Annotated in this window: 37 protein-coding genes and 1 pseudogene; 30 read left to right on the top strand and 8 right to left on the bottom strand. The window is 61.9% G+C overall.

Features of this window, described 5'->3' with window-relative positions; genetic code table 11:
- Nucleotides 1-277: 277 nt before the first annotated feature.
- The 12 genes from eno to AC1DWF_RS10160 all read left to right on the top strand — a co-directional run bounded on the left by eno (nt 278) and on the right by AC1DWF_RS10160 (nt 10,961).
- Nucleotides 278-1,552 (top strand): phosphopyruvate hydratase, encoded by a 1,275-nt coding sequence (eno, locus tag AC1DWF_RS10215; RefSeq protein WP_476841649.1) that lies wholly within the window; start codon nt 278-280, stop codon nt 1,550-1,552.
- 4 nt (nt 1,553-1,556) lie between these two features.
- Entirely contained in the window at nt 1,557-2,012 is a 456-nt protein-coding gene (locus AC1DWF_RS10210; protein ID WP_476787565.1) for a DUF6636 domain-containing protein, read from the top strand.
- Nucleotides 2,013-2,101: 89 nt separating this feature from the next.
- Nucleotides 2,102-2,431, top strand: coding sequence for an FtsB family cell division protein (locus AC1DWF_RS10205; protein ID WP_476787105.1), 330 nt, complete (start codon nt 2,102-2,104; stop codon nt 2,429-2,431).
- Between the two features lie 174 nt (nt 2,432-2,605).
- On the top strand, nt 2,606-3,649 hold the full coding sequence (gene pdhA / locus AC1DWF_RS10200) for a pyruvate dehydrogenase (acetyl-transferring) E1 component subunit alpha (protein ID WP_476787103.1): 1,044 nt from the start codon (nt 2,606-2,608) through the stop codon (nt 3,647-3,649).
- Between the two features lie 14 nt (nt 3,650-3,663).
- Nucleotides 3,664-5,040 carry a pyruvate dehydrogenase complex E1 component subunit beta gene (locus AC1DWF_RS10195; RefSeq protein ID WP_476841648.1) on the top strand — a complete coding sequence of 459 codons (1,377 nt, stop codon included), beginning with the start codon at nt 3,664-3,666 and terminating at the stop codon, nt 5,038-5,040.
- A 14-nt stretch (nt 5,041-5,054) separates the two neighbouring features.
- On the top strand, nt 5,055-6,416 hold the full coding sequence (locus tag AC1DWF_RS10190; RefSeq protein ID WP_476786142.1) for a pyruvate dehydrogenase complex dihydrolipoamide acetyltransferase: 1,362 nt from the start codon (nt 5,055-5,057) through the stop codon (nt 6,414-6,416).
- A gap of 48 nt (nt 6,417-6,464) precedes the next feature.
- Nucleotides 6,465-7,103: an SGNH/GDSL hydrolase family protein gene (locus tag AC1DWF_RS10185; protein ID WP_476786143.1), complete on the top strand. Its 639-nt coding sequence runs from the start codon at nt 6,465-6,467 to the stop codon at nt 7,101-7,103.
- A gap of 1 nt (nt 7,104) precedes the next feature.
- Entirely contained in the window at nt 7,105-7,686 is a 582-nt protein-coding gene (locus AC1DWF_RS10180; protein ID WP_476786144.1) for a GNAT family N-acetyltransferase, read from the top strand.
- Between the two features lie 18 nt (nt 7,687-7,704).
- A complete protein-coding gene (gene lpdA, locus AC1DWF_RS10175; protein ID WP_476787563.1) occupies nt 7,705-9,150 on the top strand; it encodes a dihydrolipoyl dehydrogenase in 1,446 nt (481 codons plus the stop codon).
- An 82-nt stretch (nt 9,151-9,232) separates the two neighbouring features.
- Complete coding sequence (locus AC1DWF_RS10170) at nt 9,233-9,514, top strand: GlsB/YeaQ/YmgE family stress response membrane protein (RefSeq protein WP_476787275.1); 282 nt, start codon at nt 9,233-9,235, stop codon at nt 9,512-9,514.
- Nucleotides 9,515-9,526: 12 nt separating this feature from the next.
- Nucleotides 9,527-10,489, top strand: a complete 963-nt coding sequence (lipA, locus tag AC1DWF_RS10165; protein ID WP_476787562.1) for a lipoyl synthase — start codon at nt 9,527-9,529, stop codon at nt 10,487-10,489.
- Between the two features lie 10 nt (nt 10,490-10,499).
- On the top strand, nt 10,500-10,961 hold the full coding sequence (locus AC1DWF_RS10160; protein WP_476841647.1) for a type II toxin-antitoxin system RatA family toxin: 462 nt from the start codon (nt 10,500-10,502) through the stop codon (nt 10,959-10,961).
- Here the strand turns inward: AC1DWF_RS10160 and AC1DWF_RS10155 are convergent.
- Together AC1DWF_RS10155 and AC1DWF_RS10150 are read right to left on the bottom strand one after the other, a co-directional pair.
- Nucleotides 10,937-11,443 carry a CinA family protein gene (locus AC1DWF_RS10155; RefSeq protein WP_476786262.1) on the bottom strand — a complete coding sequence of 169 codons (507 nt, stop codon included), beginning with the start codon at nt 11,441-11,443 and terminating at the stop codon, nt 10,937-10,939. The genes AC1DWF_RS10160 and AC1DWF_RS10155 overlap by 25 nt on opposite strands.
- Nucleotides 11,440-12,663, bottom strand: a complete 1,224-nt coding sequence (locus AC1DWF_RS10150) for a bifunctional 2-C-methyl-D-erythritol 4-phosphate cytidylyltransferase/2-C-methyl-D-erythritol 2,4-cyclodiphosphate synthase (protein ID WP_476786261.1) — start codon at nt 12,661-12,663, stop codon at nt 11,440-11,442. Before AC1DWF_RS10150 ends, AC1DWF_RS10155 begins: the two co-directional genes overlap by 4 nt.
- A 140-nt stretch (nt 12,664-12,803) precedes the next feature.
- Between AC1DWF_RS10150 and dusB the strand changes: the two genes are divergently transcribed.
- The 9 genes from dusB to hflX all read left to right on the top strand — a co-directional run bounded on the left by dusB (nt 12,804) and on the right by hflX (nt 24,360).
- Complete coding sequence (gene dusB, locus AC1DWF_RS10145) at nt 12,804-13,832, top strand: tRNA dihydrouridine synthase DusB (protein ID WP_476841646.1); 1,029 nt, start codon at nt 12,804-12,806, stop codon at nt 13,830-13,832.
- Complete coding sequence (locus AC1DWF_RS10140; RefSeq protein ID WP_476787559.1) at nt 13,829-14,965, top strand: two-component system sensor histidine kinase NtrB; 1,137 nt, start codon at nt 13,829-13,831, stop codon at nt 14,963-14,965. Before dusB ends, AC1DWF_RS10140 begins: the two co-directional genes overlap by 4 nt.
- Complete coding sequence (gene ntrC / locus AC1DWF_RS10135) at nt 14,962-16,419, top strand: nitrogen regulation protein NR(I) (protein ID WP_476787558.1); 1,458 nt, start codon at nt 14,962-14,964, stop codon at nt 16,417-16,419. The genes AC1DWF_RS10140 and ntrC overlap by 4 nt, the downstream gene beginning before the upstream one ends.
- A gap of 81 nt (nt 16,420-16,500) precedes the next feature.
- Nucleotides 16,501-18,837 (top strand): sensor histidine kinase NtrY-like, encoded by a 2,337-nt coding sequence (locus tag AC1DWF_RS10130; RefSeq protein ID WP_476787557.1) that lies wholly within the window; start codon nt 16,501-16,503, stop codon nt 18,835-18,837.
- The gene (gene ntrX, locus AC1DWF_RS10125) at nt 18,827-20,188 is read left to right on the top strand and encodes a nitrogen assimilation response regulator NtrX (RefSeq protein WP_476787556.1); all 1,362 of its coding nucleotides are present in this window, start codon (nt 18,827-18,829) and stop codon (nt 20,186-20,188) included. The genes AC1DWF_RS10130 and ntrX overlap by 11 nt, the downstream gene beginning before the upstream one ends.
- A 77-nt stretch (nt 20,189-20,265) precedes the next feature.
- Nucleotides 20,266-21,642 (top strand): Trk system potassium transporter TrkA, encoded by a 1,377-nt coding sequence (trkA, locus tag AC1DWF_RS10120; protein ID WP_476785996.1) that lies wholly within the window; start codon nt 20,266-20,268, stop codon nt 21,640-21,642.
- Nucleotides 21,643-21,719: 77 nt separating this feature from the next.
- A complete protein-coding gene (locus tag AC1DWF_RS10115) occupies nt 21,720-22,583 on the top strand; it encodes a D-amino-acid transaminase (protein WP_476785995.1) in 864 nt (287 codons plus the stop codon).
- Between the two features lie 139 nt (nt 22,584-22,722).
- Nucleotides 22,723-22,968, top strand: a complete 246-nt coding sequence (gene hfq, locus AC1DWF_RS10110; RefSeq protein ID WP_006202172.1) for an RNA chaperone Hfq — start codon at nt 22,723-22,725, stop codon at nt 22,966-22,968.
- Entirely contained in the window at nt 22,969-24,360 is a 1,392-nt protein-coding gene (hflX, locus tag AC1DWF_RS10105) for a GTPase HflX (RefSeq protein ID WP_476787555.1), read from the top strand. It abuts the gene before it with no gap.
- Nucleotides 24,361-24,366: 6 nt separating this feature from the next.
- On the opposite strand, the gene mazG is transcribed toward hflX, so the two are convergent.
- Complete coding sequence (gene mazG / locus AC1DWF_RS10100) at nt 24,367-25,191, bottom strand: nucleoside triphosphate pyrophosphohydrolase (protein WP_476787554.1); 825 nt, start codon at nt 25,189-25,191, stop codon at nt 24,367-24,369.
- Nucleotides 25,192-25,354: 163 nt separating this feature from the next.
- Between mazG and crcB the strand changes: the two genes are divergently transcribed.
- The 6 genes from crcB (at nt 25,355) to AC1DWF_RS10070 (ending at nt 30,530) form a co-directional block, all read left to right on the top strand.
- On the top strand, nt 25,355-25,732 hold the full coding sequence (crcB, locus tag AC1DWF_RS10095) for a fluoride efflux transporter CrcB (RefSeq protein WP_476841645.1): 378 nt from the start codon (nt 25,355-25,357) through the stop codon (nt 25,730-25,732).
- A 35-nt stretch (nt 25,733-25,767) separates the two neighbouring features.
- The gene (locus AC1DWF_RS10090; RefSeq protein ID WP_476787553.1) at nt 25,768-26,751 is read left to right on the top strand and encodes an RluA family pseudouridine synthase; all 984 of its coding nucleotides are present in this window, start codon (nt 25,768-25,770) and stop codon (nt 26,749-26,751) included.
- Nucleotides 26,752-26,786: 35 nt separating this feature from the next.
- Nucleotides 26,787-27,437 (top strand): HAD-IA family hydrolase, encoded by a 651-nt coding sequence (locus AC1DWF_RS10085; protein WP_476841650.1) that lies wholly within the window; start codon nt 26,787-26,789, stop codon nt 27,435-27,437.
- A gap of 117 nt (nt 27,438-27,554) precedes the next feature.
- On the top strand, nt 27,555-28,481 hold the full coding sequence (locus AC1DWF_RS10080) for a DMT family transporter (protein WP_476785965.1): 927 nt from the start codon (nt 27,555-27,557) through the stop codon (nt 28,479-28,481).
- A gap of 2 nt (nt 28,482-28,483) precedes the next feature.
- Nucleotides 28,484-29,278 (top strand): ATP12 family chaperone protein, encoded by a 795-nt coding sequence (locus AC1DWF_RS10075; RefSeq protein ID WP_476785964.1) that lies wholly within the window; start codon nt 28,484-28,486, stop codon nt 29,276-29,278.
- 211 nt (nt 29,279-29,489) lie between these two features.
- The gene (locus AC1DWF_RS10070; protein WP_476787552.1) at nt 29,490-30,530 is read left to right on the top strand and encodes a glutamine synthetase beta-grasp domain-containing protein; all 1,041 of its coding nucleotides are present in this window, start codon (nt 29,490-29,492) and stop codon (nt 30,528-30,530) included.
- A gap of 148 nt (nt 30,531-30,678) precedes the next feature.
- Here the strand turns inward: AC1DWF_RS10070 and glnA are convergent, their stop codons facing one another.
- Together glnA and AC1DWF_RS10060 are read right to left on the bottom strand one after the other, a co-directional pair.
- Complete coding sequence (glnA, locus tag AC1DWF_RS10065) at nt 30,679-32,088, bottom strand: type I glutamate--ammonia ligase (RefSeq protein WP_476804270.1); 1,410 nt, start codon at nt 32,086-32,088, stop codon at nt 30,679-30,681.
- A gap of 44 nt (nt 32,089-32,132) precedes the next feature.
- Entirely contained in the window at nt 32,133-32,471 is a 339-nt protein-coding gene (locus tag AC1DWF_RS10060) for a P-II family nitrogen regulator (RefSeq protein ID WP_091913600.1), read from the bottom strand.
- A 327-nt stretch (nt 32,472-32,798) separates the two neighbouring features.
- Here AC1DWF_RS10060 and AC1DWF_RS10055 point away from each other — a divergent pair, with 327 nt between their 5' ends.
- On the top strand, nt 32,799-34,301 hold the full coding sequence (locus AC1DWF_RS10055; protein ID WP_476786242.1) for an NAD(P)H-hydrate dehydratase: 1,503 nt from the start codon (nt 32,799-32,801) through the stop codon (nt 34,299-34,301).
- A 931-nt stretch (nt 34,302-35,232) separates the two neighbouring features.
- Here the strand turns inward: AC1DWF_RS10055 and AC1DWF_RS10050 are convergent.
- Nucleotides 35,233-35,376, bottom strand: a pseudogene (locus tag AC1DWF_RS10050) (SDR family oxidoreductase); the annotation flags it as partial.
- A gap of 34 nt (nt 35,377-35,410) precedes the next feature.
- The gene (locus AC1DWF_RS10045) at nt 35,411-36,211 is read right to left on the bottom strand and encodes a DUF72 domain-containing protein (RefSeq protein ID WP_476782370.1); all 801 of its coding nucleotides are present in this window, start codon (nt 36,209-36,211) and stop codon (nt 35,411-35,413) included.
- Nucleotides 36,212-36,521: 310 nt separating this feature from the next.
- Between AC1DWF_RS10045 and AC1DWF_RS10040 the strand changes: the two genes are divergently transcribed.
- Both AC1DWF_RS10040 and AC1DWF_RS10035 read left to right on the top strand, forming a co-directional pair.
- Nucleotides 36,522-37,535: a hypothetical protein gene (locus AC1DWF_RS10040; RefSeq protein WP_476782371.1), complete on the top strand. Its 1,014-nt coding sequence runs from the start codon at nt 36,522-36,524 to the stop codon at nt 37,533-37,535.
- 162 nt (nt 37,536-37,697) lie between these two features.
- Nucleotides 37,698-38,456 carry an MBL fold metallo-hydrolase gene (locus AC1DWF_RS10035; protein ID WP_476787550.1) on the top strand — a complete coding sequence of 253 codons (759 nt, stop codon included), beginning with the start codon at nt 37,698-37,700 and terminating at the stop codon, nt 38,454-38,456.
- A 49-nt stretch (nt 38,457-38,505) separates the two neighbouring features.
- Here AC1DWF_RS10035 and uvrA read toward each other — a convergent pair whose 3' ends face one another.
- Nucleotides 38,506-41,430 (bottom strand): excinuclease ABC subunit UvrA, encoded by a 2,925-nt coding sequence (uvrA, locus tag AC1DWF_RS10030; RefSeq protein WP_476804269.1) that lies wholly within the window; start codon nt 41,428-41,430, stop codon nt 38,506-38,508.
- Between the last annotated feature and the right edge of the window lie 306 nt (nt 41,431-41,736).

Below are 41,736 nucleotides of genomic sequence, written 5' to 3'. Positions count from 1 at the left end.
GGCTGCGGCTATGAAGAACAAACTCAGGATACCACTCAACTCGGACATGGCGAAACTCCCTCTGTTTCGCCCCGCGCAGGCATAGTTTACCCGAAAGTGTGGCGAATGCCTGCCCAACGGGATGAATTATGGTGACAGCGTTTTGCCGAAAGTGAATCTGATGCCTGACGTTGCGTGATATTTGCCCTGCCGCGATTGCGTTTTCTTCTGCTTTGGCTAAGACGAGCGCGGAAATCCAACCGATCCTATTTGCGATCAGCTCCCGGGGATGCCTCACATGACAGCAATCATCGATATCGTCGGCCGCGAGATTCTCGACAGCCGCGGCAATCCAACCGTCGAGGTGGACGTTGTCCTCGAGGACRGCTCGATGGGCCGTGCAGCGGTTCCCTCGGGTGCCTCGACCGGCGCCCATGAGGCGATGGAGCTTCGTGATGGCGGCACGCGCTATCTCGGCAAGGGTGTCGAGCGCGCCGTCGAGGCCGTCAATGGCGAGCTGTTCGAGGCGATCGGCGGCATGGAAGCCGAAAACCAGATCCATATCGACCAGACGATGATCGAGCTCGACGGCACGCCCAACAAGGGCCGCCTCGGCGCGAATGCCATCCTCGGCGTGTCGCTCGCAGTTGCCAAGGCTGCTGCCGAAGCTTCCGGCCTGCCGCTCTATCGCTATGTCGGCGGACCCAACGCTCGCGTGCTGCCGGTGCCGATGATGAACATCATCAATGGCGGCGCTCATGCCGACAATCCGATCGACTTCCAGGAGTTCATGATCATGCCGATCGGCGCGCCTTCGCTGCGCGACGCGGTGCGCTGGGGTTCGGAAATCTTCCACACTCTGAAGAAGGGTCTGAAGGACGCCGGCCACAACACCAATGTCGGCGATGAGGGTGGCTTTGCTCCGAACCTCAAGAGCGCCCAGGCAGCTCTCGACTTCGTCATGGCCTCGATCGAAAAGGCCGGCTTCAAGCCCGGCGAAGACGTGGCACTCGCTCTCGATTGCGCAGCGACCGAGTTCTTCAAGGACGGCAACTACGTCTACGAGGGCGAAAAGAAGACCCGCGATCCCAAGGCGCAGGCCAAGTACCTCGCAAAGCTCGCCGCCGACTACCCGATCATCTCCATCGAGGACGGCATGTCCGAGGACGACTGGGAAGGCTGGAAGTACCTGACCGACCTGTGCGGCGACAAGGTGCAGTTGGTCGGCGACGACCTGTTCGTCACCAATTCGGCCCGCCTGCGCGACGGCATCAAGATGGGCGTCGCCAACTCGATCCTGGTCAAGGTCAACCAGATCGGTTCGCTGACCGAAACGCTCGACGCAGTCGAAACCGCGCACAAGGCAAGCTACACCGCTGTCATGTCGCACCGTTCCGGTGAAACCGAAGATTCGACCATCGCTGATCTCGCGGTCGCCACCAACTGCGGTCAGATCAAGACCGGCTCGCTGGCCCGTTCGGACCGCACCGCCAAGTACAATCAGCTGATCCGCATCGAAGAAGAACTCGGCAGGCAGGCGCGCTTCGCCGGCCGCTCGATCTTGCGCGGCTGACCCGATGGGCACGCCAGGCGGGCGGCAAAGCGAGAGGGCAAACAGCCTGGTTTGCTGCCTGCTGATGGCTGCGACCTCCATCTGGCTTCATCCGTCGCCCGCCATGGCGCAAGATTTGGCGAACGGTTTCCGTTCGCCGACCGGCAACATTCAATGCATGTTCTTCGACGACGATGCATCGATACGCTGCAACATTGCCGACAAGTCAACGCCGCTGCCACCACGCCCGCAGGACTGCGAACTGGACTGGGGCAACGATTTCGGCCTGGATGAAACGTCGAGGCGTGGCGTGCTGATGTGCGTCGGCGACACCATCGTCGGCGATTATCCGGAGCTGGCCTACGGCGAGACTTTCGAGCGCGGAAACATCAGCTGCGTCTCCGAGCGCTCGGGCGTGACCTGCACCAATGGGCGGGGTGCGGGATTTGAGCTTTCGCGGGCGCGGCAGCGGCTGTTTTGAATTCGACTCGTTTTTCGCGCGGAACGAGCCTGTCGTAACCCGGCATTAAGTATGATGGAGCGACAAGGGTGCGAGAGGTTTTGCGCACCATGTGGACACGCCAGCACAAGCAGACAAACACCGGCCGCTTCATCGTCCCTGCCTTGGCAGTGATGTTTTTGTCCTATTTCGGCTTTCATGCCTATCATGGCGAATTCGGCATCTATTCCAAGTATCGGCTCGAGGCGCGCGCGGTCGAGCTTCAGGCCAAGCTCGATACGGTCAGGGCACATCGCATGTCTGTCGAACGGCGGGTGCAGATGCTGCATGACGGCTCGCTGGAAAAGGACATGCTTGACGAGCAGGCGCGAAACGCCCTCAATATGTCCCATGCAGATGAGCTGACCATAATGCGGCCATCCGAGCGCCGCATTAACTGACTTCAAGTTAATGAACAAGAAATCCAACGTTTTTAGGCGCTTAACCGCATGCCTGCTATGCATTTTTCCGCATGGCGCAGCGTCATTCTACATGCTAGCGTTTTGGTCATGGAGAGGAGAGATTATGCATGATCTCCTCATTGTCCGCAAAGAGACGCCACTAGGGAGTGATGCATGGCCACCGCCGCCAGAAAAGCGCCTGCCAAAACCAAATCTGACACAAAATCTCTATCTGCTCCGGTAACGCCCAAACCGGTCGATTTCACCAAGGAACAGGATGTCGCGGCCTACCGCGAGATGCTGCTCATCCGCCGCTTCGAAGAAAAGGCCGGCCAGCTCTACGGCATGGGCTTCATCGGCGGCTTTTGCCACCTTTACATCGGCCAGGAGGCTGTCGTCACCGGCCTCCAGATGTCGCTGATCGAAGGCGATCAGATGATCACTGCCTATCGTGACCACGGCCACATGCTGGCCATGGGGCTGTCGGCGCGAGGCGTCATGGCCGAATTGACCGGGCGTCGGGGCGGCTTGTCGAAAGGCAAGGGCGGCTCCATGCACATGTTCTCCAAGGAAAAGCATTTCTACGGCGGCCACGGCATCGTCGGCGCCCAGGTGTCACTTGGGACCGGTCTGGCCTTTGCCAATCGCTACCGCGAGAACCCGAATGTCTCGGTGACCTATTTCGGCGACGGCGCTGCCAACCAGGGCCAGGTCTACGAGAGCTTCAACATGGCCGCGCTGTGGAAGCTGCCGGTGATCTACGTCATCGAAAACAACCGCTACGCCATGGGCACCGCCGTTACGCGTGCTTCGGCCGAGACGGATTTCTCGCAGCGCGGCGTGTCCTTCAAGATTCCGGGCATCAAGGTCGACGGCATGGACGTGCGCGCGGTCAAGGCCGCCGGCGATCTCGCCACCGAATGGTGCCGTTCGGGCAACGGTCCGATCATCCTCGAGATGGAAACTTACCGCTATCGCGGTCACTCGATGTCCGACCCGGCAAAATACCGCTCCAAGGACGAAGTGCAGAAGATGCGCTCGGAGCACGACCCGATCGAACAGGTCAAGGCGCGCCTCATCGCCAAGAAGTGGGCGACCGAGGACGATCTCAAGGCGGTCGACAAGGATGTTCGCGACATTGTGGCTGACGCCGCAGACTTTGCTCAGACCGATCCCGAGCCGGATGCTTCCGAGCTCTGGACCGATATCTTGATCTAAGGGAGGGCGCGAACATGCCGATCGAAATTCTCATGCCTGCGCTCTCGCCGACGATGGAAGAGGGCAATCTGTCGAAGTGGTTGAAGAACGAAGGCGACAAAATTGTCGCTGGCGATGTCATCGCCGAAATCGAAACCGACAAGGCGACCATGGAAGTGGAAGCCGTTGACGAAGGCATTCTGGGCAAGCAGCTGATCGCTGCCGGCACCGAAGGCGTCAAGGTCAACACGCCGATCGCCGTGCTGCTGCAGGACGGCGAAAGCGCTGCCGACATCGGCAAGGGGGCTGCGCCTGCCAAGGTGGAAGCGCCTGCAGCTGCACCGGCCGCCGCTGCTCCGGCTGCCGCACCCGTTGCCGCCGCGCCCAAGACCGAAGTCGCCGCCGATCCGGACATTCCGGCTGGCACCGAGATGGTCACCACGACTGTGMGTGAAGCACTGCGCGACGCCATGGCCGAAGAGATGCGCCGCGATGGCGACGTCTTCATCATGGGCGAGGAGGTTGCCGAGTACCAGGGCGCCTACAAGATCACGCAAGGGCTGCTCCAGGAGTTCGGTCCGCGTCGCGTTGTTGACACGCCGATCACCGAGCACGGCTTTGCCGGCGTTGGCGTCGGTGCTGCGATGGCCGGCCTGCGCCCGATCGTCGAGTWCATGACCTTCAACTTCKCAATGCAGGCSATCGACCASATCRTCAATTCCGCCGCCAAGACGCTCTAYATGTCCGGCGGCCAGATGGGCGCGCCGATCGTCTTCCGTGGACCGAGCGGTGCGGCTGCCCGGGTCGCGGCCCAGCACTCGCAGTGCTATGCCGCGTGGTACAGCCACATTCCCGGCCTCAAGGTGGTGATGCCGTATTCGGCGGCCGACGCCAAGGGCCTGCTCAAGGCTGCGATCCGCGAYCCGAACCCGGTCATCTTCCTCGARAACGARATCCTYTACGGCCATTCCTTCGAAGTGCCGAAGCTCGACGATTTCGTGCTGCCGATCGGCAAGGCGCGCATCCACAAGCAGGGCAAGGACGTCACCATCGTCTCCTTCGGCATCGGCATGACCTACGCGATCAAGGCCGAGGCCGAACTGCGTGCGATGGGCATCGACGTCGAGATCATCGATCTCAGGACCATTCGTCCGCTCGACTTCGACACCATCATCGCCTCGGTCAAGAAGACCAACCGGCTGGTCGTCGTCGAAGAAGGCTACCCGCAGTCCTCGGTCGGCGACTTCATCGCCAACCAGGTGTCGCAGCGCGCCTTCGATCATCTCGATGCGCCTGTCATCACCATCGCCGGCAAGGACGTGCCGATGCCCTACGCCGCCAATCTCGAAAAGCTCGCTCTGCCGAATGTCGGCGAAGTGATCGAGGCGGTCAAAGCAGTCACGTATCGCTAGGGCGGGAGGTCATCATGCCGATCAATATCACCATGCCTGCCCTTTCGCCGACCATGGAAGAGGGTAATCTGGCCAAGTGGCTGGTCAAGGAAGGCGACAAGGTTTCGCCCGGCGACGTGATCGCCGAGATCGAAACCGACAAGGCGACGATGGAAGTCGAATCCGTCGATGAAGGCACGGTCGCCAAGCTGCTGGTTCCGGCCGGCACCGAGGGCGTCAAGGTCAACGCGCTGATCGCCATTCTCGCCGCTGAAGGCGAAGATGTCGCTGCCACTGCCAAGGGCGGTGATGCCGTCCCTGCAAAGGCAGAGCCTGCCAAGGCCGAAGCGCCGGCTGCGGCCGCCACGCCTGCGGCTCCTGCGGCTGCGCCGGTTGCCGCTGTTCCGGCAGCTACGCCTGCCGCCAACGGTTCTGCTTCGGCCGCCGACGGCCGCACCTTCACGTCGCCGCTTGCCCGTCGCATCGCCAAGGACGCCAATGTCGACATTCTGGCGCTGACCGGTACCGGCCCGCATGGCCGTGTCGTCAAGGCGGACGTCGAGGCGGCGATATCAGGTGGCGGTGCCAAGGCAGCTCCTTCTGCCAAGGCTCCCGCAGCAGGTGCTGCGGCTCCTGCGCCGAAGGGCATGTCCGACGATCAGGTGCTCAAGCTGTTTGAAGAAGGCAGCTACGAGCTCATCCCGCATGACAACATGCGCAAGACGATCGCGCGCCGCCTGGTCGAGGCCAAGAGCACGATCCCGCATTTCTACCTGACGCTTGATTGCGAGATCGACGCGCTTCTGGCGCTCCGGGCCCAGCTCAATGCTGCAGCCCCAGTGCGCAAGACTGAAAAGGGCGACGTTGCGGCCTACAAGCTGTCGGTCAACGACATGATCATCAAGGCCCTTGCGCTGGCCCTGACCGCCGTTCCCGACGCCAATGTGTCGTGGACCGATCAGGCCATGGTCAAGCACAAGCACGCCGATGTCGGTGTCGCCGTCTCGATCCCCGGCGGTCTGATCACCCCGATCATCCGCAAGGCGGACATCAAGACCCTGTCGGTCATCTCCAACGAGATGAAGGACATGGCTGGGCGGGCACGCAACCGCAAGCTCAAGCCCGAGGAGTATCAGGGCGGCTCCAGTGCCGTGTCCAATCTCGGCATGTTCGGCATCAAGGACTTCTCAGCCGTCATCAACCCGCCGCATGCGACCATCCTGGCCGTTGGCGCCGGGGAAGAGCGGCCGGTGGTCAAGAACGGCGAGATCAAGATCGCCAATGTGATGTCGGTGACGCTGTCGACCGACCATCGTGCCGTCGATGGCGCGCTCGGTGCCGAGCTTTTGTCGGCCTTCAAGCGCTTCATCGAAAACCCGATGGGCATGCTGGTGTAGTTCCCCCATTTCCCCTCCCTCAAGGGAGGGGATTCGAGGACTTCAATCATGAAGACTGTGCTTTGCTACGGCGACTCGCTGACCTGGGGCTACGATGCCGCGGGTCCCAGCCGTCATGCGTTCGAAGACCGTTGGCCAAGCGTGCTGCAGGCCGAACTCGGCGCTGGCGTCAACGTCATCGCCGAGGGCCTCAACGGCCGCACCACCGCCTTTGACGACCATCTCGCAACCGCCGACCGCAACGGCGCGCGGGCCTTGCCGACGATCCTGGGTACGCACACGCCGCTCGATCTCGTCATCATCATGCTGGGCGCCAACGACATGAAGCCGTGGATCCACGGCAATCCGCTGGCCGCCAAGCAAGGCATGGCGCGGCTTGTATCGATCATCCGCGCCTACGATCACGGCATGGAATATGCGGCACCTGAAATCCTGCTGGTTTCGCCGCCGGTGGTCAGCCGGACGGCCAATGCCGAGTTCAAGGACATGTTCGCCGGCGGCGACAAAGCCTCAAGGCAGCTCGCGCCGCTCTATGCCGCGCTCGCCGACGAGGTCGGCTGCGGTTTCTTCGATGCCGGCTCGGTGGCGGAGACCACACCGCTCGATGGCGTCCATCTCGATGCCGAAAACACGCGGCTGATCGGCCACGCTATTGCGCCCATCGTGCGCGTGATGCTGGAGCTTTAGCTTGGCTGGCGTTGTCACCATCCGCAGGGCCGAACGACGCGACGCCGCCGAGCTGGCCGTTCTCGTTGATCTGTCGTCGCATGGCCTGGCCTCATGGCTCTGGTATGGCGCTGTGCTTGACGGCACCACGCAGACAGCGCTGGAACATGGCCGCAATCTGATGCGCGACGACGATGAGCGCGCCGGCTGGAAGGACGCGAGCCTCGCGCAGGTCGATGATGAAATCGCCGGCGTGGTGATCGGCCATGCAGTCGAGCCTTCATTCGCCGACGAAGAGGCGCCGCATCCGGTGTTCGAGCCGATCCTGATCCTTCAAAAACAGGCCATCGGCCACTGGTTCATCGACAGCGTCGGCGTGTATTCGCACCATCGCGGACGCGGCATAGGCCGACAGCTGGTCGACCACGAGATCGCCCGCGCGGGCGCACGGCCCGTCAGCCTGATCACCGAAAGCGACAACGAGGTGGCGCTTGGCCTCTACAAATCCCGCGGATTTGAAGAGATCGCGCGCCACCCATCCGTACCGCTCGACGAAAACAGCAAGAAACACGACTGGGTGCTGCTCACGCGCAGCGCGACTTGATCAAGAGGCAGGACACTCATGGCTGAGAATTACGACGTCATCATCATCGGCTCCGGTCCCGGCGGCTACATCGCGGCGATCCGTGCCGCCCAGCTTGGCCTCAAGACCGCCATCGTCGAGCGCGAGCACCTCGCTGGCATCTGTTCCAACTGGGGCTGCATCCCGACCAAGGCGCTGCTGCGTTCGGCCGAGGTTCTGCACCTGGCCGAGCACGCCAAGAATTACGGCCTCAAGCTTGAAGGCACAATCACCGCCGACCTCAAGGCCGTTGTCGACCGCTCGCGTGGCATTGCCCAGCGCATGAATGGCGGCGTCGGCTTCCTGATGAAGAAGAACAAGGTCGACGTCATTTGGGGCGAGGCCAAGCTCACCAAGCCCGGCCAGATCATCGTGTCGAAATCGACCAAGAAGCCGATGGAGCCGCAGGCGCCGCTGCCCAAGAACACGCTGGGCGAGGGCACCTACAGCGCCAAGCACATCATCGTCGCCACCGGTGCCAGGCCGCGCGCACTGCCCGGCATCGAGCCTGATGGCAAGCTGATCTGGACCTATTTCGAGGCCATGGTGCCACCGGAGATGCCCAAGTCGCTGCTGGTCATGGGCTCGGGCGCGATCGGCATCGAATTCGCTTCCTTCTACCGCACGATGGGCGTCGATGTGACTGTCGTCGAGGTGATGCCGGCGGTCATGCCGGTGGAGGATGCCGAAATCTCCGCCTTCGCCAAGAAGCAGTTCGAAAAACAGGGCATGAAGATCCACCTCGAAGCCAAGGTGACCAAGGTCGAGAAGGGCGCGAACTCCGTCACTGCCCATGTCGAGATGAAGGACGGCAAGGTCGAGAAGATCACCGCCGACAGGATGATCTCGGCCGTCGGTGTGCAGGGCAATATCGAAAACATCGGCCTTGAGGCGCTTGGCATCAAGACCGATCGCGGCTGCATCGTCATCGACGGCTACGGCAAGACCAACGTGCCGGGCATCTACGCCATCGGCGACGTCGCAGGTCCCCCGATGCTGGCCCACAAGGCCGAGCACGAAGCTGTTATTTGCGTCGAAAAGATCGCGGGCCTGCCCAACGTGCACCCGATGGACAAGCTGAAGATCCCGGGCTGCACCTATTGCAACCCGCAGGTCGCTTCCGTCGGCCTGACCGAAGCCAGGGCCAAGGCCGAGGGCAAGGACATCCGCGTCGGCCGCTTCCCGTTCGTTGCCAATGGCAAGGCCATCGCGCTCGGCGAAGACCAGGGCATGGTCAAGACCATCTTCGACAAGAAGACGGGCCAGTTGCTCGGCGCGCATCTGGTTGGCGCCGAAGTTACCGAGCTGATCCAGGGCTTTGTCGTCGCGATGAACCTCGAGACCACCGAAGAAGAGCTGATGCACACCATCTTCCCGCATCCGACGATTTCGGAGACGATGAAGGAAAGCGTGCTCGACGCTTATGGCCGCGCGCTCAACGCATAACAGGGCAGCGCTGGCGCGCCTGTTGCGGCGCGCCGATTGGCACTATATGCGCTGATATCAGGCGAATGGCCGGAGACGAACGATGGAACAGAGCTACGGAATTCTCGGCATGCCCGGTGTCGGTTTCTTCGGCATGCTGCTCGTCGGTTTCCTCGCCGGCTATGTTGCCGAACGCACGATGAACCGCGACCACGGCTTTTTGACCAACATCCTCGTTGGCGTTGCCGGGTCGTTTGTCGGCGGCACTCTGGCAGGGCTGCTCGGCATCCATTATTACGGGTTCATGGGCAATCTCATCGTCGCCATTGCCGGCGCGCTGATCTTGCTCTGGATTTTCGGCCGCTCGCAAGCGCGTCGGCCTTGATAGGATAGACTGATGGTCACTGTGCTCGATCTGAACGACCGTCCGCGCGTGCGGCACCCTGAAAAGGCCCACCGGCCCGATCAGGAGGTTTTGCGTAAGCCGGATTGGATCCGCGTCAAGGCGCCGGTATCCCGCGGCTATCAGGAAACGCGCGACATCGTGAAGTCGCACAAGCTTGTCACCGTCTGCGAAGAGGCCGGCTGCCCCAATATCGGCGAGTGCTGGGAAAAGAAGCACGCCACTTTCATGATCCTGGGCGAGATATGCACGCGGGCCTGCGCCTTCTGCAATGTCGCAACCGGCATTCCGACAGCGGTGGATCCCAACGAGCCGGAGAGCGTGGCCAAGGCCGTCGCCCAGATGGGCCTGACCCATGTCGTCATCACCTCGGTCGATCGCGACGATCTCGCCGATGGTGGCGCGCAGCATTTCGCCGACGTCATCCACGCTATCCGCAGGCTGACACCGCAGACCACGATCGAAATCCTGACGCCCGACTTCCTGCGCAAGGAAGGCGCGCTCGAGATCGTCGTTGCCGCCCGTCCCGACGTCTTCAACCACAATCTGGAGACGGTCCCATCGAACTATCTGACGGTTCGTCCCGGTGCGCGCTACTTCCACTCGATCCGGCTGTTGCAGCGGGTCAAGGAAATCGACCCGTCGATCTTCACCAAGTCGGGCATCATGGTCGGCCTCGGTGAGGAGCGTCACGAAGTGCTCCAATTGATGGACGACCTGCGCACCGCCAATGTCGACTTCATGACCATCGGCCAGTATCTRCAGCCGACCAAGAAGCACCATCCGGTCAAGAAGTTCGTCACCCCGGAGGAGTTCACCTCTTACGCCACGGTTGGCAAGTCCAAGGGCTTCCTGCTTGTCGCCTCGAGCCCGTTGACGCGCTCGTCGCATCATGCCGGCGACGATTTCGCCAAGCTGCGCGCCGCGCGCGAAGCATTGTTGGCCAAGAAGGCCTGATCAACGCGGAATGCCGAAGTTCGAAACCACGCGCCGCGTCAGCCACTCGCCGGAAGAAATGTACGCGCTGGTGGCTGATGTGGAAAAATATCCGGAATTCCTGCCTCTATGCGAGGCACTCAATGTGCRCTCGCGGCGCGAGCGCGACGGCCGCGAGATCCTCGTTGCCGACATGACTGTCGGCTACAAGGCGATCCGCGAGACTTTCACCACGCAGGTGCTTCTCACGCCCGAGGAAAACACCATCGACGTCAAATACCTCGATGGTCCGTTTCGCTATCTCACCAATGAGTGGAAGTTCGTGGCAGCGGCGCATGGCGGCGCTGATGTCGAATTCTTCATCGACTACGAGTTCAAGAGCCGCATCCTTGGCGTGCTCATGGGCACGATGTTCGACCGCGCCTTCCGCATGTTCGCCGAAGCCTTCGAAAAACGCGCCGATGTGATCTACGGGCCAGCGAAAGCCGTCTGATCGACGGCCCTCAGGCCGAGTCCAAGCGCTGTCCTGACCGTCTCGCGGCGGATGAAGTCACGCCCCTTGTTTTCGAAGATGCGGAACTCAGCTTCAGGCGGTGCGCCTTTCCTGGCGACACCGAACCAGACGAGGCCGACCGGCTTTTCGGACGAGCCGCCGCCTGGCCCTGCAATGCCGGTAACCGCCAATGCGAGGCTGGCACCCGAACGCGCAAGCGCTCCGGCGGCCATTTCGAGTGCCGTCTCGCGCGACACCGCGCCATGTGCTTCGAGCGTGGCGGGAGAGACGCCGAGCATCTCCATCTTTGCTGCGTTGGAATAGGTGATGAAGCCTCGGTCGACGACCGTCGAGGACCCGGCGATGTCGGTCAGCGCCGCAATGATCATGCCGCCTGTGCAGCTTTCAGCGGTGGCGACCATGACGCCATGCGCCTCGCAAGCTTCGAGCAGGGTCGAGGCGAGGGCGCCGATGTCGCTCATTCCGGCAGTTCTCCGGGGTAGACCACGCTTGCGGTCGCGATCGCGGCAATGCCTTCCTCGCGGCCGACGAAGCCAAGCTTTTCGTTGGTGGTCGCCTTGATCGAGACGCGTTCGGGGGCAATGCGCAGCATGTCGGAAAGCTCTGCGGTCATGGCTTCGCGATGTGGCCCGACGCGTGGTGCCTCGCAGATCAGGGTGATATCCGCATTGGCGATGCGCCCGCCGCGTGCGCGAACGATCTTTGCGGCATGCTCGACAAACTGGCGCGATGCAGCGCCCTTCCATTGCGGGTCGGACGGTGGGAAATGCGTGCCGATATCGCCGGCGCCGCAGGTGGCAAGCAGTGCGTCGGTCAGCGCGTGGAGCCCGACATCGGCGTCGGAATGGCCATTCAGCTTCTTCGAATGGGGGATTTTCACGCCACATAGCCAGACATGGTCGCCCGCCTCAAAGGAGTGCACGTCATAACCGTTGCCGGTGCGGACGTCGGGGAAGCTCGTTGTTTGACCGGTAAGGCGCTGGTCGGCCATGGCGATATCCTTTGCCCAGGTGAGTTTGATGTTGTCGGGCGAGCCGAGCACCAGTCGGACCGGGATGCCTGCCCATTCTGCGATGGCGGAATCGTCGGTGAAGTCGCTGCGGCCGGCTTCGAAGGCGCGCTGGTGCGCGGCGATGATCGGTTCGAAAGGAAAACCTTGCGGTGTCTGTGCCGAGTGCAGACCTGCGCGCGGCACGGTTTCAGCAACCGTGCGATCATCAGCTTCCTTCTTCAGCGTGTCGGAAACGGGCAGGGACGGCAGCGACCCATGTTTCTCGTCGATGCCTTCAATCGTGCGGTCGATCACGTCAGTGCCAACAAACGGCCTCACGCCGTCATGGACAAGCACTGCTGCTGGTCCGGCGGACTGCAGCGCGAGGAGTGCTAGGCGCGTCGATTCCTGCCTGGTTGCACCGCCCACGACGGCTATCACCCGAGATGCGAACTCGCCGGCCGCGCTTGCGAACAGTTCTGCGTCGTCGGCATGGATGGCCACCGCCACCTGGCCAACTCTGGGATGGTCGAGAAAGGCCTTCAGCGTATGCCAGATGACGGCCTTGCCGCCGATCTTGCGGTACTGTTTTGGACCGTCGGTCTGGCCGGCGCGTTCACCACGGCCGGCAGCCACGATGACGACGGCGACTTTTGAATTCTGATGGTTCGGCAAGGCTTCTGCGTTCATGTGCAGAGGCTTAGCCGCGAGGCCTGCGGAAGGCCAGAGGAATCCAGAAAGCGCCGCATTCGGCTGTCATTTCGCAGTTGCACAATGAGCCGATCATGGCTACTCATTGTGCAGAGACAAATGGTGCTTTGTTTTTGTGCATGAATGATCTCAGTAAACTTGGCGAGCCACTTTCGATCGGCGATGTGACGATCCGCAATCGGGTGTTTCTGGCCCCGATGTCCGGCGTCACCGATGAAGCCTTTCGCACGCGCGCTTACGCGCATGGCGCCGGATTGGTCGTCTCGGAGATGGTTGCCAGTGGCGAACTCGCCAAGGGGCGCGGCTCCAGCGGCTTCCGAATCCGCCATTCCGGCCTGCCGGTGCATATGGTGCAACTCGCCGGCCGCGAGGCCGCGCATATGGCCGAAGGCGCTCGTATCGCCGTTAGCGAAGGTGCCGATGTCATCGACATCAATATGGGTTGCCCAGCCAAGAAGGTGACAGGCGGCTACGCCGGCTCAGCACTAATGCGCGACCTCGATTTCGCGCTGACGCTGATCGATGCTGTCGTTGGTGCCGTCGAGGTGCCGGTCACGCTGAAGATGCGGCTTGGCTGGGACGACGGCGTGCTCAATGCACCAGAATTGGCTCGTCGCGCAGAACAGGCCGGCGTCAAGATGGTCACTGTGCATGGCCRCACGCGTTGCCAGTTCTACCAGGGCAAGGCCGACTGGCGCGCGATTGCGCGGGTCAAGCTGGCTGTCGGCATCCCGGTGGTCGCCAATGGCGATGTCGCAACCGCGCTGGATGCCGCGGAGATTCTCGCACAGTCCGGTGCCGATGCGGTCATGGCAGGACGCTCGCATTATGGCGCGCCGTGGACGGCAGGCGTGATCGCTGCGGCGGCAACGAATGGCACCGCAGCTGGCGTGCCGCAATCATCGGCTGAAATGGCGGACTACGTCGTCGCTCACTACGAAGACATGCTCGCGCTCTACGGTATCGAAAGCGGGCTGCGCCAGGCGCGCAAGCATCTCGGCTGGTATCTTGATCGCCACACGTCAGGGGTGCCGGACGATCTCCGTCGTGGGGTGCTGACGTCATTCGATCCGAAACAGGTTATTTCTTCGCTACGTGAAGCACTTACGGCGTTCAGCGAAAGTGCTGTCGAAAGGAATGCGGCATGAGCGCTGCCTTGACGCCCATTCCTGCTGATGCCGCGCAGATCGTGCTCAACACGATCCGTCGCCCGGTCATCATGATCGGGCCGGATAATTTCATCACTTTCGCCAATGCCGATGCCGAGGACTTTTTCCGCTCCAGCGCCACCATGCTGGCGCGCAGCGAGCTGTCGCGTTTCGTGCCCTTTGGCAGCCCCATCCTGCAACTGGTCGAGCAGGTGCGCGAACGCAATACGCCGGTCAACGAATACCGGGTCGACGTCTCGTCGCCCCGGCTTGGCATCGAAAAGATGGTCGATCTTTACGTCGCACCCGCAGCCGAACTGCCGGGTTCGGTCGTGGTGATGTTCCAAGAACGTTCGATGGCCGACAAGATCGACCGCCAGATGACGCATCGCGGCGCGGCGCGCTCGGTCACCGGCCTTGCCGCCATGCTCGCCCACGAGATCAAGAATCCGCTCTCGGGCATCAGGGGCGCAGCACAATTGCTGGAGCTGAATGCGTCTGACGAGGATCGTTCGTTGACCCGGCTGATCATCGACGAGACCGACCGCATCGTAAAGCTTGTCGACCGTATGGAGGTCTTTTCCGACGAGCGGCCGATCGACCGTTATCCGGTCAACATCCACGTCGTTCTCGACCATGTGAAGGCGATTGCCAGGAATGGTTTTGCCAATGGTATCAAGATCCTGGAGGATTATGATCCATCGCTGCCTCCGGTCTACGCCAACCGCGATCAGCTGGTGCAGATTTTCCTCAATCTGGTCAAGAACGCCGCCGAGGCGATCGGCCACGATCTGCATGGCGAGATCACGCTGTCGACCGCCTATAAGCCGGGTATCCGCATGTCGATCCCCGGCAGCCAGGACCGCGTGTCGCTGCCGCTCGAATTCTGCGTGCATGACAATGGCTCAGGTGTGTCGGAAGACATTCTGCCGATCCTGTTCGACCCGTTCATCACCACCAAGCCCAACGGTTCGGGACTAGGCCTCGCACTCGTCGCCAAGATCGTCGGCGACCATGGCGGGGTGATCGAGTGCGAATCGACACCGCGCGGCACCACCTTCCGCATCCTCATGCCCGCCTGGAAGGAACTGCCCGTGCATCTGGACGACGATAGCCAAGGAGCCCATCGATGAGCGTGCGCGGAAACATTCTTGTCGCCGACGATGATGCGGCGATCCGCACGGTGCTCAACCAGGCGCTGTCGCGCATGGGGCACGACGTCCGCGTCACCTCCAATGCCGCGACGCTATGGCGCTGGGTGGCGGCCGGCGAGGGCGATCTGGTGATCACCGACGTGGTCATGCCCGACGAAAATGCCTTCGATATGCTGCCGCGCATCAAGAAGGCCCGGCCAGAACTGCCCGTCATCGTCATGAGCGCGCAAAACACCTTCATGACGGCCATCCGCGCGTCGGAAACCGGCGCCTACGAATATCTGCCGAAGCCCTTCGACCTCACCGAATTGCTCAGCATCGTCAACCGGGCGCTCACCGAGCCGCGCCGGCCAAAGATCGACCAACGCCACGACGACCAGCCTGAAACCATGCCGCTGGTCGGGCGCTCGGCTGCGATGCAAGACATCTACCGCATGCTCGCCCGCATGATGCAGACGGATCTAACCGTCATGATTTCAGGCGAATCAGGCACCGGCAAGGAGCTGGTGGCGCGCGCGCTCCATGAATATGGCCGCCGCCGCAACGGTCCGTTTGTTGCCATCAACATGGCCGCAATCCCGCGCGACCTCATCGAATCCGAGCTGTTCGGCCACGAAAAGGGTGCCTTCACCGGGGCGCAAAACCGCTCGACTGGACGTTTCGAACAGGCCGACGGCGGTACGCTGTTCCTCGACGAGATCGGCGACATGCCGATGGAGGCGCAGACAAGGCTGCTGCGCGTGCTGCAGCAGGGCGAATACACGACAGTCGGCGGGCGCACCCCGATCAAGACCGATGTGCGCATCGTGGCTGCGACCAACAAGGACCTCCGGACCCTCATCAATCAGGGCCTGTTCCGCGAGGATTTGTTCTATCGTCTCAATGTTGTGCCGCTTCGCCTTCCAGCATTGCGCGAGCGTTCGGAAGACGTTCCAGACCTTGTCCGCCACTTCTTCAAACAGGGCGTGAGCGAAGGGCTGCAGGCCAAGCATATCTCATCTGGCGGTGTTGAGCTGATGAAGCGCTATCCGTGGCCGGGCAACGTGCGCGAGCTGGAAAACCTGGTGCGCCGGCTGGCGGCGCTTTATCCGCAGGACGAGATTTCGGCCGAAATCATCGAGTCCGAACTCAAGACCGGCGAACAGCCTGTCGTGCCAGGCGGCAACCTCATTCCCGACGATCTGCCGGTCGGCCAGGCGGTCGAGCATTTCCTCCAGCGCTATTTTGCCATGTTTGCCGGCGACCTGCCGCCGCCCGGTCTCTACCAGCGCATTCTGGCCGAGGTCGAATACCCCCTCGTGCTGGCCTCGATGACGGCGACGCGCGGCAACCAGATCAGGGCCGCGGAGCTTCTGGGACTCAACCGCAACACCCTGCGCAAGAAGATCCGCGAGCTCGGCGTCAACGTCTTCAAGTCGTCCCGGCCCGCCTGACGCGACGAAGGCCAAACGTTAATCTGTCGAAAGCCTGCCGAAACATTTCGCTTGCGTCGAAAATGTTGCATAATCGCCACAATGCGTTGCATAGATGCGCCGCAATCAATGTCTTTACACGGCAGCATGGCGAGCCAGGCACAACCTCAGAACGAAACGCTCTTTCCCGAACGGGGCCGGCAGGAAGGTCGTCGCCTTCTTGCGCTTCCGGGCGTGGTGGCGATCGCTGCCGCTTTGGTTTCGGCTGCGGTGTCGTTCGCCATCCTCGTTGGCGTCACGCCGATCACGCCTGATTCGACGACGACACTTGCGCTCATCGGCATCAACGCAGTGTTCGTCCTGATCCTCATCGGACTGATCGTCGTCGAAATCCAGCGCATCGCCATGGCTCGCCGGCATGGCAAGGCGGCGTCGCGGCTGCATGTACGCATCGTCACCATGTTTGCGCTGGTGGCGGCATTGCCGGCATTGCTGGTTGCCATCGTTGCGTCGATCACGCTGGATATCGGCCTCGACCGCTGGTTCGAGATCAGGACGAGGACCATCATCAATTCCTCGCTGTCGATCGCCGAAGCCTATGTCCAGGAAAATGCGCGCAATCTGCAGAGCACGACATTGTCGATGGCCAACGACCTCGACAATGCGCGCTCTCTCTACGGTCTCGACCGCAGCGGCTTCCTCGATTTCATGGGCAGGCAGGCGCAATTGCGCGCACTTGCCCACGCAGCGCTGATCAGGCCTGACGGTTCGTTTGTCATGAGTGCCAAGACCGGTGCTGACTTTGCCATGCCTGAGCCGCCGCAGGCGGCGGTGGAAGCTGCCGCCGACGGCAAGCCGGTGCTGATCGATCCGCGGACGCGCAATATCGTCGGCGCCATCGTCAAGCTGCGCGAGATCGAAGGGCTCTACCTCTACACGATCCGGCTGGTCGATCCTGATGTGATCAGGGCACGCCAGATCGTTACCGCCAATACCGACGAATATCGCGACCTCGGCGCCAACCGGCGCACGACGCAAATTGCCTTTGCGCTGCTTTATCTCGGCCTGACGCTGATCGTGGTCTTGTCGGCGATCTGGACCGGCATCGCGGTCGCCGACCGCCTTGTGCGGCCAATCCGCCAGCTTATCGGCGCTGCGGACGAGGTGGCGACTGGCAATCTGGACGTTTCGGTGCCTGTGCGCCAATCGGATGGCGATGTCGGCGCGCTCAGCGACACGTTCAACAACATGCTGCTTGAGCTCAAGTCGCAGCGTAACGAAATCCTGACCGCCAAGGACGTCATCGATGAGCGGCGACGCTTTTCGGAAGCCGTGCTTTCGGGCGTGACCGCGGGCGTCATCGGCGTCGATCCCTATGGCATCATCACCATCGTCAATCCGTCGGCTGAGGAGATGCTGGCGATCTCGGCGTCCGAGTCGCTCGGCCAGAACCTGTCGATCCTGTTGCCGCATGTCGGCCGTGTCTTTGAAATCGGGCGCAAGTCGGGCCGTGCCGTCTATCGCGAGCAGGTGACTTTTTATCGCGCCGGTGCCGAGCGCACGTTCAACGTCCAGGTGACGGTCGAGGAAGGCGAGAGCGAAGTCGGCGACAAGTCTTATGTCGTAACGATCGACGACATTACCGATCTCGTGACCGCCCAACGCACTTCCGCCTGGGCGGATGTGGCCAGGCGCATCGCCCATGAGATCAAGAACCCGCTGACCCCGATCCAGCTGTCGGCCGAACGTCTCCGCCGCCGCTACGGCAAGGTGATCACCGAGGACCGCGAGGTCTTCGACCAGTGCACCGAGACGATTATCCGGCAGGTCGGCGACATCGGCCGTATGGTCGACGAATTCTCCGCCTTTGCGCGCATGCCGAAGCCGGAAATGAAGGTGACCGACATTCGCGAGCCGCTGCGCGAAGCCTCGTTCCTTGTCGAGGTCAGCCGTGCCGACATCGCCTTCGAACGCGACATCACCGCCGGTCCGCTCAAGGGAACCTTTGACAGCCGCCTAATGGCCCAGGCCTTCGGCAATGTCATCAAGAACGCTGCCGAAGCGATCGAGGCGGCAGAGCGCCATACCGGCGAACCCGGCGTTATTAAAATCCGAGCGCGCCGGGACGGCAACTCGATCCGGATCGATGTCATCGACAACGGCAAGGGCCTGCCGCGCGAAAATCGTCAACGGCTTCTCGAGCCCTATATGACGACCCGCGAGAAGGGCACGGGCCTCGGCCTCGCTATCGTCAAGAAGATTGTCGAGGACCACGGCGGAAGATTGGAACTTCACGACGCACCAGCCGATTTCCACGGCGGGCGCGGCGCGATGATCAGCATGATCCTGCCTGCGACAGCCGAAGAGGCTGCGGCACCCAAGGGGGCCGGGGACACAGTGCAGGTCAGAGAAAACGAAAAGGTCAGAAATGGCATCTGATATTCTCATCGTTGACGACGAGGAAGACATCCGCGAACTGGTCGCAGGCATTCTGAGCGACGAGGGCCATGAAACCCGTACTGCGTTCGATGCCGACAGCGCGCTTGCCGCAATTGCGGACCGTGCGCCGCGTCTGGTTTTCCTCGACATCTGGCTTCAGGGGTCGCGGCTCGACGGGCTGGCATTGCTCGACGAGATCAAGACCTTGCACCCCAGCCTGCCCGTCGTGATGATCTCGGGCCACGGCAACATCGAGACCGCGGTCTCGGCGATCCGGCGCGGCGCCTATGATTTCATCGAAAAGCCGTTCAAGGCCGACCGGCTGATCCTGATCGCCGAGCGCGCGCTCGAAACCTCGAAGCTCAAGCGCGAGGTTTCTGACCTCAAGATGCGCAGTGGTGAAACGCACGACCTGATCGGCATGTCGTCGGCGATGAGCCAGCTGCGTCAAACCATCGATCGTGTCGCGCCGACCAACAGCCGCATCATGATCATCGGACCGTCGGGTTCCGGCAAGGAGATGGCGGCACGCGCCATCCACGCTTTGTCGGCACGCAAGACCGGCCCGTTCGTCGCGCTTAACGCTGCGACCATCACGCCCGAGCGCATGGAGATCGAGCTGTTCGGCACCGAATCGAACGGTGGCGAGCGCAAGGTCGGCGCTCTGGAAGAGGCCCATCAGGGTATCCTTTACCTCGACGAAATCGCCGACATGCCGCGCGAGACGCAAAACAAGATCCTGCGCGTTCTGGTCGAACAGCAGTTCGAGCGCGTCGGCGGCACCAAGCGGGTAAAGGTCGATGTGCGCATCATCTCGTCGACGGCACAGAACCTGGAGGCGATGATTGCCGAGGGTCGTTTCCGCGAGGACCTCTATCATCGCCTTGCTGTCGTGCCGGTGATGGTGCCGGGACTCGCCGAGCGCCGGGAAGACATTCCTTATCTCGTCGACAATTTCATGAAGCAGATGGCCAAGCAGGCCGGCATCAAGCCACGCCGCATCGGTGATGACGCACTGGCCGTGCTCCAGGCCCACAATTGGCCAGGCAACGTTCGCCAGCTGCGCAACAATGTCGAGCGCTTGCTGATCCTTGCGCGCAGCGACAATCCCGAGCAGCCGATCACCGCCGACCTGCTGCCGTCAGAGATTGGCGACGTCATGCCACGCGCGCCCAACCAGTCTGACCAGCACATCATGGCGCTGCCGCTTCGCGAGGCACGCGAGATGTTCGAGAAGGAATACCTCATCGCCCAGATCAACCGCTTCGGCGGCAATATCTCGAAGACGGCGGAGTTCATCGGCATGGAGCGTTCGGCCCTTCACCGCAAACTCAAGTCGCTTGGCGTCTAGAACATGATTCTGAAAGCCGAGACTCGGATGGAGCTCCATAAGAGTGCCGTGCCAGCCAGACAGGATAGACGTCCCACATGCGCGTGATCATCTGTGGGGCGGGGCAGGTCGGCTACGGTATCGCCGAACGATTGGCTGCGGAAAAGAACGACGTTTCGATCATCGATACGGCACCCGAACTGATCCATTCGGTGCGCGATCAGCTTGATGTGCGCGGTTTTGTCGGTCACGGCTCGCATCCGGAAGTGCTGGAGGCGGCCGGCGCGCAAAACGCCGACATGATCATCGCAGTGACGCTTTTCGACGAGGTCAACATCGTCGCCTGCGAAGTGGCGCATGCGCTGTTCAACGTACCGATGAAGGTCGCGCGCATCCGCTCGCAATCCTACCTCCAGCCACACTACCAGGACCTGTTTTCGCGCGACCATCTACCGATCGACGTGATCATTTCGCCGGAGCTTGAGGTCGGCGAGATGGTGCTTCGGCGCATCTCGCTGCCCGGCGCCACCGACGTGGTTCGATTTGCCGAAAACCACATCATCATGGTGGCGATCGAGTGCCTGGAAGATTGCCCTGTCATCAACACCCCGCTGGCACAGCTCAGCGAACTGTTCCCCGATCTGCCATCGACGGTCGTCGGCGTCACCCGCAACGACCGCCTGTTCATCCCGCATTCGGCCGACCAGCTGGTGGCGGGCGATCTCGCCTATGTCGTGACGACCAAGGACCAGGTGCGCCGCACGCTTGGCCTGTTTGGGCATGAGGAGCAGGAGGCGACACGTATCGTCATCGCCGGCGGTGGCAATATCGGCCTGTTCGTCGCCCGTACGCTCGAACAGCGCCAGAGCCGCACCAAGATCAAGATCATCGAGGCGAACCGGGAGAGGGCGGTCAAGGTCGCCGACGAGTTGCGCCGCACGGTGGTGCTCAACGGCAGCGCGCTCGACCAGAAGCTTTTGATGGAGGCAGACATCCAGGATGCCGACCTTATGGTCGCGCTGACCAACAACGACCAGGTCAACATCCTGTCCAGCGTCATGGCCAAGCGCCTCGGCTGCAAGGGCAACCTCGCGCTCATCAACAATCCGTCCTATCAGGACCTGACCAAGCCGCTTGGTATCGACGCACATGTCAATCCAAGTGCCGTCACCATTTCGCGCGTGCTCCAGCATGTCCGGCGCGGCCGAATCAGGCAGGTGCACTCGATCCAGCGCGGTGCCGCCGAAATCATCGAGGCCGAAGCGCTCGAAACCTCGCCTTTGGTCGGCACGCTGCTGCGTGATCTGGAATTGCCCGACGGCATGCGCATCGGCGCGATTTATCGCGACGGCCATGTGGTCAAGCCGAGCGGTTCGGTGAAGATCAGGCCCAAGGACCGCGTCGTCATTTTCGCGCTCGACAAGGCGGTCAAGCATGTCGAGCAGATGTTCAGGGTCAGCCTCGAGTTCTTCTGATCTGGACCAGCCATTTGCACATTGCCGCACCGCGCAAATCGTCTAGAACGCCGTAGAATCTCGAGGGTACGAAAACCATGCCGCGCATTGCCTATGTCAACGGGCGCTACGTCGCCCATTCGGACGCCTTTGTGCATATCGAGGACCGCGGCTACCAGTTCGCCGACGGCGTCTACGAGGTCTGCGAGGTGGCACGCGGCTTCATCGTCGATAGCGTCGGGCACCTTGACCGGCTCGACCGCTCGCTTTCCGAACTCAGGATCGACCGGCCGGTCAACCGCGCCGTTCTCGTGCACATCATGCGCGAAGTCATTGCCCGCAATCGCGTCCACAATGGCATGGTCTATCTGCAAGTGACGCGTGGCGTAGCACCCCGCGACCACGTCTTCCCAGCCAACGGCACGCGTCCCGCGCTGGTGGTCACCGCCAAGCGCACCGATCCGGCGGCCGCCGCCAAGCGGGCGAGCACGGGTATCAAGGTGATCACCGTGCCGGAAAACCGCTGGGACCGCGTCGATATCAAATCTGTCGGGCTGCTGCCCAACGTGCTGGCACGCCAGCAGGCCAAGGAAGCCGGCGCCCAGGAGGCATGGTTCGTCGATGTAGACGGCAAGGTCACAGAAGGGGCTGCCACCAACGCCTGGATCGTCACCAAGGACGGCAGCCTGGTGACCCGGCCTGCCGACAGCGGCATCCTGCGCGGCATCACCCGCACCACGCTGTTTGCGGTCGCCGACAAACTTGGATTGAAGATCGAGGAGCGCGGTTTCACCGTCGATGAAGCCAAATCCGCGCGCGAAGCCTTCATCTCGGCGGCAACCACGCTGATCATGCCAATCGTTGAGATTGACGGCCAGCCGGTCGCCAATGGGCACCCCGGATCGGTGGCCCTTTCCCTTCGGGAAGCCTTTTTTGACGTTGCGGAAAAAATCCAAGCCTGATAACCGCTTGGGCGTAAATGGTTAAATTCATCTCGTTCAGCTTGCCGCGCATTGTGGCAAGGGGGTGTTTGCTGGCTTGACATGAGCTGAGTAATTTGGCGCATTGGCAGCAGACAGGGATCGGCGAAAGAAAAAAACAATGGCGGAACGATCGCAGAATCTTCAGGACCTATTCCTGAATTCAGTTCGCAAGAGCAAAAACCCACTCACCATTTTCCTCATTAACGGCGTGAAATTGACCGGAGTCGTGACCTCCTTCGACAATTTCTGTGTTTTGTTGCGCCGTGACGGGCACTCCCAGCTCGTCTACAAGCATGCCATCTCCACGATCATGCCGAGCCAGCCGGTTCAGATGTTCGATGGCGAGGAAAGCCAGGGCGCCTGATTGGCACGCGACAAACACGCCGGYACAAAGGCCGGTGAGAGCAATGGACCCGAATCGGTAGGGGGCGACAACGCCCCCACCCGTGCGATCGTCATAGTGCCGGTGCTCACGCGCCAGCCCAAGGGTGACGACGACAGCGCGCGTCCACGGCTGCAGCGTTCGGCCGAGGCTCGCCACGACGAAGCCGTCGGACTGACCCGCGCCATCGATCTCGAACCCGTTCACACCGCGATCGTAACCCTCAACGACCCGCGTCCGGCGACATTGCTGGGCAGCGGCAAGGTCGAGGAATTCGCCGCGATCGTAAAGGAGCGCGGCGCGGAACTGGTCATCGTCGATCATCCGTTGACTCCGGTGCAGCAGCGCAACCTCGAAAAAGAGATGAACGCCAAGGTGCTCGACCGCACCGGGCTGATCCTTGAGATTTTCGGCCGGCGCGCCCGCACCAAGGAAGGCACGCTTCAGGTCGAGCTTGCCCATCTCAACTACCAGAAGGGTCGGCTTGTCCGCAGCTGGACCCACCTTGAGCGCCAGCGCGGCGGCGCGGGTTTCCTCGGCGGCCCCGGCGAAACGCAGATCGAGTCCGACAGGCGCGCGCTGCAGGAAAAGATCATCAAGCTGAAGCGCGAGCTGGAGACGGTGGTTCGCACGCGTGACCTGCACCGCTCCAAGCGCCGCAAGGTGCCGTTCCCGGTCGTCGCCATCGTTGGCTACACCAATGCCGGCAAATCGACTTTGTTCAATCACCTGACCGGTGCCAGCGTGCTGGCCGAAAACATGTTGTTTGCAACACTCGATCCGACCTTGCGCCGGGTCCGGCTGCCGCACGGCACGCCGATCATCCTGTCCGACACCGTCGGTTTCATCTCCGACCTGCCGACGCATCTGATCGCGGCCTTCCGGGCGACGCTCGAAGAGGTCATCGAGGCGGATCTGGTGATCCATCTGCGAGACATTTCCGACCCCGACACAGCGGCCCAGGCCAACGATGTCGAGCGCATCCTGTCCGATCTCGGCGTCGATGCGGCAGACACAGATCGCGTCGTCGAGGTCTGGAACAAGATCGATCAGCTCGACGAGGGCAATCGCGAACGGTTGCTTTCCGACAGTGCCGACGGCCGCAAGACGCCGCCGATCGCGATTTCGGCCGTCACAGGCGAGGGCATTTCGACCCTCACCAGCCTGATCGAGCAACGCGTTTCGGGCGAGCTGGAGTCCATCGAAGTTACGCTTGCGCCAAGCCAGCTCGGGCAGATCGATTGGCTCTACCGCAATGGCGACGTGGTTTCGCGCACCGACAATGACGACGGCAGCGTGTCGATGACACTCAAGGCCACTGCATCTGCGCGCGACGAGATAGCAAGCCGAATATCGCGGAAAAACAAAGGCTAAGACGGCTTACTTCGCCGTCTTGGCCTGCTGCCAGAGCGCTTCCATCTCGTCGAGGGTCGCGGACTCAAGGCTGCCGCCTGCCTCGTCGAGCGCTTGCTCGATGTAATGGAAGCGCTTGCGGAACTTGTCGTTGGTTCCTGAAAGGGCAGCCTCGGAATCGAGCTCCAGGTGGCGGCCCAGATTGACCAGCGCAAACAGCATGTCGCCGAATTCGTCCTTGACCGCCGTCTGGTCGCCCTTGGCCATGGCCTCGTGCAATTCGCCGATCTCTTCTTCGATCTTGTCGAGGATGGGAGCAGCTGCACCCCAGTCGAAACCAACGCGGGCAGCCCGTTCCTGAAGTTTTAACGCGCGGGTAAGTGCTGGCAGCGCCACGGGTACGGAGTCCAAAAAGCCCTTGCCGTGGTCCTCGGGATCGAGCCCGCGAGCGAGGCGCGCGGTACGCTTCTCGGCCTTTTCCTCCGCCTTGATCTTTTCCCACATGCCCTTGGCGGAACGGGCCTCGCGCGCCTCAGCGTCGCCAAAGACGTGCGGATGCCGCCGGATCATCTTGGTGGTGATGGCTTGCACCACGTCGCCGAAGGCAAACTCGCCGGCTTCCTCGGCCATCTGCGCGTGATAGACCACCTGCAGCAGCAGGTCGCCCAATTCCTCGCGCAAGTGGTCGATGTCGTTGCGCGAGATCGCGTCGGCGACCTCGTAGGCTTCCTCAATGGTGTAGGGCGCGATGGTCGCGAAATTCTGCTCGATATCCCAGGGGCAGCCGGTTTCCGGCTCACGTAGGGCGGCCATGATCTCGATCAGGCGGGAGATGTCTTTGGAAGGTTGCATGACCGGAATCCTATAGCCCGGCAGCCATCGACCCAACAGTGGCTTCGCGAGCCCGGCGCTTGTCCACATGTTGTTTTGGAAGCGCAAGCCTGCTGGCCCATTGGGAGCGCTAAGGCTACCCTTCGTCTATTGACCGGCCTTTCGCACGCAGGCAAAAAATCCCATGCTTCATCTCACTCTCGTTGCAATCGGCGGCRCCATCGGTGCATCGCTGCGCCATCTCGCCAATCTTGTCGCGCTGCGCCTTGCCGGCCCGAATTTTCCATGGGGCACAATGGCGATCAACATCGTCGGCTCCTTCGCCATGGGCTTGTTCGTCGGCTTCCTTGCGCGCCGGTATGGAACGTCGAATGAACTCAGGCTTTTCGTCGCCACCGGCATCCTTGGCGGCTTCACGACTTTTTCCGCATTTTCACTGGATTTTGCCACCTTGTGGGAGCGTGGATCGACGCTTCCGGCCTTTGGTTATGCGTTTGCCAGCGTCATATGCGCCATTCTGGCGCTGTTCTTGGGAATGTGGCTCGCAAGAAGCGTCGGCTGATGCTATTGGGCCGCTTCGAAAAGGACGATTGAAAAATGGCTGGCGTTGAACAGATCACGGTGGAAGCCGGCGAAACGGGCATGAGGCTCGACCGCTGGTTCAAGTCCCATTTTCCGGGGCTCGGCTTCGGCCACCTGCAAAAACTGCTGCGCTCGGGCCAGATCCGGGTCGATGGCGGCCGCGTCAAGGCCGACACGCGTGTCGAGCCCGGCCAGACGATCCGCATCCCGCCGCTTGAGGTCGACAAGAAGAACAACGGCCCGCTGACCGCCCGCACCATGCGCGATCAGGATGATGGCGATGTGCTGGCGCAGATGCTGATCTACGAAGACCCCAAGGTCTTTGTCTTCAACAAGCCTGCTGGCCTTGCCGTACAGGGCGGCTCAGGCATCGTGCGCCATCTCGACGACATGCTTGAGGCCTGGCGCAGCAAGAAGGGCGAGAAGCCGCGCCTGGTGCACCGTCTCGACCGTGACACTTCGGGCGTGCTGGTCGTGGCGCGTACGCGTCTGGCGGCGATGAAACTCGCCGAAGCCTTCCGCGCACGCGAAACCAAAAAGACCTATTGGGCGCTGGTTAAGGGTGCGCCGCCCAAGCGCGAAGACAAGATCTCGACCTGGCTGATCAAGGAACAGACGCCCGACGGCGACCGCATGCGCGTCGCCAAGCATGGCGAAAAGGGCGCTGACCACGCGGTTACATATTACCGTGTGCTCGAGCAGGCTGCCCAGACCATGACCTGGTTGGAAATGGAGCCTTATACCGGCCGCACGCACCAACTGCGCGTGCATGCCGCCTATATTGGCTGCCCGATCATCGGCGATCCCAAATATTTCGAACACGACACCAACTGGGAGTTCCCTGGTGGTCTGCAAAACAAACTGCATCTCCATGCGCGCCGCATCGTCATCCCGCATCCCGACAAGGGTATCATCGACGTCACCGCTCCAATGCCGCCGCATATGCGCCAGAGCTGGAACCTGATTGGCTTCGACGACGAAAGCGGGGAGCCGGCGTGACGGCTGCTTCGTCGGATGACAACACATCCGCGTCGCTGAAGCTTGTCCTGTTTGATTGCGACGGCACACTGGTCGACAGCGCCGACATCATCCACGGCTGCATGGTGGCGACCTTTCGTGAAGCCGGCCTGCCCGAACCAACGCCAGAAGCGACCAAAAGCATCATCGGACTGACGCTCGACCTTGCGATTGCGACCTTGTTGGAACGGCCGCGCGACGCCGAATGCGCCCGTCTCGCCGAGCGCTACAAGGAGCATTTCATCGCTTCGCGTCAGCTGCCAAACTTCCATGAGCCGCTTTATGACGGCATTGCCGAGCTGATCGAAACGCTGGCCAAACGCGACGACGTGCTGATTGGCATGGTCACCGGCAAGTCGCGCCKGGGTGTCCAAAGAGTTCTGGAAACCTACGGTTTCGAGCGCCATTTCGTGACCATTCGCACCGCCGACGACTGCCCGTCCAAGCCGCATCCGGCCATGGTGCTGGAATGCTGTGCCGAAACCGGCATCGATCCGGATTCGACCTATGTGGTCGGCGACGCCATCTATGACATGCAGATGGCCAGGAGCGCCGGCGCGCGCGCCATCGGCGTTTCGTGGGGCTACCACCACCGCGACGGCTTGTTTGCCACCGGTGCGCATGCCGTGTTGACCACTCCAAGCGAGTTGCTTGCCCTTATCGACTAGCGGACCAACTGCTAGGCGGCGTCCTGCCTTATGTTGCCGCCTGCCTTGCGCCGCCCGATGCACGATCACGCCGGCATTTGACCATCTGGATTGCGCTCGGCGAGCGTGGAGAATTTCATGACAGCCACAACGCAGCCGTTGGATCGTCGCGACAGCATCGATGCGGCTGCTGTCGCGTTCATGCTCTTGCTGACGATGTCGTGGGGCATGAACGGCGTCGCGGCCAAGCTCGCAACCACCGGCTACAATCCGATTTTCCTCAACGTGGCGCGCTCGGGCATCGGCTGCGTCTTGGTGTTCTTGTGGTGCCTTTATCGCCGTGTTCCGCTGTTTAGCAGGGACGGCACCTTGTGGGCGGGCATCGCTGCCGGCCTGCTATTCGGCGCCGAGTTCATCCTGGTTTTCGTCAGCCTTGAATACACCACGGTCGCGCGTAACTCGCTTTTGGTCAACACGATGCCGTTCTGGATTCTGATCGGCGCGCATTTCTGGCTCGGCGAGCGGATGTCGATGCAGAAGTTCCTCGGCCTGCTTCTGGCTTTCGGCGGTGTAGCGGTGGTCTTTTCCGACAAGCTCGGCGCGACAGGTTCATCGACGCTGGTCGGCGACCTGTTGAGCCTGGTGGCCGGGTTGCTTTGGGCATTGACCACATTGGTGATCAAGGGCTCGAAGCTGTCGATCGCCGGTGCCGAAAAAGTGCTGCTCTATCAGCTGGTCGTATCCGCGCTCATGGCGATACCGCTGGTATCGCTTGCCGGTCCCGCGATCCGCGATGTCTCGACCGTGGCCACCGGCGCGTTGCTGTTTCAGGCTGTTTATGTCGTTGCGTTTACCTATATTCTCTGGTTCTGGCTGATGCGGCGTTATCCTGCGGCGGGCCTTTCCAGCTTTGCCTTCCTGTCGCCGGCTTTCAGCGTGATATGCGGCTGGCTGGTGCTCGGCGAGCCGTTGACATGGAACATTTTTCTGGCGCTCGGCCTCATCGTGGCCGGGCTGATCATTGTAAATCGGCCCTCGCGGAAACGCGTGGCCGTAGCGGAGTAGAGATGCGAGACATTCTAACTGACCTCGAAACCAGCGACGGCCTGTCCGATCCAGATCCGATCCGCCGCGCGCAAAGCACGTTGCGCAAGCAACTGCCCAAGCGGTTCTATGAAACGGCTTCGGTTGCGGCTGTGGACGAAGGCCATGCCGTTCAACTCGACGGCAAGACCGTGCGCACGCCGGGCAGGGCGTTGCTTGCCCTGCCGACCGCAGCCGCGGCACAGCTGGTCGCCGACGAGTTCGCAGCCCAGGTCGAGACCATCGATCCCTTCACCATGCCGGTCCTGCGCCTGGTCAACACGGCCATCGACGGTGTCGCCACCGACCCGCAGGCGGTGCTCGAAGATATCTTGCGTTTTTCGTCGTCCGACCTGCTTTGCTATCGCGCCGATCACCCGGAACGGCTTGTCGAGCGGCAGGCCGAGGCATGGGACCCGATCATCGATTGGGCGCGGGCGTCGCTCGGCGCGCATTTCGTCGTGGCCGAAGGCGTCATGCATGTCGAGCAGCCGCGCGCAGCGATCGCAGCACTCGGCGTTCACCTGTCGCAGCGCGCCGAGCCGATGCGCCTGGCGTCACTGCACCTGATGACCACGTTGACCGGCTCAGCTCTTTTGGCGCTGGCGGTCGAGATGGGTGAAATCACCGCCGAAGAAGCCTGGACTGCCGCCCATGTCGACGAGGATTGGCAGATCGAGCATTGGGGTCAGGATTCCGAAGCCGTCGCCCGCCGCGCCAACCGCAAGCGCGACATGCTGTCGGCGGTGGCGCTGCTTGAGGCGCTGAAGGCCGACTGACACGTTCGCCGAGCATTCGGCGGGTCTCCGCCCAGCTCTTGTGCAGAATGTCAGCGCCGCTGTCTTAATCTGCCTATTTTTTGATCATCCCCGTATTCCACGCCTTCGACTTCAGGCGCGGATACGGGGATTTTCAATTGGCACGGGGTTTGCATCTCTCATTTCGACTAACGCCGCCAATGGCAGACAGGCACGACACTGAGAGGTTAGCATGACGAAGTACAAGCTCGAGTATATTTGGCTGGACGGATATACTCCTGTGGCCAATCTTCGCGGGAAGACGCAGGTCAAGGAGTATGCCGAATTCCCCAAACTGGAGCAGCTTCCCTATTGGGGTTTTGACGGCAGCTCGACCATGCAGGCCGAAGGCAAGAGCTCGGACTGTGTCCTGAAGCCGGTTGCCGTTTATCCCGACCCGGCGCGCATCAATGGCGTGCTCGTCATGTGCGAAGTCATGATGCCGGATGGTGTCACGCCGCATGCATCGAACACCCGCGCCACCGTGCTGGAGGATGATGGCGCCTGGTTCGGTTTCGAGCAGGAATATTTCTTCTACAAGGACGGCCGTCCGCTTGGCTTCCCCGAAACAGGGTTCCCGGCACCGCAGGGCCTGTACTACACCGGCGTCGGCTATCAGGCCGTTGGCGACATCGCGCGCCAGATCGTCGAGGAACATCTCGACCTCTGCCTCGCCGCTGGCATCAACCACGAAGGCATCAATGCCGAAGTGGCCAAGGGCCAGTGGGAATTCCAGATTTTCGGCAAGGGCTCGAAGAAGGCCGCCGACGAGATGTGGCTTGCTCGCTACCTGCTGCAGCGCCTGACCGAAAAATACGGCATCGACATCGAGTATCACTGCAAGCCGTTGGGCGACACCGACTGGAACGGCTCGGGCATGCACGCCAATTTCTCGACGGCCTTCATGCGCGAGACCGGCGGCAAGGCCTATTTCGAAGCGCTGATGGCGGCCTTCGGCGAAGCGCGCGCAGAACACATCGCGGTCTACGGGCCTGACAACCACCTGCGTCTCACGGGCAAGCACGAAACGGCTTCGATCGACGTCTTTACCTGGGGCGTCGCCGACCGCGGCGCGTCGGTCCGCGTGCCGCACAGCTTCGTTCGTGACGACTATCGCGGCTATCTCGAAGACCGTCGCCCGAACTCGCAGGGCGACCCCTACCAGATCGCTTCGCAGATCCTGAAGACGATCGCAGAGGTACCGACAAGCTTCGAGAAAAAGGCGGCTGCGTAAGCGCTTTCAGGCAGAGCAATGAAGAAAAACCCGGGGGCGACCCCGGGTTTTTTGTTTGTTTCGATGTTCGCCAGGCGATGCCCAGACTCCTGCGCAAACAAAAAGCCCCGGATTGCTCCGGGGCCTTTGTCGTCATGATGTCAGGTGCTTACACCGAGTAATACATGTCGTATTCGACGGGGTGCGGGGTCATTTCGAGGCGCATGACCTCGGCCATCTTCAACTCGATGAACGAGTCGATCTGGTCGTCGTCGAAGACGCCGCCGGCCTTGAGGAAGCCGCGGTCCTTGTCGAGGCTCTGGAGTGCTTCGCGCAAGCTGCCGCAGACGGTCGGGATCTTCTTCAGCTCCTTGGCCGGCAGGTCGTAGAGATCCTTGTCCATCGGCTGGCCGGGGTGGATCTTGTTCTTGATGCCGTCGAGGCCGGCCATCAGCAGGGCTGCGAAGCAGAGATAGGGGTTCGCGCCCGGATCGGGGAAGCGGACCTCGACGCGCTTGGCCTTCGGCGAATTGCCGAACGGAATGCGGCAGGAGGCCGAACGGTTGCGCGCGGAATAGGCGAGCAGAACGGGCGCCTCATAACCCGGCACCAGACGCTTGTAGGAGTTGGTCAGCGGGTTGGTGAACGCGTTGATCGCCTTGGCGTGCTTGATGATGCCGCCGATGAAATAGAGGCAGCTTTCCGAAAGCCCGGCATATTCGTTGCCAGCGAAGGTCGGCTTCCCACCCTTCCAGATCGACATATGGACGTGCATGCCTGAGCCGTTGTCGCCGAAGATCGGCTTTGGCATGAAGGTGGCCGTCTTGCCGTAGGCATTGGCAACCTGATGCACGACATACTTGTAGATCAGCATCTTGTCGGCGTTGCGGACCAGCGTGTCGAACTTAATGCCGAGTTCGTGCTGGGCGGCCGCCACCTCGTGGTGGTGCTTTTCGACGCGCACGCCCATCTCGGACAGCACGGTCAGCATTTCCGAGCGCATGTCCTGGCAGCTGTCGATCGGCGGCACCGGGAAATAGCCGCCCTTGACGCGCGGACGGTGGCCAAGGTTGCCGGTCTCGTAGTCGGTGTCGTCGTTGGACGGCAGTTCGGTCGAGTCGAGCTTGAAGCTGGTGTTGTAAGGGTCGGCCTTGTACTTGACGTCGTCGAAGACGAAGAATTCGGCTTCCGGGCCGACGAAGATGGTGTCGCCGATGCCTTCGGCCTTGAGATAGGCCTCGGCCTTCTTGGCGATGCCGCGCGGATCGCGGTTATAGGCCTCGCCCGAAACCGGGTCGAGAATGTCGCACAGGATGACCATGGTCGACTGGGCAAAGAACGGGTCCATGTGGACCGTGTCCATGTCGGGCATAAGCACCATGTCGGACTCGTTGATGGCCTTCCAGCCGATGATCGACGAACCGTCGAACATGACGCCGTCGGCGAACATCTCTTCTTCGACTTCGGCGATGTCCATGGTGACGTGATGGAGCTTGCCCTTCGGATCGGTGAAGCGCAGGTCGACGAACTTCACGTCGTTGTCCTTGATCTGCTTCATGATGTCTTTGGCTGTCGTCATAATGTTTCCCTGTGACGTTTGGATGAGAATGAACTGATGCGAGGTCAGATGGCGTCTATGCCGGTCTCGCCGGTGCGGATGCGCACGACTTCCTCGATGTTGGAGACAAAAATCTTGCCGTCGCCGATGCGGCCGGTCTGGGCCGCCTTGCGAATCGCTTCGATGGCGGCTTCCACCGATTCGTCGCCGAGCACGACTTCGATCTTCACCTTGGGCAAAAAGTCGACGACGTATTCGGCGCCGCGATAGAGCTCGGTATGGCCCTTCTGGCGGCCAAAACCCTTGGCTTCGGTGACCGTGATGCCTTGCAGGCCGGCTTCCTGAAGCGCTTCCTTCACTTCGTCGAGCTTGAACGGCTTGATGATCGCTTCGATCTTTTTCATGCGAATATGGCCTCCGATGCCGTAACTCAGGGGTGATGCACCCACTCGCGCATCTTTCAAGCACGAAGCGTGCCAAGTCGAGTGGCTGCGATGACTTTGTTCGGTTTGCCCAGGTGGCAGCCGAAGACGCGGCGATTGGAGCCGATTTCAGCCGGCTGGTCGAGATGCGCACAAAATTTCATCGCTTCGCGCGTTGCTCGTCTGCACAAAAAATCAGCAAAATGCTCATGATTTGTACACCGTGAGCCAGGCGCATTGCCGTTTGGGTGGGATGCGGCGGCGTGCTAACTCTCAAGCATCTCTCAGAAACGACCCGGGATGGCCGCCATGGCGTTTGAACTTCTGACCCCAAGCGAGATGGCCGAAGCCGACCGGTTGACGATCGCTGCCGGGCCGGTGGATGGCATCGGCCTTATGCGACGGGCAGGGGCTGCCATCGCCGATGTTGTCCAAATACGGTTTTCCGGCGCGCAGGCGGTTCATGTGTTGTGCGGGCCGGGCAACAATGGCGGCGACGGTTATGTCGTTGCGCGCCTGCTTGCCGAAAGCGGCGTCGATGTCAGGCTTTTTGCTACCGCCAGCCCGCGCGTCGGCAGCGATGCGGCACTGGCTGCCGCCGAATGCCCGGTCGCGGTTCGGCCTCTTGCAGCGTTCGCACCCGAGGCCGGCTCTGTGGTGGTCGATGCGCTCTACGGTGCGGGGCTGTCCAAAGCGCTGACGGCTGATGTGTTGGCGGCGATCGTGCGGACGACCGAAGCGGGCGTGCCCGTCGTGGCGGTAGACCTGCCGTCGGGTGTGTCGGGGACGTCGGGCGAGGTCCTGGGCGACGCGGTCACGGCCACCGTGACCGTGACCTTTGCACGCAAGAAGCCGGGGCACCTGCTGTTTCCCGGCCGGTCGTTTTGTGGCGAAATCAGTGTCGCCGACATCGGCATCTCTGACGCCACCATTGCGGCCACAGGCACGCGCTGCTTCGAAAACGATCCGGCATGGTGGCAACATCTGTTTCCCGCGCCGGCAAACGATGCCCACAAATACAGCCGCGGCCATGTCGGCGTCTTCTCAGGCGGCCCGTCGGCAACAGGTGCCGCGCGCCTGTCGGCGATGGCTGCGGCACGGACGGGCGCCGGTGCGGTCACGGTTCTGTCGCCGGGCACAGCATTGGCCGCCAACGCTGCCCACCTGACCTCGATCATTCTCCGGCGTTCCGACACGCTTGCCGATGCGTTGGCTTTTCTCGGCGCGCGCAAGCCCGAGGTTCTGGTCTACGGCCCCGGCCTTGGCCCCGAGCCGGAGGTCGGCCGTTTCGCGCTTGAACTGATGTCGGTTGCCGAGGGGCGGTTTGGCGCGCTGGTGCTCGATGCCGACGGCATCACCTCGCTGTCACATCAGCGCGCGGCTTTTTTTGAGGCGGCGAAACGGCCGAATGCACCAAGCCTTGTGCTGACGCCGCATCACGGCGAGTTCGGCCGCTTGTTTCCCGATATTGCAGCAGACGGCAAGCTTTCCAAGCTGGAGCGGGCGCGAGCGGCTGCAAAACGCGGCCATGCAACCATCATCTACAAGGGCCCGGACACGGTGATTGCCGCCCCAGACGGGCGGGCGGCGATCAATACCAACGGCACGCCGCTTCTGGCGACCGCCGGCTCGGGCGACGTGCTGTCGGGCATCGTTGCCGCACTTCTGGCGCAGGCGATGCCACCCTTCGAGGCCGCATGCGCTGCAGTATGGATGCATGCCGAGGCAGCGCGCCGTTTTGGGCCCGGGTTGATCGCTGAAGATCTGCCGCTGGCACTGAGGGAGGTGCTGCGTTCTCTTCTTGTCGAATAGTGGAAGAATGAGAGGCCGCACTCCACGTTGCCCCCTCTGGCCTGCCGGCCATCTCCCCCTCAGGTGGGGAGATTGGCAGCTTCGGCGCCTTGCCCTTTTTTCAACGTAGACGATTGGCGAAAGTCGCGGTGACGGCGTGATCTCCCCACCTGAGGGGGAGATGGCCGGCAGGCCAGAGGGGGGGTGCTACGGAATGGGGCCCTTCTGGCTGACACACTTCTTCACCGCCACGCCCCGTTTCCGGTCTGACCATTGTCAAAGAACACTCCCTTGCAGGAGGTAGTTCGGGAAGCGGGGCGCGAGGCCGTGCCTTCCGATAATGATTGTATGGCGCGACGTTCGCGCCCCGCTCGGTATTCTTGCCCCGCTCAGTCGCCTCGGCTTTCACCGCCAGCCGCCGCAAGGCCCGGGCTTGGGGGCTCATCACCCAGCAGGAGAACCGACCTCCTGCCAGCCCGGCACCGGCGCTTCCCCCCGAGCCCGGTGCGCACCGGGGTCCCGTGGAAGATCGCGAGGAGAATGATACGGGAGGTTGGAAGGGCGTGGAAAAACAGAGGCGGCTATCCACGATGGTTGCTGACAGATGGTGACAGCGGACGACGCCTTATGAAGCCAAACCTACAGGTCGCGATCCTTCGCACCCCCCTCTGGCCTGCCGGCCATCTCCCCCACATGGAGGGAGATCACGCCGTCATCGGCGCCCCAGCCAATCACCAAGCTGTCATCCGCAGCCCTGTAATCTGCGATCTTGCAGGGGGAGCACCGCCGTGGACGCGACTAATCTCCCTCCTTGTGGGGGAGATGGCCGGCAGGCCAGAGGGAGGTGCGAAGGAATGAGAGCGTGAAAGTCAGGAGGCAAAAATCGTCAAGAAACATGCGGATCGTGGCACATTTCTCCACGCCCCGCGAAATACGAAGCCCGGCTGCTCGATCAGGCGTTTGTGCCGCCGTCGATGGAGAGCGCGGCACCGGTGACAAAGCGGCTTTGCGTACCGGCAAGCCATGCCACCAGGCTGGCAATGTCGTTTGGCGACGACATTGACCGTGCATGGGATGCGTTGACTTCAGGCTCCGGGAGACGGGCCGAGGCCTGAAGCGGCAAGAAGCATCTAGCCGTTGATCCGCTTCATGAATGCCATGGCGCCGAAGGGCGCACGGACTTTGCCTTCAGTGATGAAGTAGACAAACACGTCGCGCGGCTTGACCGGCGCCTCTGCAGTGGGATCGGCGCGGGGCAGATCGGTCGGTACGCCACCGGCAGACCAGACTTTCGCACGTTCGGTCCACTCGTCGAGGCCCTTCGGCGTGTAGCAGTCATGATTGTCGTCGCTGCCGGTCTGCAGCCGCGCATATACGAAATCGCCCGTCACGTCAGCGATCGCCGGATATTTGACGTGGTCGGCATAGACGATGGCGACATTGTGCTTGCGGGCCAATGCGGCGAATTCCGGGACGACGAAGGAATCGTGCCGCACCTCGACCGCATGGCGCAGTTTCACGCCATCCTGCTTTTCCGGCAGAAGCTTGAGGAAGGCGCCGAAATCATCTTCGTCGAACTTCTTGGTCGGCGCGAACTGCCACAGGATCGGTCCGAGCTTTTCGCCCAGAGCTGCCACACCAGACCCCAAAAACCGCGTCATCGACTCGCCGGCCTCGCCGAGCACGCGGCGGTTGGTGACGAAGCGGTTGCCCTTGAGCGCATAGACAAAGCCGTCGGGGGCCTCATTCGCCCATTTCAGGAAGGTCGGCTCCTTGAAGGAAGAATAATAGGTGCCATTGACCTCGATGGTCGGCACCTGCTGGGTGGCAAACTGCAGTTGCTTCGCCTTGGACAGCTTCTCAGGATAGAACGTGCCTTCCCAGGGCTCGAACGTCCAGCCGCCCATGCCTGCACGGATTTTTCCGGTCATTGCTACCATCCCTACGAATACGTGGCCAAATGTCGGCCATTACTAGCCGAAGTCGCAATGCAGGTCACAGATGCAGTTGCGCATGGGTACATCATACTGACAAAATTTCTGTATCCGCCGAAACGGCCAGCTTAACCACCATTGCCAAGCGCTTCAAAATCTTGATTGAAGTTTTACGGTTCATTTTCTGCTCATGGCTATGTATTTGCCTCAAGCGATCACAGCGCAAAGGATAAATACATTGTCCACGTCCGCACAAATAACTTCGAGCCATCACTCGTCAACTTTTTCACTTCAGGCGCGCCTTGGAATGGTTGCCGCAGCATTGGTCACTCTGCTGTGCCTGGTGATATTCGATGCTACCGTCAACGATCGCACGCTGCTCGAAAAGGACAGGGGAGACTGGTCGACGTCTGGGCTGGTCAGGCCCATCGTGACATTCTTTGCGGCCTGCCTGCTCGTCCTTGGCTTGCGGCCCCACCCATCGACGGCGCGCCCGCTTGAAAACCGATCGGGCTTGCTCGGCGTGGCGTATTTCATGGGGGGAGTGCTGATGCTCACCACGGCAAGCGTGATTTTCGCGCCGCAGATACTGTTCGAGATGGTGCGCGAAGGGCAGACAGTCAGCAACCTCACCGAGTTGGCCTTCCTGATCGCACTTGCCGGCCTTAGCGCTGCTGGATGGCGCGCGCGCCGCGACCGGGCACGGGTATTCGGCGTTCCCGTGCCGTTGATCTTCGTGGCGATGTTTGCCGTAACCTTCCTCATTCTCATGGAAGAAATGTCTTGGGGCCAGCATTGGATCGGCTGGTCGGCGGGGCCCATGTTCGAAGGCAACGCCCAGAACGAGACGAACCTGCACAACTTCGCCACCTACAGATTCGAAGCCGCCTATTATTCGGCGGCGTTCGTGTTCTTCGTCGCTTTGCCGGCGTTCTGGCCTGCACGGGTCAGCGGCTTTTGGCGGCAGGTGGAAGGGTTCGTTCCGCCCAAGCTGCTCGCGCTGGCGAGCCTGCCGCTGACCGGCTTTCTCTTCGAGGAATGGAGCATCGTACCCTATCAGGTCTGGTTCTTCATGGGATCGCTGATCGCCCTGCAACTGGCAGCCGAACTTCGGCACGAGCGGCGCGCGCTCCGAGCGGCCGGGCTGATCATGGCGATGCTGCTTCCCGTTTCCCATCTCGTTTTCGTCTTTGGCGGGCACCGCATGCTGGACGGCTACGAGTTGTCGGAGATCCGCGAGTTGCTGATCCCCGTTATCATCGCGGCTTACGGCTGGTGGCTATTTTCAAGCCGAGCCGAGGCAGGCCGCTTTGCGGGGTGACCGGCGGCAGTATTCCGCTACGTGCGTCGTTCATGCGCACTCCAAAAACCGATTGCAAGATAAGATCAGTTAACTTAATCTGCAACCAGTTGCACGATGCAACCATCATGGCTGCGTCGGCGTGAGCAAAGGAAGTGCCATGGCCGAGCCCTCGCGTTTGGAATGAACCAGTTCCTGGGCGGCTGCGTCGGCCATATGGCGTTTAAGCCAAGCCCCACGCTCTTCCGCCACTTCATCGGGTGCATGCGCGGCCTGGCCGGCAGCGTGCAAGATGTTGAAGGAGATGGAAAGATGAACGCCTACGCCTCAGTCACCATCACGCCAATCCTCGTTGCCGATTTGAACGTCGAGGGCGAGCGTATGCCAGTCTACGTGCACGTCATCGATCATCCCGATGCGCGCATACTGGTCGACACCGGCATGACGGAGCTGCACCCGGCGGTGGTGGCCGCCTTCGATCCCTGCCTCTATCCACTGAGCAAGCAGGACTTCGACCTCGCCAGCATCGACATGGTCGTCAACACTCACCTGCACGCCGACCATTGCGGCGGCAACCACCTCTTCGCCGGCAAGCCGATCTACGTCCAGCGTCGTGAGCTCGACGATGCGCACAGCGACCAGAACGAATACCCCCTTCGCGAGTGGGTCGATGCACCCGGCGTAAGGTATGTGCCGGTCGACGGCGAATTCGAGCTGCTTCCAGGGCTCCGGCTCGTCCCGGCGCCCGGCCACACAGCCGGCATGCAGGTTGTCGTGATCGAGACTGGCGGGCGCCCGGTCGTCGTTGGCGGCGACGTGGCGGTTTGGTTCGGCGAGCTTGACGAGCCGCGCAGCGAAGGCCAGCTGCGGGTGCTCGCTCTCGATCCCGTACTGGTCTGGCTCACGCACGAGCACGAGCCGTGGCGACCCCGCACCCTATAAGGCATCACGCCGGCGCCCCAGCGCAAGCCGTCCGGCGCGGCGCCAGACGCTACTCCGCCGCCTCGCGTTTCCTCGCCCCCGGGCGGCGCTCCAGCAACTCCTTGAGGAACTGGCCGGTGTAGCTGCGCGGTTCGGCGACGATGTCTTCGGGCCGGCCCGAGGCCACCAGTTCGCCACCGCCGTCGCCGCCCTCGGGGCCGAGGTCGAGCACCCAGTCGGCGGTCTTGATGACCTCGAGATTGTGCTCGATGACCACGACCGTGTTGCCCTGGTCGACCAACTCGTGGAGGACTTCGAGCAGCTTGGCGATGTCGTGGAAGTGCAGGCCGGTGGTCGGCTCGTCCAAGATGTAGAGCGTCTTGCCGGTGGCCTTGCGCGACAGCTCCTTGGCCAGCTTGATGCGCTGGGCCTCGCCGCCCGACAGCGTGTTGGCCTGCTGGCCGATATGGATGTAGCCGAGGCCGACCTGGTTGAGCGTCATCAGCTTGTCGCGCACGACGGGTACGGCGGCGAAGAACTCGACGCCTTCCTCGACGGTCATGTCGAGCACATCGGCGATCGACTTGCCCTTGAACAGCACGTCAAGCGTTTCGCGGTTGTAGCGCTTGCCGTGGCAGACGTCGCAGGTGACGTAGACGTCGGGCAGGAAGTGCATCTCGATCTTGATGACGCCGTCGCCCTGGCAGGCCTCGCAGCGGCCGCCCTTGACGTTGAAGGAGAAGCGGCCGGGCTGATAGCCGCGCGCCTTGGCCTCCGGCAGGCCGGCGAACCAGTCGCGGATAGGTGTAAACGCGCCTGTGTAGGTGGCRGGATTGGAGCGCGGCGTACGTCCGATCGGCGACTGGTCGATGTCGATGACCTTGTCGAGGAATTCGAGACCCTCGATGCGGTCATGCTCGGCCGGGTGCTCGCGCGAGCCCATGATGCGGCGCGACGCCGCCTTGAACAGCGTCTCGATCAGGAAGGTCGACTTGCCGCCGCCCGACACGCCGGTGACGGCGGTGAAGGTGCCGAGCGGGATCTCGGCGGTGACGCCCTTCAAATTGTTGCCGCGCGCGCCGACGACCTTGATGCGCCGGTTCTTCTTCAGTTCGCGCCGCACGGCCGGCATGGCGATCTCGAGTTCGCCCGACAGATATTTGCCGGTGATCGAGTTCGGATTGGCCATGACCTGCTGCGGCGTGCCTTCGGCAATGATGCTGCCGCCATGGATGCCGGCGGCCGGGCCCATGTCGACGACATAGTCAGCCGTCAGGATCGCGTCCTCGTCATGCTCGACGACGATGACGGTGTTGCCGATGTCCCTGAGGTGGCGCAGCGTGTCGAGCAGGCGGGCGTTGTCGCGCTGGTGCAGGCCGATCGACGGCTCATCGAGCACGTAGAGCACGCCGGTCAGGCCCGAGCCGATCTGAGACGCCAGGCGGATGCGCTGGCTTTCGCCGCCCGACAGCGTGCCTGAGTTGCGTGACAGCGTCAGATATTCAAGGCCGACATCGTTGAGGAAGCGCAGCCGCTCGCGGATTTCCTTGAGGACGCGAACGGCGATCTCGTTCTGCTTGTCGTTGAGGGAAGCGGGCAGCGCCTCAAACCAGGCATTGGCCTTGCGGATCGACTGTTCGGTGACTTCGCCGATGTGCTTGCCGGCGATCTTGACGGCCAGCGATTCCGGCTTGAGCCGATAGCCATTGCAGGCAGGGCAGGGCGTGGCCGACATGAAGCGCTCGATCTCCTCGCGCATCCAGGCGGATTCGGTCTCCTTCCAGCGGCGCTGGAGATTGGGGATGACGCCTTCGAAGGTCTTGGTCGTCTTGTAGGAGCGCAGGCCGTCGTCATAGTTGAAGGTGATTTCCTTCGCGCCGGTGCCGTGCAGTATCGCTTCTTGCGCTTCCACCGAAAGGTCGCGCCAGCGGTCGCCGATCTTGAAGCCATAGACCTTGCCGAGCGCTTCCAGCGTCTGGCTGTAATAGGGCGACGTCGACTTGGCCCAGGGCGCAACAGCGCCTTCACGCAGCGAGACGTGATCTTCCGGCACGATCAGTGCCGGGTCGATGGCACGCTGGTTGCCGAGGCCATCGCAGGTAGGGCAGGCGCCAAACGGGTTGTTGAATGAAAACAGCCTTGGCTCGATCTCCGGGATGGTGAAACCCGACACCGGACAAGCAAATTTTTCTGAAAAAAGAATGCGTTCGTGGGTTTCGTTCGCGGATTTGTTGACAGCGTCCACGCCGGTCTGGCTGGCGTCCAGCGGCTTGTCGGCGAATTCGGCGACTGCCAGGCCCTCGGCGAGCTTGAGCGCGGTTTCCATCGAATCGGCGAGACGGGTGGCGAGGTCAGGCCGCACGACGATACGGTCGACGACGACATCGATGTCGTGCTTGTACTTCTTGTCGAGCGCAGGCGCTTCGCCGATCTCGTAGAAGGCGCCGTCTATCTTGACGCGCTGGAAGCCTTTCTTCTGGAGTTCGGCGAGCTCCTTTTTGTACTCGCCCTTCCGGCCGCGAACGATGGGCGCCAGGATGAACAGGCGGGTGCCCTCGTCGAACGCCAGAACGCGGTCGACCATCTGCGAAACCGTCTGGCTCTCGATCGGCAGCCCTGTGGCCGGCGAATAGGGCACGCCGACACGCGCAAACAGCAGGCGCATATAGTCGTAGATCTCGGTGACGGTGCCGACTGTCGAGCGCGGGTTCTTCGAGGTCGTCTTCTGCTCGATCGAGATCGCCGGCGACAGGCCGTCGATCTGGTCGACGTCAGGCTTCTGCATCATCTCGAGGAACTGGCGGGCATAGGCCGACAGGCTCTCGACATAACGGCGCTGGCCCTCGGCATAGATGGTGTCGAAGGCGAGCGAGGATTTGCCCGAGCCCGACAGGCCGGTCATGACGATCAGCCTGTCGCGTGGCAGGTCGAGATCGATGTTCTTGAGATTGTGTTCGCGCGCACCGCGAATGGAAATGTACTTGTGATCGGCCATTGCCGCGCCGCCGCCTCAAATCTGGAATTGCTCGGAGTGGCGGGTTTGCCCGACCATCCCCTCATGTAGGTATTTTCGCCGCCCGGTCGAGAGGCGTCGTCAGCAAATGCGTTTAAGCGCCTTTGGCGGGCAGGGGCAAGTGAAAAGAACAAAGGCCGAACGACCTCCTGACAACGGTATGGCAGGAGCATTGGCTGAGGCCGGACACCGGAATCGGCCCTGCGATCACATCTTTTCCCTCTCTAACAATTGTAGTTGACGTAGCGGAATCGGAGATGCAAACTCCTGAGGTCGCCTGAGGCCGAG

It is taken from the genome of Aminobacter sp. P4_D5, assembly GCF_056401815.1.
Note: the sequence above shows the minus strand (reverse complement) of the source record. Positions and strands in the feature narration are given on the sequence as shown.

Excerpts from the sequence above, each read along its gene's own strand:
- AC1DWF_RS10210 (WP_476787565.1), top strand. The coding sequence starts at position 1,557 with ATGGGCACGCCAGGCGGGCGGCAAAGCGAGAGGGCAAACAGCCTGGTT.
- AC1DWF_RS10205 (WP_476787105.1), top strand. The coding sequence starts at position 2,102 with ATGTGGACACGCCAGCACAAGCAGACAAACACCGGCCGCTTCATCGTC.
- pdhA (WP_476787103.1), top strand. The coding sequence starts at position 2,606 with ATGGCCACCGCCGCCAGAAAAGCGCCTGCCAAAACCAAATCTGACACA.
- AC1DWF_RS10190 (WP_476786142.1), top strand. The coding sequence starts at position 5,055 with ATGCCGATCAATATCACCATGCCTGCCCTTTCGCCGACCATGGAAGAG.
- AC1DWF_RS10185 (WP_476786143.1), top strand. The coding sequence starts at position 6,465 with ATGAAGACTGTGCTTTGCTACGGCGACTCGCTGACCTGGGGCTACGAT.
- lpdA (WP_476787563.1), top strand. The coding sequence starts at position 7,705 with ATGGCTGAGAATTACGACGTCATCATCATCGGCTCCGGTCCCGGCGGC.
- AC1DWF_RS10170 (WP_476787275.1), top strand. The coding sequence starts at position 9,233 with ATGGAACAGAGCTACGGAATTCTCGGCATGCCCGGTGTCGGTTTCTTC.
- AC1DWF_RS10155 (WP_476786262.1), bottom strand. The coding sequence starts at position 11,443 with ATGAGCGACATCGGCGCCCTCGCCTCGACCCTGCTCGAAGCTTGCGAG.
- AC1DWF_RS10150 (WP_476786261.1), bottom strand. The coding sequence starts at position 12,663 with ATGAACGCAGAAGCCTTGCCGAACCATCAGAATTCAAAAGTCGCCGTC.
- AC1DWF_RS10140 (WP_476787559.1), top strand. The coding sequence starts at position 13,829 with ATGAGCGCTGCCTTGACGCCCATTCCTGCTGATGCCGCGCAGATCGTG.
- ntrC (WP_476787558.1), top strand. The coding sequence starts at position 14,962 with ATGAGCGTGCGCGGAAACATTCTTGTCGCCGACGATGATGCGGCGATC.
- AC1DWF_RS10130 (WP_476787557.1), top strand. The coding sequence starts at position 16,501 with ATGCGTTGCATAGATGCGCCGCAATCAATGTCTTTACACGGCAGCATG.
- ntrX (WP_476787556.1), top strand. The coding sequence starts at position 18,827 with ATGGCATCTGATATTCTCATCGTTGACGACGAGGAAGACATCCGCGAA.
- trkA (WP_476785996.1), top strand. The coding sequence starts at position 20,266 with ATGCGCGTGATCATCTGTGGGGCGGGGCAGGTCGGCTACGGTATCGCC.
- AC1DWF_RS10115 (WP_476785995.1), top strand. The coding sequence starts at position 21,720 with ATGCCGCGCATTGCCTATGTCAACGGGCGCTACGTCGCCCATTCGGAC.
- hfq (WP_006202172.1), top strand. The coding sequence starts at position 22,723 with ATGGCGGAACGATCGCAGAATCTTCAGGACCTATTCCTGAATTCAGTT.
- mazG (WP_476787554.1), bottom strand. The coding sequence starts at position 25,191 with ATGCAACCTTCCAAAGACATCTCCCGCCTGATCGAGATCATGGCCGCC.
- AC1DWF_RS10090 (WP_476787553.1), top strand. The coding sequence starts at position 25,768 with ATGGCTGGCGTTGAACAGATCACGGTGGAAGCCGGCGAAACGGGCATG.
- AC1DWF_RS10080 (WP_476785965.1), top strand. The coding sequence starts at position 27,555 with ATGACAGCCACAACGCAGCCGTTGGATCGTCGCGACAGCATCGATGCG.
- AC1DWF_RS10075 (WP_476785964.1), top strand. The coding sequence starts at position 28,484 with ATGCGAGACATTCTAACTGACCTCGAAACCAGCGACGGCCTGTCCGAT.
- AC1DWF_RS10070 (WP_476787552.1), top strand. The coding sequence starts at position 29,490 with ATGACGAAGTACAAGCTCGAGTATATTTGGCTGGACGGATATACTCCT.
- glnA (WP_476804270.1), bottom strand. The coding sequence starts at position 32,088 with ATGACGACAGCCAAAGACATCATGAAGCAGATCAAGGACAACGACGTG.
- AC1DWF_RS10060 (WP_091913600.1), bottom strand. The coding sequence starts at position 32,471 with ATGAAAAAGATCGAAGCGATCATCAAGCCGTTCAAGCTCGACGAAGTG.
- AC1DWF_RS10055 (WP_476786242.1), top strand. The coding sequence starts at position 32,799 with ATGGCGTTTGAACTTCTGACCCCAAGCGAGATGGCCGAAGCCGACCGG.
- AC1DWF_RS10045 (WP_476782370.1), bottom strand. The coding sequence starts at position 36,211 with ATGACCGGAAAAATCCGTGCAGGCATGGGCGGCTGGACGTTCGAGCCC.
- AC1DWF_RS10040 (WP_476782371.1), top strand. The coding sequence starts at position 36,522 with ATGGTTGCCGCAGCATTGGTCACTCTGCTGTGCCTGGTGATATTCGAT.
- AC1DWF_RS10035 (WP_476787550.1), top strand. The coding sequence starts at position 37,698 with ATGAACCAGTTCCTGGGCGGCTGCGTCGGCCATATGGCGTTTAAGCCA.